Below are 57,671 nucleotides of genomic sequence, written 5' to 3' on the forward strand. Positions count from 1 at the left end.
GGTTTACTTAGATAATCGTCCATTCCGGCGTTAACGCAGCGCTCTTTGTCACCTTTCATGGCATTGGCGGTTAGTGCGATGATCGGCACATTCAAATAGCGTTCTCCGGCCTCACCATTTCTTATGCGTTTAGTTGCTTCAAAGCCGTCCATTTCCGGCATTTGACAGTCCATCAAGACAACATCAAAGGTCACTTTCATTTTGTTCAGCGCTTCAAGTGCCTCTAGGCCTGATTTGGCACTCAATGTAGTGTGGTTATTTAGGTGCTGTTTAACAATAACCTGATTAATGTCGTTGTCTTCGACAATTAATACTTTGCGTTTTTTCCCTTTTTCCCGTTTCACTCCTGAGGAGTGGTGAACTGGCTTAAGCAGGGCTTCGTCGGCTTGTTCAAGCATAATAGTGAAAGAGAACGTGCTTCCGTGACCTTTAACGCTCTCAAGTTTTATATCGCCGCCCATGAGTTCGCATAATTGTTTGCTAATAGAAAGGCCAAGGCCTGTTCCGCCGAATTTGCGAGTTGTAGAAAGGTCTTCTTGGGTAAAGACATCAAAGATTGTACTTTGCTTGTCTTGTGCGATGCCAATGCCGGTGTCTTTTACGCTACATAAAAGCTTAAGGCTGTTATCTGCATTTTGCTGAATGCTGGTGGTGACTTCAATACATCCACTGTCGGTGAACTTCACGGCATTACCTAACAAGTTCGAGAGTATTTGTCTAAAGCGTACATCATCGCCTTGTACAACGTGAAAGCCTTGTAAATCAAAGTGAAAATGTAGCGCTAACCCTTTTTCTTGGCACATAATCGCGTACTGACTTTGAAGGTTTTCAAGCGATTCTAAAATGTCGAATGGGTTTTCTTCAATTTGCAATTGGCCAGCTTCAATTTTAGAGAAGTCCAAAATATCATTTACGATATGTAAAAGGCCTTGGATACTAAACTTAGCAAGAGACAGGTAGTGCTTTTGCTCCTCAGTGAGTTCAGAGCTAGCCATTAACTGCAAAACACCAGAAATACCGTGTATTGGCGTGCGTATTTCATGGCTCATACTAGCGAGGAAACTCGATTTAAGACGGGCAGACTCTTCCGCTTTTTCTCGCGCATCCTGAAGATACTGTTCGGTTTGTCGTTGTTGAGTAACGTCCTGTTGAAACCCGATATAGTGAGTGACTTCACCATTTATTTTTACCGGCGTTAAATTCAAACGATTATAAAAGGCGCTGCCGTCTTTTTTATAGTTGAGCAGCGTCGTTTCAATAGGCTCGCGCACTGCAATAGCCTCGCGGATTTGGTCAACTGTCTGCTTGCTGGTTTCATCGCCCTGCATCGACCTGCAATTATGACCGATTATTTCTTCACGACTGTAGCCTGTAAGCTCTTCAAAGGCACTGTTTACGTATATTATTGGTTGGCCGACGCGCTTAATGTCCGAAATGATGATCGACACGGTTGCTTCATCCATAGCGTGAGTGAGCACTTTAACGTGACTTTCAAGAGAGCGTTGTTCAGTTTCGTCGCTACCAACATAGATATCACCACGAATATTACCATTAGCATCGGCCAGTGATGTTTTAGTCCAATGAACAAACCGCTCTTGGCCGGTTGATACCGAAAAGTGTGTAAGTTCATTGCTCTGTGAAGAAGCAAGCTTTTGCATAATGAACTTCAAAATACCGTTCTTTTCACCGTACTGGTCATGACAAAAGTCGTCGAAGCGCTTGTTAGAAAGTAAAATTTGCTTGTCTTGATCAACCACAACAAGCATATCGCCCATTGACTCCAACACGTTGGAAAACTGTTCGTTAGACAGTGAAACCTCTGTCAGATCCCAAATCAGTTTGTCAAACGCTTCGCGAATATCCGCAAGTTCTTGGGCCTCAACGTCACTATCAAGGCGTAGTGAGGTCTTATCATCACTGTTTAGTCGATTCTTAATGTCATTGTACAAAGTCGAAAGTGTTCGCTCGGCAAGCGTTCCCGTCATACTCACCATATGCAAAATGATAAATACGAAGCCTACAATCATTGCCAGCAATACAATCCCAGTCCATGCGGCTTCTCTGTATGCGGTGATGGTGGGTTTTACGCTGTATAAGGTTAGATTTTGCCAGTCAGCCTTTTTTATAGCGTAGCCGCTGTCATCAAAATCGGAAAAGCTTGAGTTGGGAGCAATGAGTGAGGGCTCACTGCTAAACAGGACATGCCCACTAGAGTCGGTAACAAGCTGGTTAGTCAGTCTGGGGTAAGGAGCGAGCAAAGACTGCAAGCTATCCACATACATAACAAGCGCGCCTTCCGCTACGCCTCTAAGTAACACTGGAACGCTTATTAATACGCCGTACTTTGATACCGAGGAGTATGCATTCGATGAACCAAGGGTTTGCTGGCGCCATGCACTACTGAGCGACTCGGGGATAACAGCATTCCAGTTTTTATCAATCACCCGGTTCCCGGCAAAATCAAATAGTGCAAACTCGACACTTTTCGCCTGAGTTAAATTTAACGAGCGGAAAAACATGGGAAGGTAATTATCCCTTTGCTCGAAATCAACCAAAGAATTGATGATGATATCGTTAGCTGCCAAGTCTGCTAGCTGTCTAGTGGTGTCGCTAACAATGTAATTGATATCTTGTTCTAAACCATCAACAGATTGTTGTTGAAGCTGGTCGGTTTGTTTAACAATGAAGTGGAAAGAGAGAGCAAACAGAATGATAGACAAAACCGCGACGAGTAAAACCAGTCGCGGTAGCATGCTTGAAAGCAGAAGAGAGCGTAACCTTGGGGGCTGCTGCATCATTGCACGCCCGTTGTTACCAAGTGACCTTTTTCGTTAAACGTAGTCATAAAATAATCCTTTGCCCAGAGTGCATCGTGTCTGTCCTCTGAAAATGGAGCTGTGTAGTGCTTCACTGCACCTTGCACATTTTGAAGAGACTCTAGCGCAGCGCGTAATGCGTCTACTTCTATACTACCAGCTTTCGCGGCAGCTGCCGCGATTAAATGAGTTAAATCATAAGCATGAGCCAAACCTGTCACACCACCAATCGCAGTCGCATCCACCAAGCCATACTTATTATAATAGGCTTCTAACAAGCTTTTTGCTTTGGTATTTTTCTGGTGGTTGAAGTGGAAGGTTTGAAGTACTGACACATTGTAGTTAGCGATGGGCTTTGCAAGTAAAGAGGCGAACTGACCCGACGCGACTCCCCAATGCGACACAACAGGGAGAGAGGCGATGCCTTGTTTGGCCATCTCATCGAGTACCACAACACCTTCAGGAACGTTAGTGACAAGAATAATCGCTTCCGCTTTCGCGCTTTTTATTGCCGCGATATCCTCAGAAAAGTCTTTCTGCTGCCAATTTATCCAATGGGTTGCTGTTATATCAATATCATTATTACTTGCAGCTTGTGTTAATGATTCAAGGTTTGAGCGTCCCCATCCTGTTCTTTCCAATACCAACGCGATATTTGATAGCCCCATATATTTGACGTGATTAATTAGGACTGACGCTGCTTCAGCGTCGCGTACCGACACGCGAAATATGTTATTCGGTGAGTGCCCGTTGTCGATAATAGGCGTCCCCGCTGCCCAAGGAACCAACATCAAAATGTTTTTTTCGTGTATTGGGTCGATTTCAGCGAGAACTACAGGTGTATGAACGCCGCCTACTACCGCAAGTAAATTGGGAGTTTGGGAAAATTGCTCAATGTTATATACACCTCGAGCTGGGTTGCCGCGATGGTCTTTCGCAATAACTTTTATTTGACGACCTAGAATCCCACCAGCGGCATTTATTTCGTCGACGGCAAGCTCGACCCCTCTTGTAATAGCGATGCCACCTTCAACAGCTACCGCTGAAAGATCGGCATCAATACCAATCACCAGAGGCTCCGTTGAACTTAATGCTTTACTTGCAGTAAAAATTGAAAAGACGCAAGCCAGCGAGAGAAAGATAGAAAGTGCACGCATGAATAGGCTACCTAAATGTTAACCTTAAAAGTGTATAGCAATGTGCTCAGTCTTTTAGCGTAAACGTCTTATCCTTTAGTATAAGTTTGATGCTTTTTTGAGAGCTTTTACGAGATTTTTGAGCGCTGGCGACGGGTTGGTGTACTAAACAAGTGCGCATTAATTGTGGCACGATTCTACTATTAGCTTATATTTCGAGAAGAGTGGTTGTACATTTGCTAAACAGTGTTCGACGTTGTTTAGTTGTTCCTCTGGTGACGAGGTAGCAGTAAAACCGCCTGATAAAAATAGTTTGCGGATGTTGCAAGCAAGGATAAACAGCGGTTTGGAGCGTGAGTGCGAAAAAATACCCTGCCAACAATAATAGACATTGAAGCAAGTGGATTTGGCGCAGCGAGTTACCCTATTGAAATAGGTATCGTGCGCTATGATGGTGCAAAGTGGTGTAAGCTACTTCGGCCCTTTGACTCGTGGGTTCACTGGGATCGAAAAGCGGAGTCACTGCACGGCATAACGCAGCAGATGCTGCAAACTCGAGGAGAAGAGCCTCGAAAAGTCTGTGTTGAGTTAAATAACTTCCTTGGCAATACGGTTGTTTACAGTGACGGTTGGGTCGTTGATAACCCGTGGCTAATTAAGCTCTACGCCGCAGCGCAGGTAGAAATGTCTTTCACGTGTAGAGCATTGGAATATATTTTGTCTGAAGCACAAATGAATCAATGGCATGAGGTGAAAAGCCGCCTTGCGAGCCAACTTGATGTTAAGCGTCATAGAGCGAGTTCCGACGCGATGGTAATTCAACAGACTTACGCAAAAACCTTATCATTGGCATAACGGCAACTACGTTTCGTCTTTATGATGGGGTGTAATACTAAAAGCGCACTGTGAGTGCAATGTAGCGGTGACCTAAAACAAGGATGACTTAAAACAAGTAATTGACGCCCAATGAGAGAGCCATATTCTCTTCTTCCCCAACTTGCCTATGTTCAAGCTCTACCGCCATGCTTAAACCCTCGCTTTTGCCAAGCAGCCAGCCCAACCGAGTAAAAGTACCTACATCATGAGGTAAATAAAGCCACTCTGCGTAATGCTGAAAGGCGGTATTGTTGGTTTTGTACGTTGCATAGACCTTTTGCGGAACCCAAGTGTTAAACCGCCTGCTGGCGCTAAACATACCTTGTGACCCCGCTGGGTAGGTATAACTGTTGTCGTATAGATAAGTTTCGGTTGTAGATTGAATGCGGTACATACTATTTAGCTGCCACCGGGCTATTTTTTTACTTTTGAATTGGATAGGGCTGTAGTGGGGAGCATTCATTTCCGCGAGCACGGGGGAAGCCGCCATAGACGCAGCCAAAGTAAGTGCCAGAAGAATACCAGTAACCACATTCATGGAAGAGCCCAAGTTGTTGTTATCATGGCTTGTAAACAACCAGAAACTACAAGCGATAGTGTGTTCGTTATTTAAGCATAGCTGCAAAAATAAATGATGAAAATATTCTTTGCTGTTTTTTATTTGTTTCGTTGATTTTGCTAGCCAAATAAAAAAACGCCGCTAGTTTATACAAACACTTTTTTGCAAAGCGTTATAAAAACTGAGCGGCGTATTTAAAAGCGTTATTGGGTTATCGAATTAAATCGATGCTTTTAACGCTTCTGCTTTATCTGTTGCTTCCCATGGGAATTCGTCACGACCAAAGTGACCGTACGCAGCCGTTGGGCGATAAATAGGGCGCTCAAGATCGAGCATTTGAATAAGTCCATACGGGCGTAGGTCGAAATGTTCACGGACCAGTGCCACTAACGTTTTCTCATCTACCACACCTGTACCGAAGGTATCGATGCTGATAGACGTTGGCTCTGCCACACCAATTGCATAAGACACTTGGATTTCGCAACGCTTAGCAAGTCCTGCTGCAACAATGTTCTTAGCAACGTAACGACCCGCGTATGCTGCACTGCGGTCTACTTTTGATGGATCTTTACCAGAGAACGCGCCACCACCGTGACGGGCCATACCACCGTAAGTATCAACAATGATTTTACGACCTGTTAAGCCACAGTCGCCCATTGGACCACCGATAACGAATCGTCCCGTTGGGTTAATGTGAAAGCGTGTATTTCCATCAATCCATTCACTAGGCAGCACTGGCTTAATAATTTCTTCCATTACCGCTTCGCGAACTGTTTCAGTGCTCACTGAATCACAGTGCTGGGTTGAAAGCACAACTGCGTCGATGCCAACAGGCTTGTCGTTTTCATATTTGAAAGTAATTTGGCTTTTAGCATCTGGGCGTAACCAGTCTAGCTTACCAGATTTACGCACTTCAGCTTGTTTTTGAACAAGGCGGTGAGAGTACGTGATTGGCGCAGGCATTAGTACGTCAGTTTCGTCGCTAGCGTAGCCAAACATTAGACCTTGGTCACCCGCACCTTGTTCTTCAAGGCTTGCGCGATCAACACCTTGATTGATGTCAGGTGACTGTTTGCCAATAGCATTTAATACCGCACATGAATCAGCGTCGAAGCCCATATCTGAGTGCGTGTAGCCAATTTCTTTAACTGTTTTTCGGGTAAGCTCTTCAATATCTACCCATGCAGAGGTAGTTACTTCACCACCCACTAAAACCATACCGGTTTTTACATACGTTTCGCAGGCCACCCGAGCGCGAGGATCTTGTTCTAAAATAGCGTCAAGAACCGCATCTGAGATCTGATCAGCAATTTTGTCCGGATGTCCTTCAGACACTGACTCGGATGTGAATAAATGCGTGGCCATAAATGCTCCGTAAGCGTTAAATTATCAAAATAGTCGTATATTGTACTAAAACAAGTTATAAATACCAGTCTTTACTTCTAGACGTCTAAAAGTCTCTTCGTTACGAATAGTTGACACAACCCGATCACTAATGGGGTTATTCAGGACGAAATTGGTAAAGCGAACGATTTACTAGTAAAACCAGACGTTAGATATAACCGTTTTTGCTGTATTGGGAATACGTGATGGTTAAGGTATAGACCATTTTTTACTATGACTTTCACTATTGGCAATCAAAACCCATTGAACTGTAAGGTGGCATAGGTAAGAATAACGCCACATTCATTCGTATAAAGAAGTAGAGCGAACGCCTTACCTCTACGCTCGTCTAGCTTGCCTAGCCCGCTAAGATACGAAACAAAAGATACAAAATAAATCAGGAGACAACATGCCCTCTCGTCGTGAACTCGCCAATGCAATCCGTGCATTAAGCATGGATGCCGTTCAACAAGCTAAATCTGGTCACCCAGGTGCCCCAATGGGGATGGCTGATATCGCACAGGTACTATGGGGTGATTTCTTATCACACAACCCTGCAAACCCATCTTGGGCTAACCGCGATCGCTTTGTGCTTTCAAATGGTCACGGCTCGATGCTGTTGTACTCTCTTCTTCACCTTTCAGGCTACGAACTGCCAATTGAAGAGTTAAAGAACTTCCGCCAATTGCATTCAAAAACGCCAGGTCACCCAGAGTACGGTTATGCGCCAGGTGTTGAAACGACTACTGGCCCATTAGGCCAAGGTATCAGTAATGCTGTGGGTATGGCGCTTGCCGAGAAAGTGCTAGCGGCACAATTCAACAAAGATGGTCACACTATTGTTGATCACCACACCTACGTGTTCTTAGGTGACGGCTGCTTGATGGAAGGTATCTCACACGAGACATGCTCACTAGCCGGTACACTAGGCCTTGGTAAGCTTATCGCGTTTTGGGATGACAACGGCATTTCAATTGATGGCGAAGTGGAAGGTTGGTTCACCGACGATACACCAGCACGCTTCAAGAGCTATGGTTGGGAAGTGATCGATGGCGTTGACGGTCACGATGCAGAGCAAGTAAAAGCCGCTATTGAAAAGGCACAGGCGAATACTGCGCAACCTACGCTTATTTGTTGTAAAACCACCATTGGTTTCGGCTCGCCTAATAAAGAAGGTACCGAGTCTTGTCACGGTGCACCACTAGGTGAGGACGAAATTGTCGCTACTCGCGAGAAGCTTGGCTGGAGCTATGGCGCGTTCGAAATTCCAGACGATATTTACGCTGGTTGGGATGCTAAAGAGAAAGGTTCAAACGCGGAAAGCGCGTGGAATGACGCTTTCGCAGCATACGAAGCCGCTTACCCAGAGCTTGCGGCAGAGTTCAAACGCCGCGTAAATGGTGAGTTGCCAGCAGATTTCAGCGAAAAAGCAGATGCAATTATTGCTGAGCTTCAAGCTAACCCACAAAATATTGCTTCACGTAAAGCGTCGCAAAATGCACTAAACGCATTTGGTCCACTACTTCCTGAGCTATTAGGCGGCTCTGCTGATCTTGCGGGTTCTAACCTCACTATTTGGGAAGGCAGCAAAGGCGTTGAAGCAAACGATGCATCAGGTAACTACATTTATTACGGTGTACGTGAATTTGGTATGTCGGCCATGATGAACGGTATTGCCCTTCACGGTGGCTTCAAGGCATACGGTGCAACCTTCCTAATGTTTATGGAATATGCACGTAATGCGGTACGTATGGCCGCACTAATGAAGCAGCCTGCAATTTTCGTTTACACCCACGATTCAATTGGTCTAGGTGAAGACGGCCCAACACACCAGCCGGTGGAGCAGGTGGTTGCGCTACGTGCAACGCCTAACCTTGATAACTGGCGCCCTTGTGATCAGGTTGAGTCTGCTGTGTCGTGGAAGTCTGCTATTGAGCGCACTGACGGCCCAACAACGCTGATTTTCACGCGTCAAGGCTTAGCGCAGCAAGAGCGTACGGCTGACCAAGTGGCTAACATTGCCAAAGGCGGTTACGTACTTAAAGACTGTGAAGGTACGCCAGAGCTTATTCTTATCGGTACCGGTTCTGAGGTTCAGCTAGCCGTTGAAGCCGCAGCGAAACTAACCGAGCAAGGCAAAGCCGTTCGCGTAGTGTCTATGCCATCAACTGACGTATTCGACCGTCAGTCTGCTGATTACCGTGAAAGCGTACTGCCTTCTAGCGTAGTTAAACGCGTAGCGGTTGAAGCCTTGTCTAAAGACAGCTGGTACAAGTACGTTGGCTTTAATGGCGCTATCGTAGGCATGGACACCTTTGGTGAATCTGCACCTGCTGGCGACCTGTTTAATCACTTCAACATTACCACTGACGCTGTAGTAGAGGCTGCACTGTCTCTGTAAGAGGTAATAGATAAGCCTATGGTAAATATTGCCATAAATGGGTTTGGTCGTATTGGTCGTAACGTGTTGCGCGCGCTGTATGAAAGTGGGCGCAACAACGAATTTAACGTGGTGGCCATTAACGACATTGCTAAACCCGAAGGCATAGCACATTTACTTAAATACGATACCGCCCACGGGCGGTTCCGTTTTGATGTGGCCTTAGAAAATAACACGCTAAATGTCGCAGGCGACGATATTACACTGCTCGCGATAAGCGATATTAAAGACCTACCCTGGAAAGACTTGGGCGTTGATATTGTGCTTGAGTGTACGGGCAAGTTTGATGACAGAGCATCGGGGCAAGCACATTTAGATGCCGGCGCTGGCAAAGTGCTTTTCTCGTCACCCGGGTCACCAGATTTAGACAATACGGTCATTTTCGGAACCAATGAAGACACGTTGACCAGTGAACAAAAATTAGTCTCCAATGGCTCTTGCACCACAAACTGCATTGTTCCTGTTATCCAAGCGCTAGACGCTGCGTTCGGTGTTGAAAGTGGTACGATCACAACCATTCACGCGTCTATGCACGACCAGCAAGTTATCGACGCCTATCACGAAGATTTGCGCAGAACCCGTGCTGCAAGTCAGTCGATTATTCCCGTTGATACCCGACTTGCTGCCGGTATAGAGCGCATTCTGCCTAAGTTTGCGGGAAAATTCGAAGCCATTGCGGTTCGAGTGCCAACTATCAATGTTACTGCCATGGATTTAAGTGTAACGCTTCAATCTAAGGTAACGATTGAGCAAGTGAACCAAGCCCTTCGCAATGCAAAAGCGGGGCGTTTACAGGGTATTTTGGACTACACCGAAGAGCCTTTGGTGTCGGTAGATTTCAATCACGACCCTCACTCGTGTATTGTAGATGGCACACAAACAAGAGTCAGTCACAAACAACTGGTTAAAACACTAGTATGGTGTGACAACGAATGGGGTTTTGCAAACCGTATGCTCGATACCGCAAAAGTGATGTTCGACGCAAAATAAAGCATTGATGCTGCCAGGGGTTGGTAGCACCAGCCCGCGCAGCTTTCACAGTTAATTTGAGCGTGTCTTACCTTCAAAACACGCTCTACTGAATTTAAATTAACATAGGAAAGACGATGGCAATTCCAAGCATGAGCGATATGGCCCTAAAAGGTCAGCGCGTATTAATTAGACAAGATTTAAACGTGCCGGTAAAAGACGGCAAAGTAACTTCTGATGCGCGTATCAAAGCATCAATCCCTACGATTAAAGCAGCCCTAGACGCAGGTGCGGCAGTTATGGTGATGTCTCACCTTGGTCGTCCTACTGAAGGCGAGCCTGCAGACGAATTCTCTCTTCAACCTGTTGTTGATTATCTTAATGACGCCCTAGACGTACCGGTTAAGCTTGTAAAAGATTACCTAGATGGCGTGGAGCTTGCAGACGGCGAATTAGTTATCCTTGAAAACGTACGTTTTAATAACGGCGAAAAGAAAGACGATGAAACGTTAGCAAAACAGTACGCAGCACTTTGCGATATTTTCGTTATGGATGCCTTTGGCACCGCTCACCGTGCACAAGCGTCTACTCATGGCGTTGCTAAATTCGCGCCCAAAGCCTGTGCTGGCCCATTACTTGCTGCTGAATTAGATGCACTGGGTAAAGCGCTGGACAACCCTAAGCGCCCAATGGTTGCTATTGTGGGTGGCTCTAAAGTGTCTACCAAGTTGACCGTGTTAAAAACATTGGCTGAAAAAGTTGACCAGCTGATTGTTGGTGGCGGTATTGCCAACACTTTCATTGCTGCTCAAGGCCATAATGTAGGTAAGTCACTAGTAGAGATGGACCTTACCGAGCAAGCCACGCAGCTTATGAATGAAGCGCAGGCGAATGGCGGTAATATTCCAGTACCTACAGATGTTGTCGTGGGCAAAGCGTTTGATGAGAATACCGAAGCGACGCTAAAAGTAGTCAGTGACGTTGCCGACGACGATATGATTTTTGATATTGGTCCAGACTCTTCAAAGGCGTTAGAGGACATTATCAAGAACGCGGGAACCATTGTATGGAATGGCCCTGTAGGCGTATTTGAATTTGAACAGTTCAGTGCTGGAACAAAAGCGCTGTCTGAAGCGATTGCGGCAAGCGACGCATTCTCAATCGCAGGTGGTGGTGATACACTAGCAGCAGTTGATAAATACGGGATTGCCGATAAGGTCTCTTATATTTCAACAGGTGGTGGCGCGTTCCTAGAATTCTTGGAAGGCAAAACACTACCAGCGGTAGCAGTACTAGAAGAAAAAAATAAATAAGCCTGGGCGCTGCATGTAAACGCAGCGTTTTAAAGCTCTAGATAGCTAAGGCCTAGTACAAACGTTACCCCATAAGTGTCACGCTCAGTAACAGCATTGTTGAGCGTGACCTTTTAATCGGAAACGATTACACCTGCGAAACAGTGAAGTACGCAGGCATAAATACCAACTTTATTACAGATGTGTTTACTTAAGGTGCTGGCATGCTGCGTCTGAGACAAACAGATCTTTAATAGAATTGGTATAACAATAAACCCTACACCTGTCTATTAAGGCAGTAATATACAAAAGGAGTGTTGCAATGGCATCACAAGCTCAGCAGGCAATGCTGGATAAACTGAAGACGCAAACCGGTTTTATTGCAGCGTTAGATCAAAGCGGCGGTAGTACCCCTAAAGCGTTGCGCTTATACGGCATCGAAGAGTCAGAGTATAGCTCAGACGAAGAGATGTTTAATCTTGTTCACGAAATGCGTACACGCATTATCACCAGCACCCCTTTTAGCGGCGAGCGCGTTCTTGGCGCAATCTTGTTTGAAAACACCCTTGATAGAGAAATTGAAGGCATGTCTTCTGCACATTTCTTATGGCAGAAGAAGCGCGTAATTCCGTTCCTAAAGGTAGATAAAGGATTAGCTGAAGAAAGCAACGGCGTGCAGGTAATGAAGCCAATGCCAGGTCTTGATGCACTGCTAGCTAAAGCGGTGGCGCAAGATGTATTTGGCACTAAAATGCGAAGTGTTGTTAAGCTTGCGAATCACCAAGGTATTAAAGACGTTGTTGCTCAGCAATTTGAAGTGGGTAAGCAAATTTTAGCCGCGGGCCTTGTTCCAATCATTGAGCCAGAAGTGGATATTCACAGTCCACAAAAAGCGGAAGCAGAAGCATTACTTAAGCTAGAGATTTTGACGCAGCTTAATCTGCTAAACGAAGGTCAGGAAGTCATGCTTAAGCTTACGCTTCCGACAGAGGCAAACTTTTATAAAGAGCTTGTTGATCACCCTCGTGTACTTAAAGTAGTGGCGCTATCTGGTGGCTATAGCCGCGAGGAAGCAAACGCGAAGCTGGCAGAAAACCAAGGTATGATCGCGAGTTTCTCTCGCGCACTGACAGAAGGCGTATCTGCACAGCAAACTCAAGAAGAGTTTGAAGCAACGCTTGATACTGCAATTGAAGGTATCTACCAAGCGTCTAAAGCTTGATCCTCTCCTTTTAAATTGATTGTAAAGAGCGCCTAATGGCGCTCTTTTTCGTTGTGCGGTTTTGTCACTTCCTATTCCATTCCGCTTTTGTCGATTCTGAAAACGTGCAATCGCTTATTGCCCGCGTTTACTAGCAAGAATGTTTCTTGTAAAAGCGTAATTGCCTGTGTAGCATAACGCCGCAATTTTCCTTATATAATTGAATTCCTGGAATAATCATCGGTGAATAATCATCAGTACATGAAGCAGTACACCATATACGCATTAATTGCGTTGTTGTTTACTTGCTTATCTGGACTTAAACAGGATTACAAGCCGATCACGTTCAAGCATCATTTTGATGCTTCTATCTCAGAATATTCCTTTGAATTTGATACTGAGGAAAGTGCACCGGAAGAGCCCGTCCCGCCACAAAATGTTGTGCTGGATTATCTTACGGACTCCTTCACGGATACCGCAAAACCACGTCCGCGTGGGCTTTTCAAAACATTCCTTAACTACGCAACGCCGTTAACCCGAGCGCCGCCTATTGCTTAGTTTTTTAGGTTTAGCGGTTATTGGCTACCTAAAAAACTCGTTAATTCGATATTCCTAACAACGCGCCAGCGCTTTGCTGGATGTTTTTGCGTGCTTAATTATCAGCGGTGAACCTATTTGCTGAAAGCGCGCTAGTGGCATGCTGTCTTTTTATAAGGCATGTCACGATTAGCCTTTTTATTACGAATTTACATTATGAGCAAAAAAGCACTTCTTGCAGTAAGCATTGTTACCGCACTATTAGGTGGGTGTGGCCATGAGGAACATGCTGCGCATCACGAAAAACTTCAATTCAACGTTACTCATCCCATCGTACAAGACACAACGCTGGTAAAAGAGTACGTCAGTCAGATACGTGCCATTCAACATATTGAAGTTAGAGCTATGGAAAAAGGCTATCTTCAATCGACCTTTGTTGATGAGGGACAAACGGTAGAACGTAGTCAGCCCATGTTTAAAATAATGCCTAACGTGTATGAAGCTGAACTACACCGCGCTGAAGCTGAGGCTAAAGCAGTCGAGATGGAGTACAAAAATACAAAGTCGCTTGTTGAACAAAACATTGTTTCTCCTAACGAACTTGCCGTCATAGAAGCACAGCTTCAAAAAGCTCAGGCTGAAGTTGAACTGGCAAAGACTCACTTAGCATTCACAGATATCAAAGCGCCGTTCACAGGCAAAATGGACCGACTGGAAGCTCGAACGGGAAGTTTGCTTGATGAGGGTGAACTGCTCACCACATTGTCTGATATCAGCACAATGTGGGTGTATTTCAATGTGCCTGAATCAGAGTATTTAAAGTACGCGCAGAACAGCGCATCAAATGATCAAACGTCAGTGCGATTAAAGCTTGCCGATGGCAGTATTTACGCGCATCAAGGCGTGATAGATGCCATTGAAGCTGATTTTGATAATCATACCGGTACCATTGAAATGCGTGCGTCTTTCCCTAACCCAGACCAACTGCTAAGACATGGGCAGACCGGTAATGTCATGGTGGATATTGCCTATCCGGATGCTTTAGTTATTCCTCAGAAAGCCACATTCGAAATTCTCGATCAAAGCTTTGTGTATGTGCTGGATAGCGAGAACAAGTTAGCAACCCGCCACATTAACATCGCTGCAGAACTCCCTAACATCTATCTGGTTTCAGACGGACTAGCGCCGGACGACACTATTTTGATTGAAGGACTGCGAAGAGTTTCGAACGGCGATGAGATAGAGCCTGAACTTATTTCAGCCAGCGACACATTAGCTGAACTGTCACTGCACGCAGAATAAGGGGGCGCTATGTTTGGAGTTTTTATTAAACGTCCAGTGATGGCCATCATGCTATCGCTGATGATTATATTTTTGGGCGTGTTGTCGGTGTTTAGCCTGCCCACGTCACAGTTTCCAGATATTGCTCCGCCGCGAGTGCTTATTTCTCTGGCATATCCCGGTTCGAGCGCTGATGTATTGGTGAAGTCATCGCTGGTTACCATCGAGCGTTCAATCAACGGTGTGCCGGGCATGAAGTACATCGTGTCTGATGCGACCAGCGCGGGTGAAGCCACCATTCAAGTTATCTTCGATTTAGATGTAGATCCGAATCAGGCGCTCATTAATGTGAAAACGCGGCTTGACCAGATCATGAACCGGCTGCCCCAGCTCGTGCAGTTAGAAGGGGTGGTACTAGAGCGGGTTCAGCCTAGCATGTTGATGTACATAAACGTTTATAGCACGGACAAAACGGCTGATGAAAAGTTTCTGTACAACTATTCCAATATCAACCTTATCCCAGAGATACAGCGGGTAAACGGTATTGCCAGTGCAAAAATATTGGGAAGTCGCCAGTACGCCATGCGAATTTGGTTAAAGCCTGATCGCATGCGTGCTTACAATGTTTCTGTAGATGAGATCATGGAATCGATAGACGAGCAAAGCTTGATTGGGCGCCCTGGGCGACTTGGCAGAAGCTCAGGCATTACTGCTCAGTCCAAAGAATACGTGCTTATTTACGAAGGACGTTACGACGAGCCTGAAGAATATAAAAATATCATTATTCGCGCCGATTCCGACGGTCGCTTGCTCAAATTAGGTGATATTGCCGATGTTGAGTTAAGTAGTGAATTTTTCGATATTTATTCGAACAAAGACGGATATCCTTCCGCTGCCATAGTACTTAAGCAGAACTACGGAAGCAGTGCCAACGAGGTTATTTCTCAGGTGAAAGCCACTATGGCTGAACTAGAAAAAACGTTTCCAGAAGGCATGAAGTACGAAATCAACTACGATGTTTCCAAGTTTCTAGATGCCTCTATTGAACAAGTGCTGCATACCTTGTTTGAAGCCTTTATTTTGGTTTCCTTGGTGGTGTTCATCTTTCTGGGTGACTGGCGCTCCACATTGATCCCGCTTCTTGCTGTGCCGGTTTCACTGGTAGGGACGTTTTTCTGCATGCAGGCCACAGGGGTGAACATAAATCTTATTACTCTGTTCGCATTGGTACTAGCTATAGGGATTGTGGTGGATAACGCTATTGTTATCGTGGAGGCCGTTCACGCGAAAATGGAAGAGAGCAGCAGCCTAACCCCTTATATGGCGACCCAACAAGTACTGGGTGAAATGGGGGGAGCTATTATCGCAATTACACTTGTGATGACGGCGGTTTTTGTGCCCCTTATTTTTATGACGGGCCCGGTAGGTGTCTTCTATCGCCAGTTCTCTATTACCATGTCATCGTCAATTATCATCTCGTGTATTGTTGCGCTTTCATTAACGCCAGTGCTGTGTGCGATGTTGCTTAAAAACCCACATTCACACACAAGAAAGGCAACGCCATTAAGCAAGTTTATTGATGGATTTAACTATTATTTCAATAAGTTAACCGGTCGTTATACAGGCATTATTAAAGCTATCGTTACACGCCGGAGTGTTACTGTAGTGCTGCTTGCGGGCTTTGTGGTAAGTACCTTTGGCGTTAATCAGGCATTACCTACAGGCTTTATTCCCGGTGAAGACCAAGGGCAAATCTATGCCATTATTCAAACACCGCCAGGCAGTACCCTTGAAGCGACGAATACAGTAGCGCGAGAGCTGCAAAGCTTGGCGCTGGACGTTGAAGGCGTCTCCTCGGTGTCCTCGCTTGCTGGCTATGAAATCCTTACGGAAGGTCGAGGTTCAAACGCGGGTACCTGCTTGATTAACCTTGAAGATTGGGCTAATCGCGAACAGTCGGTACGTGACATTATTGAAGAACTAGAAGCCAAAACACACCAATTAGGTGCAGTGATTGAGTATTTCGAACCGCCTGTTGTGCCGGGTTATGGCGCGTCGTCGGGGTTATCATTTCGTTTACTCGATAAAACCAACACTACCGACTATCAAGAGTTCGACCAAATCAACAAAGCCTTCATGGAAGAGCTTGGTAAACGTGATGAGCTAAAAGGTTTATTCACGTTTTACGCGGCCGATTATCCTCAATACAAAATTGAGATAGATAACCAAGCTGCAATGCAGAAAGGGGTATCTATTGGCGCGGCCATGGAGAATTTGAATATTCTTATTGGTAGTACTTATGAGCAAGGCTTCACGCGCTTTAATAACTTCTTCAAAGTGTACACACAAAGTGCACCGGAATATCGTCGTTATCCCAGTGACTTAATGGATTACTACGTGAAAAACGAAGAGGGTGAAATGGTGCCTTACTCGGCCTTTATGAAGCTGATTAAAACCCAAGGCCCTAATGAAATTACACGCTACAACCTTTATACCTCGGCAGCAATTCGTGCAGAGCCTGCAGCAGGGTATACCTCGGCGCAAGCGATAAAAGCAGTTGAGGAAGTAGCGGCTGCAACCCTGCCAAAAGGATATGACATAGGTTGGGAAGGCCTGTCATTTGACGAGGCTAAACGAGGCAATGAAGCCATCGTTATCTTTGCCGTAGTATTGTTGTTTGTATATATCGTGCTGGCATCACAATACGAAAGTCTGCTTCTACCTTTTGCAGTCATTCTTTCACTACCTACCGGTATTCTCGGCTCATTCCTGTTTCTAAAAGGTATGGGGCTTGCCAACGATGTTTATGCGCAGCTTGGCTTAGTTATGCTGGTTGGGTTACTCGGCAAAAATGCCGTGCTCATTGTGGAATACGCAGTGCAAAAAAATCAGCAGGGCTTATCGATTGCTGACGCAGCTGTTGAAGCGGCCAAACAGCGCTTCCGTCCAATCTTAATGACATCGTTCTCGTTTGTAGCAGGGCTAATTCCGCTTGTTATTGCAACGGGGGCAGGCGCAGTGGGAAATAGAACTATTGGTGCTTCTGCCTTAGGCGGTACTTTGTTCGGCACTATTTTTGGTGTGCTGGTTATTCCTGGGCTTTACTACTTGTTCGCCAAACTTGAAGAAGGTAAGTCATTAATCAAAAACGAAGATCATGTCCCTCTTACTGAAACTTACCACTATAACGATGAGGTGCTAAGCGATGACAAATAAAAAGCGATTTACTTATAAGCCGCTGTGGTTAGCGCTTAGTAGTGCATTGTTAGTACAGGCATGTGCCATCCCCACCATTGAAACGCGAAACCCTAATCTAGATTTGCCTGAGCAGTTTAACGCGAAAGTTTCGCAAATGGATACTCAGGCTGGTCAAGGGATTAACCAGAGTACTCAAGCAAATATTCAATGGAGTGAGTGGTTTAACGACCCTACGCTTTCTGCGCTGGTGGATACGGCGGTTAAGAACAACCAAGAGGTGTCTATATTAATTCAACGCATTAATATGGCGTCGAATGAAGTGTACGCACGGGAAGGGGAATATTTGCCTCGACTCTCTGCGGGGGTAGCCGCTGAAACCGAAAAGGTAGGCGAATATACCCGGGAAGGCGCAGTAGAAGAACAGTTAAATATCAAGGAGGATAAAGAATTTCCCGACCCGCTGGCAAACTTAAAGCTAGGCCTTAATGCGTCGTGGGAAATTGACGTTTGGCATAAGCTGAGAGATGCGTCTAAAGTGGCCTCGCTTGAATACTTGGCATCGGTAGAAAGTAAGAACTTTTTCGTTACCCAGTTAGTATCTGAAGTTGCGCGTACTTACTATGAACTGCTGGCGCTAGATAACAAGCTAGAGAATCTTGACTCAACCATTTCGCTACAGCGTAATGTTATTCACACTATTAATGCGTTGAAAGAATACGGGCGGGCGTCATCGCTACCTGTTGCGCGCTTTAACGCGGAAGTGAAGAAAAACGAGAGCGAGCGTTACTTGATTGAGCAGGAAGTTCTAGAGAAAGAGAACACGCTCAATCTGTTATTAGGACGCACTCCACAGCCCATTCAAAGGGACAGTAACGTGTTGCTCAGCGCCGAGCTAAAAAGCCCGCAGGTGGGTGTACCCTCTGCGCTATTAGACAATCGCCCTGATATAAAACAAGCTGCACTCACGCTCCAAGCAGCAGAGTTAAATATCGATGTGGCTAAAGCCAACTTCTACCCTTCTTTTGAGCTAAAAGCAGGGGTAGGTTTATCGGCGTTTGATAGTCGCTACTTGTTTAATGTGCCTGAGTCATTGGCATATTCTTTATCTGGAGATGTTTTTGCGCCATTAATAAACCGCAGGGCGATTGAGGCGGTTTATCAAAATGCCAGCGCCGAACAAATTGAAGCGGCTTACGAATATGAACTGACCGTTTTAACGGCGGTAGCTGAAGTAACAAACAGTTTGTCGAAGCTCGATAATTTGGAGAAAAGTGCTGAAGCACGGCGTCATCAAATTGCTTCACTCGAACAGTCGATTGATATTGCCAATAGGCTTTTTTCGTCAGCTCATGGTGAATATTTAGAGGTGCTGCTTGCGCAACGAGAAGCACTGGAAGCGCGTAGCGAGTTTATAGAAACTCGTCAGCAGCAAATGGCCGCACTGGTCGATTTGTATCAGGCACTCGGAGGCGGATGGCAGTCTTAAAATAAAAAGGAGAGCGCTCGCTCTCTTTTTTTTCGCCTTTATCAAAAGCTGGCGGTGAATTTCAGACTCAACGTGTGACAAAAGCAGAACGCATGCGTGTTAAATGTTAACGCGTAAAGTTAAAGCGGGCAAAAAAGCGCTCAGCTTCGTCACTATCAAAATCATAGCCATTATTCGTCATCGCTTCCAAAGCATCTTCTACCGTTTCGTAAAAGCCATAAGCAACTTCGGCAGCGTCGTAGCACTGAGAAATCTGATGCTTAGTTGTCAGCATAATGTCGGTATCTAATATCACCACGGCAAGAAACGACAGGCCGCGGGTTTTTCTTACCCGAGTTTGTTTTACAAAAATATCAAAGGTGGAAGGGGGCATCAGGCTTTCACCGTAAAGACAGCTTACTTGTGCCCATTTAGTGCCCTTTTCGAATTTTGAAATGTCAGAAGACATCTTAACTACGCCATTTCTCATGGTTTCGTCATTCCACGGTCCGCGCGCTGAGAAGAGCAGCAACTGACCGCTTACGCTACATTCAAACTCGCCGTGTGGATTATTCATGGGCATTACCTTTAAGCCTTATATAGAAGTTAGCACTTTACCGCTATCACGCAACTAACCATTCGGCTAAAGCCAACGCCCCTGTGTACTGCGCTTAATCGCCTAGCGATGTCGCTCAACGTTTAATCTTTATTGGCTGAATATATTCAGTAATATGGAGACGATAAATGCATCACTACAACGTGATCACCCCATAAAAAGAACGGATAAGAACAAATAGATTAAGGTGAGATATGTCTTTTACGAGAAATCACAGTTACCCGTCAGTCAAAAAACGGTTTGCTATATGGGCTGCACTATTTAGCGTAGGCACGCTAGCTATGCCATCCACAGCGCTTGCAAGCAAAGAGAGTGAATCTCTTACTACCGACTCTGAACGCTATTTTAAATCGGAAGATATTTTTAATTTGGAATACGTGAGCGAAGTTCAGGTGTCGCCAAACGGTAAATATGTTGCGTATGTGCGCCGTTCAAACGACATTATGTCGGACAGCAGTCGAGCGAACGTCTGGCTAGCGTCGGTTGATGGAAAGTCACACCGCCCCTTACTGTCGTCGAAAAAGAGTTACTATTCTATTCGCTGGTCACCAGACGGTAGCCGGTTGGCTTACCTTTCTAATGAAGAAGGTAAACCGCAATTGTATGTGCGTTGGATGGATACAGGGCAAACGGCACTCGTAACAAATGTCACCTCAAACCCAAGTAACATCACTTGGTCGCCAGATGGTAAGCACATTGCTTTCACTATGAGCGTTGATGCCAAGGAAAAGCCGCTAGACATTAAAATGCCTAAAAAGCCTGACGGTGCAAAGTGGTCTCCTAGCTTTCAATATATTACCAAAGCGCGCTATCAAGCCGATGGCCGAGGCATTCTTGAACCTGCTTACACCCATATTTTTATTGTTCCTGCTGACGGAGGCACAGCACGACAGCTTACTTCAGGGAACTATCACCACAATGGGCGCTTAAGTTTCTCTCCTGATAGCGACAAAATCTATTTCTCTGCCAACCGCAGTGACAATTGGGAGTATGAGCCTGTTGAGGGGGACATCTTTTCTGTGGATATGATGGGTAATATCGCACAGCTTACCAACGACAAAGGCCTTGAATCATCGCCTGTCGTATCGCCTGACGGAAAGCACATTGCTTACGCACGCCGCGATGACGAAAAAGTGATGTACAAAAATAGCTATTTATATGTGATGAAGAGCGATGGTACAGATGCTCAAAATTTAACAAAAGACATTGATAACTCAGTGTCTAACTTTCACTGGAAAGATAATAAGCACGTTTATTTTCAGCAGTCGGTTCGCGGTTTAGCGCAGGTGGATGTTGTATCGCTATCGGGCAGCGTAAAAGCCGTAGCTAAGGGGCTGGGCGGTACTACGTTAGGACGACCTTATGTGTTTGGCACTTATCACGCTGTTGATGATGTAGTGGCGTATACCAAAGGACGTACCGATCGCCCCGCTGATTTATATGTCACTACGCGAAACGAGCGACAGCTTACTGCACTAAACGAAGACGTTCTAGGTCATAAGCAACTTGGCGAAGTAAAAGAAATTGTCTATCCATCTTCTATTGATGGCGAAGAAATCCAGGGGTGGTACATTCTGCCGCCAAACTATGACAGCTCGAAAACGTATCCGCTTATCTTAGAAATTCACGGCGGACCTAATCTCGCCTATGGCCCTGTCTTCACGGCTGAGCTACAGCGCATGGCTGCAGAGGGCTACGTGGTGTTTTATGATAATCACAGAGGTAGTACAGGTTATGGAGAACGCTTTGCATTGCTACTTCAAGGGAAATACAGTTCGGAATATGACTTCTCAGACCATATGTCGGGTGTAGATGCGCTTATTGAAAAAGGCATCGCTGATCCAGAGCGACTGTTTATTACTGGTGGTTCAGCAGGCGGCATTGCATCAGCCTATGCCATTGGCCTTACGAACCGATTTAAAGCAGCCGTAGTCGCTAAACCCGTTATCAACTGGTTATCGAAAGTGCTGACTGCCGATTCAGGTCTATATCAGATCCCTTTCCAATTTCCGGGCAAACCTTGGGATAACGTAGAGCACTACTGGAAGCGCTCACCGCTATCGCTAGTAGGCAATGTTACGACCCCCACCATGCTGATCACGGGAGTGGAGGACAAGCGCACGCCAATGTCTGAGACCGAGCAGTTCTATCAAGCGTTAAAGATTCAAAAGGTTGATAGCGTGCTGGTAAAAGTACCTGGATCGCCCCACGGGATTGCTTCTAAGCCATCTAGAATGATTGGTAAAGTTGAAAATATCTTGGCGTGGTTTAAAAAATACGACAGCGTGCAGTCACAAAGTACGCAAGTTGAAGCTCAATAATTAGTGTGCTGAGACTAAGTGGGGCTAATGCGCCGACTCAATCGGTTCAAGGCCCCATTTTTTTAGTATTCGAGTATATTCGCCATTCGCTTTTAAAATCGAAAGCGCATGTTTAAGTGAGCTTACTTTGTCTTGCTCAGTCTTAAGGCCAGTGGCAACAAAAAGATCAGCACCCAATGCTTCGATAACATATTCGCTCGTTGCGTCGTTAGGGTTAAAGCCTGCGTCGCTGATTTCATACTTTCCTGTCTCAAAATTGGCTAATGCAAAGTCGATGCGCCCCATATACAAAAGCTTCCACAGTAGTGCTGGCTCAGCAACCAAAGCGAGGTTTTTATTTTCTTCAAAACCTTCTTGCTGCAAAAACGATGCTGAGCCATAGCCGCGTATTGAGCCTACTCGGAACTGCTTCGCGTCGTCTAAGGAATTGACGTGTGCTGTCTCTTTCTGCTTTAAGCGGATCAGCGAGGCTTGCATGTGATTTACTGATGAAATCCACTCAAATTCATCTTCCCTGTTCGGTGTTTTCAATAAAGATAGAAGTACCAGATTGGGATTATCGAGGGTTTCTTGTACTGCACGGGCCCACGGCATGTGTTCCAACGAACTGCTAAATGGCAGCAGAGGTTCTAGTGCGTTTGCAAGGTCTACGTTGACGCCTTGTGCTTTTCCATCCTCATTAATCCAGTAATAGGGTGGGGTGACCTCGCTTAGAAAGTAGACATGGTTGGACGATGCGAAGGCAAATGAACTTACAATCAGCAACAAAAAAATCCAGATACTACGAAACATAACTACTGTTAAGAACCTATAAAAAATAACATCAATTGGAGGTTTTAGATAAGGTAATGCTAATGCGTAGTATACCGGTTTTATAGGCAAATAATACTGATATTTGCCTATAAAATGTTCAATTTGAGGTGCTGATAGTCGGTACTTGCTTATTCTACCGCGGGGTGTAATTGCTCGATATCAGGAACAACTGTGAGTTTTAAATCAAGCGCTTTCCAGTAGTGGCTTTCTCGTAGCAGGTCAGCTGAGATAATAGGTTTTTCATCTAACCAGCCATCGGGGAAGGTAATGGTCAGTTCGTTCTTTTCTACATTAACAACGAGGTCAGGTACAAAACCCTCTTGGCGTTTAATATTAAGCAGTACACCCAAACGCAGTAACGCGATTAAATGCTTAACCGACTGCTCATCGAAAAGATTAAATGCGGGCAATTCATTGGTTCGAATTTTCTTTCTATGGAATCGCACGAGCGTAGCTAGCAGTAATTGTTGTTCCTGCGTAAACCCAGGCATGTCCACATTACCAAGAATGTAGGCGCTGTGTTTTTGTATGCCTCGAGAGTTAATTTGCATGCCGACTTCGTGAAGTAAAGCTGCCCAGCCGAGCATGCTTTTAAAGTCACGCCCTTTAAGTTTCCATGCTTTTTCAACATCGTTGAAAAGTGAAAGGGTTGTATTAAGCACCATAGTGGCTTGGGACGTATCTACATCGTAGCGGGTTGCCAAACTACTCGCGGTTCTGCCGCGAATATCAGCGTGATGAAGCTCATCTTCCATCTGATAAAGTACGCCTTCGCGCAAGGCGGCAGGCGAGTACACCAAGCCTTCAATCTCTAGCGCTTTGAAAACGGCGATAAGAATAGCGAGGCCGCCAGCAATAACCACACGACGATCTTCACTTAAATCTGGGTAGCTTAATTTGTCTATATGCCCTGCGCTTATGAATTGCTTCATTAAATTGCGCAAACTTTTAAGTGTCACCGGAATATCGTGGCCATTGGGTCTGTCTTGCTGACAAAGTGTAAACAGCGAACGAATGGTACCAGACGTACCGATACACTGGACCCAGCCCAGTCTGCGATATTTATTATCTATTAACTCAAGCTCTTGCTGTGCAGCCGTGATAGCACGATCAAAGGCTTTTGGCTTTAGCTCACCGTCAGGGAAAAACCGTTTGGTATAGCTTACGCAGCCCATTTGAAGGCTGCGGCAAAGTAAAGGCGTAAAACCTTCGCCAATAACGAACTCAGTAGAGCCTCCGCCTATATCAATAACCAGCTGTTGGCCGTCGGAGTGGTTAGTATGTGCAACGCCTGAATAAATAAGTCGCGCTTCTTCTACACCAGAAATGACTTCGATAGGGTAGGGAAGGATATCTTTTGCTGCGCTGATAAAATCGCGGGCGTTACGCGCTCTGCGCAACGTATGGGTGGCGACAATTCTCACGGAGTCGGGCTCAAAACCTTTCAGGCTCTCTGCTACTACTTTTAGCATAGCAAGCCCACGCTCCATCGCTTCATCAGACAAGATATCGTCGTCGTTGAGACCTTCGGCCAAGCGTACTTTTTGTTTAACTCTATGCAGAATCTGCACAGACCCAGCAACAATGCGTGCTACTACTAAGTGAAAACTATTTGAGCCAATGTCTAGTGCTGCGACTTTATTGACTTCGCGGGTTTCCACGTCATTAAAAACTGATTCGTGCTGGGTCATGTACTAATTTTCTATCCTACAAAGTGTCTTCTAGCTTCTTCAAATAGTCATAAATTTCTATCTGAGAACGAAGTTTTTTACGATTTCCCCTGCGAACGTACTTGTTGCTCTGATCCTTGTCAATCACTCGAGCCTTCAGGGTATCTTTAAATTGTAGCTCCATTATATCAACAATGCGCTGTTGAAGACCTTTATCATACACTGGACAACCTACTTCAATGCGGTTGTCCATGTTACGGGTCATCCAGTCAGCAGAAGAGATATACACTTTTCTATCGCCGCCACCTTCAAAAATCATCACGCGAGGGTGTTCGAGAAATCTATCAACAATAGAGATAATTTCGATGTTTTCGCTTATTCCTTTTATCCCCGGATTAAGTGAGCACATACCGCGCACTATACCGCGGATCTTAACCCCCGCCTGGCTAGCCCGGTACAAATCATCAATGAGTTCTTTATCAACAAGGTTGTTAATTTTGAAAGTGATTTGTGCCTTTTGGCCTTGGTTCAAATGCTGAATTTCTTGACGAATTAACGACTGAATTTTGGTTCTGGCGTTTAATGGCGATATTTGAAGATGCTGGAACTTGTAGCGTCGGTAAGGGTACTGAATAAGATCGAATACCGCCACGCCTTCATCGGCGAGTTCTTGATTACGGGTGAATAAGCTGTAGTCGGTATAGATCTTTGCTGTTTTCTCGTTGAAGTTACCCGTACCGAAATGCGCATAGTTCACCAAACTGCCCCGTTCTTCACGGGTCACAATACAAAGTTTAGAGTGAATTTTAAGGGTAGGTACGCCAAGTACAACGCGTATACCTGCATCGGTCATGCGCTTAGACCATTCGATATTTGCCTCTTCGTCAAAACGGGCGCGAAGTTCTACCACAACGGTTACTTTTTTGCCGTTGTCTACCGCGTCAATCAACGAGTTTACAATGCGTGAATTACTGGCAACACGATAAATATTAATACGTATGGTCTTAACATTCGGGTCGAAAGCCGCCTGACGCAAAAACTCGGTGAAGTGTAGGAAGCGATGGTACGGGTAGTATAGTAGTATGTCTCGTGCAGTAATGGCATCGAAAACGGTGTTGTACTTAGAGAATGCCTTGCTGTCGATAGCAGGCAGCGGCGTATGCTCTAAATATTCTCGACCCACATTAGGGAAGCCAATAAAGTCTTTAAAGTTACGATAGTGCCCAGCAGCGTGCATGGTATCTAGCTTGGTTATCTTAAGTCGCTTGCGCAAGTCAGATTTCATGTCCTCTGGCATGTTCGTGTCGTAGATAACACGCACAGGCTCAGCGATAAGGCGCTGCTTCATACTTTCAGACATCTTTTCAACGAAGCTTTCGTCAATTTCTTCGTTGATAGAATATTCCGCATCACGCGTCATTTTAAACGAGAATGCTTCAATTTCGTCGAACTTCACGAAACCGCGGAAAATGTCTTCGATACACAGCTGAATCATGTCATCGAGCATAATAATGCTCTTCTTCTTGCGGCTTTTTTGCGGTGGGATAAGCATAAAGCGCGACATTTCAGAGGTAGGAACCTGAATAACCGCAAATTTAGGATTGCGGTCCTTTCTTCTAAGCGCCACATATAAATACACCGAAGTACCGTTCAAACGGCTAAGTAGGTCGGTCTTCTTATCTATTAAAATAGGTGCAATGTGACGCAGTGCTTTGTTAACGAAGAAGTTGCGTACCCACTGCTTTTGATAATCGTCTAAATCGTCTTTTCGAAGAATATGTATGTTGTAGCGAGCTAGGGACTTAACCACATCCTTATGAATTTGGTCGAACTTTTCAGAAAGCTGGACTACCTTTTTCTGAATAAGCGCCATAAGAGCGGTTTGGCGTTCAGCTTCCTCTTCATTGCCGTCATTTTGCGCAATGGTAATTTGTCGTTTCACGTCAGCGGCGCGCACGCGATAAAACTCATCTAGGTTATTTGAGTAAATACCAAGAAAACGAATTCGCTCCACGGCGGGATTGTTTTTATCTGCGGCTTCTTGCAATACGCGTTCGTTAAACGCAAGCCAGCTTAATTCTTTGGGATAATATAAAACGTCGTTATCCATAATGTCTCAATTCACGTTCATAAAAATGGTCAAAGACTGCCATCAGTCAGTGACACTACTGTGACAACACGTATTCTGGTGCAAGTGCGCACGCATTGCGTTGTGGTTATTCCATTAACTTTCAATATGATGAGTTCGTAATTGTGATGCGCGGATAGTGTATGGCACCACAAATACGCCCTTGTTTTTATCGCTTCGCGGTAATATCCACCACCAAATCGTTAGCCAACGACTCCAGTGAATCTTGCAGTGCGCCGTCGTCAAAATCTTCTGGCACCGCAATTTCTGCTTTTGCTTTGAAAATCAGGCTGCCCCAGTTAGGCGCGCTTTCACAGTGTGAAGCAAAGGTGAGAATATTCAAATTGAACTGGTTTAAAACAGAGGTAAGCTCTTGGACAATACCGGTTTTGTCATTGCCCATTACATCAACCGTCAATTTGGTGGTGTTGTTATTTTCACTGCTCGCTACCGCTACAGATTGCACCGACAAATCTTTAATGGCGTCTAGCGCATCGATTAAGCCCTGTTTGTTCTCATCGGCAACATGTACTTCTACAAAACCGGTGAACATTCCCGCCATATGCGCAAAGCTTGATCCTTGCCAGTTGCCTTCATGTTTGTATACACACTTAGCCAGTGCGTCTACTAAACCCGGCTTGTCTTTACCCATAATGCTTATAACCAATGATTGCATACGATGCTCCTTATTGGGCGTGTAGAGAAAAACTTTGATCGTCTTCCTGTTGGGTAATACCATAGGCGCAGAGTAGGTTGCGCGAAGGTAATGCTTTAAACTTTCACTTGCTATTAGCATAACAAAACTTACACTGCTCACCAGTGCAATTTAGGGTTATTCTTCTTAAAAATGAAGAATTTCGAAAATAAGAATTACTAAACAGCCGCATGACTTTCGACAGCAACAGCACAAACAAAAAACGCCAGAGAAGCGACAGGTGGTCACGCTATGTAGTGACCGGCTTCGGCGGCCTTGTTTTGTTGACGTTAGTTATTCTTATTACCCATCTAATCAGCCAAGCTCTGCCGTTAGCATATACCCCTAGCTTAAATCATCTGTTGAGCTTGAAAACGTCAGATAATGAAAAAATTATCAGCGCAGGCGACATCATTAACAGTCAGCCAATGCTGGTTAGGAAGTCTGACTGTCGATTGGGATTAAAGTTGCTTAAAGGCGATGCTCTGGTGAGTAATCACGATTATATCCGTCCTTGCGAGCATAGACTGTCTTCCCACAGTGTGATGGGAGAGAACTATATCGTAGACGTTTCTCCTAACGCCCAAGTGAGAGTTTTACCGGTTAGATCGTTCAATATGACCGACGGTAGCGCAGAGGATATTGCCACAAGTACGCCGCAAGCGGCGTTGTCGAACAGCATTACGTTCGCGCTTCCCAAAGATGAGTGGGAGAGACGCAGTGACTGGAGCATTGCACTGTCTTCAAAATGGGCAGTGGTTTCTATCGTTCAAGACAATAAAGTGTTTATCCGTTGGGTAAATCGGCTTCGTCCTACACAGGTGGTGGATAAACGGTTTCATAATATAGACAGACTCGTACTGTTACCCGGCAGTCAGAGCGTGTTACTCCAAGTGGATGATGCGCTTTTCCTAAATAGGCTCACGGATGAAGGGGCGTCACTACTGCCAATAGCAGGAAACATCACAGCGTCAATAGATGAGAAGATTGTATTCCCACTTGCTAAAGACCGCACCTTTTTCCTAATGAACAGCAATACACAGGTACTTACTCGCTGGGTGCTGAGCAAAAGCGATAAAGGCCTTACCTTTGAACAAACCTACCAAGTAGCGCTACCAGGAGAGAACGTTAAGGATGTGGCAGAACATGCCAGTATGAACTTAGTGGCTGTGCTGACCGATAAAGCAAGAGTGTTGTTGGTAAACCGTGTATCGGGCGATGTAGTGGCATCACAACAAATAGAGCGTTCTGCTGAGAGTATCATTTGGTACGGCAATAAGCTTTATGGCTATTCAGATAGCACCTTATCAGTATGGGAAGGCAAGCACTTAAGCGGTGTTACTACATGGGCCTCTCTGTTTGAACCGCAGCATTACGAAGGGTATGAAACGGAAGAAACCGTATGGCAAACCACCAGTGCCTCTGATTTTCAAGAGGCAAAGTTTAGCCTAACGCCGCTATTAATAGGCAGTATTAAAGCCTCTCTTTTAGCGCTGCTTATTGCTATTCCGGTTGCTATCGGTGCCGCAATTTACACCGCGTTTTTTGCTAAAAGCCGCCTTCGCAACGTTATTAAGCCGGCTATCGAATTGCTCGAAGCGATTCCAAGTGTACTTATTGGCTTCATCGCAGCCATTTGGTTATCGCCAAAAGCTGAGCAGTTTTTATTTTCCTTTGCCTTTTTCCTAATCGTTATCCCTTTTGTGCTTATTGTCGTTGCCCTGGTACAGCGCCCTGTTGCGGAATACTTACCAAAGAAGCTAAGACACGGAGCAGAGCTACTATTTGCTATAAGCGGAGTGTTCCTTTTAGGTTTTATTAGCGTGGAGTATGCGCCTTCGCTTATTTTCTCGATAATGGGGGTAGACGGGTTTACAATGCTTGCGGCCGAGTCCGATAGTCCCATCGGGAAAACGACTATAGTGGTAGCGTTAGCGTTAGGTGTGGCCATATCACCTAGTATCTATTCCCTTGCTGAAGATGCCATAAACGGCGTTCCAAATGATTTAAAACACGCCTCTTTTGCTTTAGGTGCCACACGATTACAGACCTTACTTCATGTTGTTCTTCACGTTGCACTACCGGGTATTGTTGCCGCGATTATGCTAGGTTTCGGCCGCGCGTTTGGTGAAACCATGATAGTCCTTATGGTGACGGGGAATACGCCAATCTCCAGCTGGGGCTTGATAGAAGGTTTGCGAGCACTTACTGCTAACTTGGCAATCGAACTTCCAGAAGCAGATGTATCATCGGCGCACTATCAAATTCTATTTTTCACCGCGTGTATTTTGTTTCTGTTTACCTTCTTGGTAAACACCATGGCAGAGCTATTGCGACAGCGTATAAGAAGTAGGGCGTACTATGGTTAATCGAACAACGTTTGGGTTAAGTGCGGTACAGCGACAATCGTTAGTTATTAGTTTAACGGCTTTTTTCACCAGCCTGCTGCTTATTGCGCTAGTTAGCGTTCTTATACTTATTAGTTTTCGAGGTACGGCATATTTTTGGCCAGAGCCCATCTATACGGTTACCGGTACGCATCAAGACGGCACAAGATTTTCGGTGCTTGCGAACCTATTTGATGAATCAACAAATGAGGATGTGACACTTAAGTTCTCAGATGCTCAGCATCCTTATGGCTTTCAAATCCAGTTATCTCGAGAGGAAATAGAGACTTCTCTACTTGCAAACCAAAGCGCAGAAATAAAACTGTTAGACGGCAGGCGTGTGTTGGCAATTCCTGAATACATCGTCGTGCCATCTAAACCGCCTCAACCTCTTGGTAACATTGACATTGTGCTAGAGGAAGTGGCCCAAATAAGCGCTCAAATTGAAGATTTAAATACGCAACACCTTGCACCTATTCACGAAGCGCTATCTCAATTTGATAAACGTAATGTTGTTGCCGACGCGCCAGCAAGAGAGCGTTTAGTGGCATCGTTTGACGAATACCAAAAGCGTGTGGAAGCGTTAGAAGCAACACGAGCCGAGTATACCTTATTGGTAAGTTTTGCTGACGAAACGCCGTTTGTTATTCCCATATCTAGTATTCAAGATGTGGATTTTGTCAGTCGTCTAAGTACATGGGAAAAGTGGCAGGTGGCGTTTTCGGAAATCGGTGTTTTTCTCACCGATTCCCCTAAACAAGCGAATACCTCAGGTGGCGTCTTCCCTGCGTTGTTTGGCACTGTACTCATGGTATTTTTAATGACCATCATTGTAACGCCCTTTGGTGTATTAGCCGCTATTTACTTGAGCGAATATGCACCTAACACGGCGCTTACCACCATTATTCGTGTCAGTGTAAGCAACATGGCAGGTGTACCTTCTATTGTTTACGGCGTATTCGGCCTTGGTTTCTTTGTTTATACCTTGGGCGGCAGTATTGATGAGCTATTGTTTAGTGACACACTGCCAGCACCCACAATGGGAAGCCCTGGCGTTTTCTGGGCTGCCTTAACCATGGCAATTTTGACCTTACCTGTAGTGATTGTGGCGACTGAAGAAGGCTTGCGCAGGGTGCCGGAAGGATTGAAAGCGGGCAGTTACGCATTAGGGGCTACCAAAATTGAGACTATAGTGCGTACCGTATTGCCTATTGCGTCTCCGGGTATTATGACTGGCGTAATTCTGGCGATTGCGAGGGCAGCAGGTGAGGTAGCGCCACTTATGTTAGTGGGTGCGGTCAAGTTTGCGCCAACCTTGCCCATAGATGGAGAGTTTCCTTATCTCCACCTTGATAGGCAGTTTATGCATTTGGGCGTACTTATTTATGACGGAGCGTTTCACAGCCAAACTGATGGAAAGAGCGCAAGCATGATGTTTGCTGCTTGCTTGCTTTTACTCGTGGTGGTGTTTGTATTAAATATTCTGGCAGTTGTACTTAGAGCGCGCCTGCGCAAACGCTATCTCAAAGGATAATACAGGTTTTGTAACATGTTGAAGTTGTTTGAACACAATACGCTGAACGTTAACGACATTGGTGAAGAACAAACTGCGGTAGAGGTTAAAAACCTCAATCTGTGGTTTGGCAACAAGCATGTGTTAAATGACATCAGCATGCGGATCCCAAAAAACAAAATCACAGCGTTAATTGGTCAAAGTGGTTGCGGTAAGTCTACACTCATTAGTTGTTTCAATCGCCTTAACGATTTGTATGACGGTTGCAAATACGATGGTGAAATTATTATTGATGGGCAAAACATCAATAGCCGCAAAGTAAATGTGTCACGCCTAAGAACGAACGTGGGCATGGTTTTTCAGCGACCCAACCCCTTTCCTATGAGCATTTATGAGAACGTGTGCTACGGGCTTAAGCTTCAAGGCGTTAAAATTCGTCGACACTTAGACGACGCGGTGGAAAGCGCACTGAAACAGGCGGCGCTGTGGGACGAGGTTAAAGATCGTTTATTTGAATCCGCGCATGTCTTATCTGGCGGTCAGCAGCAGCGTTTGGTGATTGCTAGAGCACTGGCGTTGAAGCCCGACATTCTACTTCTTGATGAACCAACCTCGGCCCTTGACCCTCTGACCACACTTTTTATCGAAGAACTGATGGATGCATTAAAGAAACAATGCACCATTATTATCGTGACGCACAACATGCAGCAAGCGGCTAGGGTAAGCGACTACACCGCCTTTTTCCATCAGGGCAGGCTGATAGAATATGCAGACAGCGATACGCTGTTTACTATGCCAGAGAAGAAGCAAACCGAAGACTACATAACGGGGCGATATGGATAAGGTAGCAGTAGGTGTGTGTTCTCACACGGGTTTGTACCGCAATGCTGAAGTTTGGCAAGACGTAGCGGTTTGTCACGATAGTTCTGCCACAGGTAGCGGCACGATTGATTGTCGTTATTCGTTATGCTTACGCCGCGAGGAGAAAACACCATGCGACAGGTAGCCTTAAACACGCATATTTCGGGTACGTTCAATATCGAGTTGGAAAACTTGCGCAACTCGGTATTAACCATGGGGGGCGAAGTTGAACAGCAGCTGGTGGATACGTTAAAAGCGGTAAAGCACAATCATGCCGCTCTGGCTGAAAAAGTGGTGTTGAACGACTTAAAAATTAACTCCATGGAAATTCAAATTGACGAAGAGTGCTTGCGCATTATTGCAAAACGTCATCCTACCGCCAGCGATCTACGTTTAATTATGACCATTTCCAAAGCCATTACCGATATAGAGCGAATGGGCGATGAAATCGAGCGTATTGCTAAACTGGTAACGCGCAATAAGTTGCCGAGCTCAGATACCATTAAGAGCAGCATGTTACTTATTGGCGAGCGCGTGGCCGCCATGATGCGCGGCACATTCGACGCTTTTGCTCGTCAGGATGAGGCTGCGGCATTAGAAGTGTACGACCAAGACAACCGAATTGATAGTGAATACAAGCGTCTGCTGTCGTATACCACCTCCGAAATGCAGAAAAGCACCGATGACATGCAGGATTGGTTGGATGTTTTGTGGGCAATGCGCTCGTTAGAGCGCATTGGCGATAGATGTAAGAATGTGTGTGAGTATGTGGTTTATCTTACTCGGGGTACCGATGTTAGGCATACACCGTTGGAAAATATGCAACAAAAATTGGAAGATTTGACGTAATCCTGTCCAAATGGTCAGTACGATTTTGCGTATTGATATTCAAATATGGATACATGCGAAATTTATTTGTCATAAAACTGAAATATTTGGTGGATTTATCATCGCATTCAAATAATTCCGCATACTTTTATCGTTTTTCAGTGATTTTCGCTATGGCTTCTAACATGATTACGTTATCATGCGCCGCAGCCAAGAACAGATCGTGCAAAATTTAATCGAACCTTATGATAAAACACAATTTGTCTTTAACTTCATTCTCTAGCCTTTGTGGTGAAGAGATCATGCTACTTACTCAAGTAGCGTCCAGCCTAAATCGCGTTTAGATCGGGAGCGATTATCCGTGGAATTTTTTGAAAGTTATGGCCTAATTCTTATAATCCTTGCCGCCGGCGTTGGTTTCGTCATGGCATGGGGTATTGGAGCGAATGACGTTGCCAACGCAATGGGTACGTCAGTAGGTTCTAAAGCTTTAACCATAAAACAAGCCATTATCATTGCAATGATATTTGAGTTTGCTGGCGCCTACCTAGCAGGTGGCGAAGTAACGTCTACCATTCGAAAAGGGATTATCGACTCAACCTATTTTATAGACATACCTGAATACCTTGTATTAGGCATGATCTCATCACTACTTGCAGCTGGAATCTGGCTTGCGGTAGCGTCATGGTTGGGGTGGCCTGTATCTACCACTCACTCAATTATCGGTGCAATCATCGGTTTTACTGCCACTGGCGTCAGCATGGACGCAGTAGCATGGGACAAAGTGGGTGGTATTGTTGGTAGTTGGGTGGTAACCCCAGCTATTTCAGGCATCATTGCTTATCTTATTTTCATGAGCGCGCACAAGCTCATCTTCCAAACTGCCTCTCCGTTTGCAAATGCTAAGCGTTATGTGCCGTTCTATATGGCATTAGCGGGCTTTGTGATGTCGCTTGTTACTATCAAGAAAGGCCTTAAGCACGTTGGTTTAGAGCTAAGCGCTGTTAACGGATATGTGCTGGCGATTGCTATTGCCGTAGCGTTGGGCTTCTTGGGTAAATGGTTTATCGGCCGTATGAAGTTCAGCGGTTCTGAAGATGCAGACCTACAGGCGGCTAACGTTGAGAAAGTATTCGCACTTCTAATGGTAGTAACAGCCTGTTGTATGGCGTTTGCCCACGGTTCAAATGATGTAGCTAACGCTATTGGACCATTGGCTGCGGTAGTTAGCGTAGTAAGTAGTGGCGGCGAAATTAACTCTAGCACTACGCTTGCACCTTGGATCCTTCCTCTTGGTGGTTTAGGTATTGTTGCGGGTCTTGCGCTATTTGGACATCGCGTTATCAAGACCATTGGTCAAGGTATTACACACTTAACACCAAGCCGCGGTTTTGCAGCAGAACTCGCTGCAGCGTGTACGGTAGTTATCGCATCAGGTACGGGTTTACCTATTTCGACTACCCAAACGCTTGTAGGAGCGGTACTAGGTGTAGGTCTGGCGCGTGGTGTATCAGCGCTTAACCTAGGCATTGTGAGAAATATCGTCGTATCGTGGATTGTTACGTTGCCTGCAGGCGCAATCCTCTCGATTATTTTCTTCTACATTCTTAAAGCGTCGTTTGGCGTAGCGTAAAACACAGCGCTTACAAACGTTCGTATTAAGCGAAAAGAATTAAAAAAGGCCGTGCTTGAAGTGAAGCACGGCCTTTTTGTTTGTGGAATGTTTTCTTTAATCAATAGAGATAGGCGTTTCGAAGCCACGGGGTTTAACACCCACAACGGCACACTTAAGCTGATGGATAGTTTCTTCTGCGGTGTCGCCCATGATGTAGCCAGGCACACCTAAACGTGCCACTGTGCCCATAACAATAATGTCGGTATCAAGGGATGTGGTTGTGGCTGCTATTTCTCTTCGAGGGTAACCGTGAACAATGTGCTTCTGAGGTTTCAAATACTCTAATACATTGTCATCCAATTCATTGCCTAGTTCTTCAAGCAATTTGTCTAGTTCCGATTCACGCTCGGCATGGATTTTTGCAAGATCGGTTTCCATTCTATCGTTATCAACCGATATGAAACCGTCTCTTGCTATGTTCTCAGGAACCGCATCGAAAACGTGGACAATGTGCAGCTGTGCAAATTCTAGCAAGGCTATTTGGCTTGCGTGACGCAAAATGTCGCGATTAAGATCGCGCCTAATAGACACTTCATGTTGAGGATAGTGATAGTTCAAATCCAGTGCTGCAACTACGTTTTTGTACTGACTGCGAGGCTTGTGGTTAATGATCCAAACCGGGCAAGGGCACTTGCGGAATAAACGCATATCTAAGCTTCCGAATAACTTATCTAGAAAGCTCTCTTCTGCCCGTTTAATTACTAGATCGATATTGTTCTTTTTTACATAACGCACAACGTCAATAAGCGGCTGACCTACCGTTACCGCGGTAGACACAGGATAGTGTTTTCCCCAGCTTTCCGCTTGTTCTTTTAACCAGTGCTGAGCTTGGGTTTCCATAGTTTGCTGAGAATCAACATAAGAGAAAGACTCCATGACCATACTGGCGTTGGGCGGCAAAGATTCTAACGAAAGCATAATGGTAAGCGAGGCTTGGTGCGCTTTGGCGATATGCAGTGCTTGGGCTACCGTATCATCTTGACGATGAGAGTCGCTCAATACACATAAAATGTTCTTATAATGTCCTTTCATACTGCCCTCAATAGTTAATCGCTCTATTGACTGAATGATACAAGAGCGGGTCTTACTTCGCTGTAAAAATATGTTGCGTATAACGCTTTAATTTAATCCTAACGCTACTTATGGGGGCTTTCCAGCGGGAAATGTCAAATTCTCAAAAGCTTCTTATAGATTGCACAATAAACAGAATTATCTACCTCTTTTTTAGGGTGTTGTATACGTACAGCTGCAAATAATAGAAGATCGCTCTCGTTAACCATGGGCATCAACCCTAGGCGCTATTTAATCTTTATGTTAGATTAATCCAATATTTTTTAATCCCTTTTTAAATAATTGTGAGATGCCCATGAAATGGCCTAATCTTAAGCACCTGCACTATTTGGTGACGCTACATCAAGAGCAACATTTTCATCGTGCTGCACAGCGCTGTAACGTAAGTCAGTCAACATTGAGTACGGCCATTCAGAACCTTGAAGAGCACTTCGGAAGCCAACTTCTTGAGCGTGAACATAAAACCTTTGTGTTTACATCGTTGGGACTAGATATCGTTGAACGCAGTAAAGTGCTACTTCAGGAAGCGGGAGAGCTGGTTGAGTATGCGCAAAACGCGGGCAATTGGCAGCGAGGCACCTTAAAACTAGGTGTTATTCCAACCATTGCGCCGTTTCTTTTTGAAGGCATGATGGGGGCGTTTTCTGCATTTTTACCCGAGATCAACTTGGAAATGCAGGAAGACACGACGGAGAAGTTGCTACAGCAATTGACCGACGGCAGATTAGACTTACTTATTCTAGCGTTGCCAATGGAAACACCAGGGTGTAAACAGATGGTCTTGGGGCATGACCCGTTCCATCTTATTGCGCACAAAGATATGGCTGAGCAACTACCTAATCCTGTCGACATTTCAACCCTGCCTAAAAAGAGTATTTTCTTACTTCAGCAAGAACATTGTATGACCGGGCATGCGGTGAGCGCGTGTAACCTTCAGCACAGCGACCAAATTAGCAGCGTAGCGGCAAGCAGCTTATATACCTTGGTGCAATTAGCGAATAGCAAAATGGGCTACACCTTCTTACCTGAACTTGCGATAAACCAGTCTATTCTTGAGCATACAGGTCTTAAGAGCTTCCCCGCTGAAGAGCAGGGGTTTCGCGAAATTGGCTTAGTATGGCGTTCAGGCACTACACGTATGCAGCTGTTTCGTCGTATCGGTGAAATTATCTCGCCACTGCTGCCTATTCCCACGTTAAAATAAGCTTGGCGCTGAGCGCGCTACCTTTCATATTTAGCTAAAGCGGTAGAGCCTGTAGGTTCAGCCGCTTTTTTATTGCTGACATCAATTATTGTCTTGTGCACCAACCCCAAAGAAGTTCTTCATCCATCGCTTAAAGCACAGTTTCATTGGCGTTATTCCCTAAATGACAATTTATTTATCAATTAAACAAACTTTTTTGCAAAGCCTATCGACTTAATGGTTAAGTAAAAAAACAGAGCGTAAAAACGGGGAACGGCGTGTTTAATAAACGAGATGAAAAACTCGTGGAACAGGCATTAAAGGGTAATAAAAAAGCGTGGTTTACGCTTATATCTCGCTACGAAACCGCTATGTATCAATACGGTATTCGAATGACAGGGAATAGCCATGATGCAGCAGATTTAATGCAGGAGATTTTTATCTCTGTGTTTCGCAGTCTTGCCTGTTTTAAAGGTGAGGGCAGTTTTAAAAGTTGGCTCTATCGCATTGCCCACTGCCGCTGTGTTGAGCTGTATCGCAAGCGAAAGCCGCATTCAGACATTGACGACATACAGGCGCCGCTTTGCGGTGCACCATGCCCAGAAATGCAGCTTTATAGCGACCGAGAGAGTAGAGCGTTAACGCAGGCTATGCAGACTTTACCTTTAGGCCAAAAAGCGGTGGTGGAATTGAAATTCTTCGGCCACTTCACGTTCGAAGAAATTGCACAGCAAATGGATATCTCAGTAAATACCGCTAAGTCGCGACTTTACGCAGCCTTGGCAAAGTTGAAGTTGGAGTTGGAATAATGACCTTATATGACAAAGAAGCCTTATTCTCAGCTTATCTGGACAACTCGCTTGATAGCGAGCAGGAAAAGCAGTTTAACGCGTTGTGCGATTCAGATGCTGAGTTCGCGCAGGCGGTAGAAAATAGCGCCCGTTTGAACAGCGCAAGCTCAAGCTTCGTTGCTCCGGCACTTCCCCAGTGGGACAAAGAACAGACCTTTTTTAAGAAAGATGAACCACGTTCGCTGTCGTCTTGGTTTAGCTTGCCAGCGTGTGCCATGGCCATGTCGGCCTGTGCGCTGTTAGCCGTACTCACCGGCGCAAAGCTGTCGTATAGCGATAACGGTATAGCGCTTACGTTTTCAAACAAAAGCGCCAACACAGTGGATGAAATGGTTGAGCAGCGCGTTACGCAAGAAGTTGCTAAAGCTTTAGGTGAGCAACGTGATTTCTATCAACAAGCAAACCAAACACTATTCAAAGAATACGCTCAGGCGCTATCTACACAGCAGCAACAAAGCAGTGCAGAGCTTACTAAGTACTTGTTAGCGTCGAGTAGAGAAGAACGCAAACACGACTTTGCCGAGCTTATTAAATTTATTAACGAGCAGCGTATTGACGATCAAAGATTCTATGCACGCCAATTTACGCGTCTACAGGATGAAATTGATGACATTGAAATAGGGTACAGCGCGGTAAGTTTATCTAACAGCCGTTCTGAAGTGCCATTAACCATGCCATATGAAACAAACAATCCACAGTCGTCGCTAGATGATTAATGTAATTAGGTGAAATTATGAAACGTTTATTAACTGCTTTACTACTTTGCTCTGCTGCTGGTGGTCTTGCGAACGCACAAAGTGCGCAAAAATATGACACGCTATCGAATGAATTAGAAATAATGTCTGGGGTACTCAAAACGTCCTTACGACAAAATGCCGCAACTGATTCTTGGAGAGTGAGTCAAATTGAAACCAGCTATCTTGCTGGGCAGGGGGCGGTATTTACTTTTTCAGTAAGAGGCCAAAGCGGTAACTGGGTACGAGAGATAGAAACGCTGGTAGAAGGATTAGTTGCCACCGTACCACCTGCACCGCCTGCACCACCAGTTCCGTCTGCAAATTCGTTTAGTGATGTAGATGACATTGTGTTTGAAGCAGCCAGAGAGTGGGAAGCTTACGCAGAAGAAACCAGCCATCGTTTTTCTCAGGCGTTTGCTGACAACAATAGTCGCTTACGCGACTTGCGCAACATGCAGCGTGAACTTGCCTGGGAAGCAAGAGAAGTAGAGCGTGAACTGCGAGATATTACCTTTGAATTGCGTCACGCTGACGAGGCGCGAAAAAAAGAATTACTCGCGCAAAAAGAGCAGTCTGGAGAGCAGCTTAAGCAATTAGAAGCGAAAGAAAAAAGCATGAAGGATGAACTTAAAGCAATTGAAAAAGAGCAGACTAAACAAATGGAGGCGCGTAAAGCGCAGCAGCAGCAAGCTTACAAAACGTTTCTGGCCGGTTTTGAGTCGGGCATGAGCGAGACCTTATGCAGATTTGGGTCAGGCTTACGCGGTCTGCCGGAAAATGAACATATCAGCATGGTGCTGAAAGATTTTGAGATGGACGAGAGCCGCGAGCGCAAAGACCGAATTTATGTATTTACTCGTGCTGATATAGTGCGCTGTGTTCAAGAAAAAATAGACGCGAATAAACTTCTCACCAACGCTAATATTTATCAGTTTTAAATAAATAAGCTCGGCGCACTTATGAACGCTTTGCTTTGTTAAAACAGCACGCGCGCCTTCGTTGATGAACGTTGATAACGAAGGCGCTTTTTATTGGCCTACATTTTAGGTGCAATATGCCCTAATTCTGCTGCCCATGTGAGTTCAGATCTCTTAAGGTTATTTGCCGCACTAGCGCCAAAGCTGTGCAGCGCATTGTAAGCGCTATTAGATGGAACACGGCAATAGTGGCAAAGTGCATAGAATAAAAGGCTACAGCGATGCTGTGAGCCATCGCAGTGTAAGTATATCTTCGCTCCTTCGGTCAACATTTGAGATAGTTCATGAAGGTATTGATGAAGATGCGTATCCTCAGTAGGCGATTCTGACGATGGATGTACAAAGGGAACCCATAGCCACTCTAGCCCAGCTGCGACAGAATTGTCGCGTATAACTGGCGCATGTTCTTCACTGGTCTGAACCGTTGCAATATGGGTAACACCCAGTGACTTAAGGCGTTCAAAGTCACTTTCAACGGGCTTTTTACCCAAGCATATTTGTCCTGCGTGTAGTGAAAACCACGCAATACCTGGTGTCAACGTAGTGCTGTTTTCCTTTTTCTCGGCGTCTTGCTTGTTTGTTAGCATAAGTTTTTACATGGTTTTGGCATAGCAGCTTAATTTGGGCCTTTTGTTAAACGACAAAATAATAAATTGAAAAGTAGTGGCAGCTACATCCGCCAATCACGAACATGTGCCAAATTGCATGGGTGTACTTTACCTTTTTTGCCACGTAAAAGCACACGCCTACACTGAAACACAGCCCGCCTGCTACCAATAACCATAGGCCAGCACCGGGAAGGGCGACATAAAGAGGGTAGATAAGACCCAGTGCAATCCATCCCATCAGCAAATAAGTCATCACGGATACCTTTGGGAAACGGTGCTGCGCGACGAGCTTAAACGCCACGCCGCCAATTGCCAAGCTCCAGATAATCGCGGTCATAGTAATACCCAACACGCCACCAATCGAAACCAGTAACAATGGTGTGTAAGTACCTGCTATCAATAAGTATATTGCGCTGTGGTCAAATAGCTTAAGCCATCCCTTTGCCTTTTGATGGGAAATGGCGTGATAAAGGGTTGAGCTTAAAAACACCAGAATGAGTGTAGAGCCATAAATAGCTGCAGTAGTTAACGCGAGCGTATCTTCCGCTCGATACAACATAAATACTAAACCCACGATAGCAGCAATAAAGCCAACCCCATGACTAATACTGTTCAGCCACTCTTCCAGTACAGAGTAGGCTTTTGCAGGAATGCTTTTTGATTGCGGCACAGCCTGTGTCTGAATCTGTTCTTGGATCATCACAGCTCCTGTTTTTTTATTTCTAAGAATAATGGGTAGTAAATGTCTTTAAAGCCTGTTGTCGCACTTTCTCGATAAGACATGCGATCATTTCAGCGACTAGCGCTTTCAATTGAAGCGCGCAGTTCAGCATTTTCCCTACTACGTCCACTAGGACAATTATAGCGCACACTTGTTCGCTCAATGCGAAAATAATAACAGAAAACGTCAAAAATCTGATGACAATCAGATTACAAAAAGAGGTTAAAATACCAATACGCATAGATAATTGCCCACTCACAAGGCGCTGGCAAGTTTCCTAGCAAAGCGTGGGAATGTAGGGCTGAGTAGTGATTATCTATCCGGACTGGTTTAAATCTGCATTCTCGAAACAGCCGCCTAATTTGTCCAGTAGGACTTTTAACGTACGGCTTTCATCTGCAGTCATGCCATTGAGCTTGCAGAGCATCTGCGCAGGCACGTCTTCTGCTATGGCTTTCTTCTTCTTGCCCGTTTCAGTGAGTTGAACGCGCTTAACGCGTTTGTCGGCTTTATCTTTAGTGACAACTAAAAAGCCTTTGTCTTGTAGCTTTTTGAGAATCAGCGACATAGCACCACCGTCTATGGCCGTTCTGTCTAAAAGCTCGGCAATAGTAATGTCGTCATCTTCCCAAAGCGCCATTAAAGTCACATATTGAGGATAGGTGATATCCAGCGCTTTAAGAAGGGGGCGGTAAGCACGAGTGAATGCATTCGACAGCGTATAAAAACGGTGGCAAAGCTGATTTTCTAACTTCAATAATTCTGACATGACGCTTAACCCTTATCGATACGGCTTTTTCTTAACAATAATATTTTGCATACAAAGCACTTGATCTGCAAGTTGGTTTGGTGATAATTTATTTTGCATGCAAAGTAGTTGTTTAAATAAACCTATGAGGAGAGTAACTATGCATAAACTTCAACAAGTCGTTTATACCGGAAGTGCAACAGCAACAGGTGGTCGTGAAGGAACAGCGAAATCAAGTGATGGTAAGCTAGACCTTAAACTCTCTACACCCAAAGAATTGGGCGGTGCAGGTGGAGAAGGGACGAACCCTGAACAAATGTTCGCAGCGGGCTATTCGGCGTGCTTTATCGGTGCACTTAAGCATGTGGCTGCATCGCAAAAAATTAAGCTGGCCGATGACATTAGTGTAACTGGCAACGTTGCAATTGGACCTATTGAACAAGGCTTTGCTATTGCAGTAAAACTGACGGTAGATTTGGGCGATATGGACAAAGCACAAGCGCAAGGCTTGGTGGAAACTGCGCATCAAGTATGCCCATACTCAAATGCGACCCGCGGTAACATTGAAGTAGATATTAGCCTTGCTTAATTAAACGGCAAACGAGTCAGCGGTTAACGCAGATAGTTAATGCCCTTGTCGGATAGCTACGCCTTCGTCAGATGGCGTAGCTATCCTGCACTTATTCATGTTAACCCTTACTGCTTTTCGAAATATAGCGCAGTTACAACGCAGCTCTTCGAATTAGAGTCGCCAGTCATATAACAGATTGATACACTGAGGTCGTATCAATCATCCTTTAGGAAGTTATATGAAAAAATACGGATTACTGGCTACATTCGTATGCGCGCCTGTTTTGTTCGCATGCAGCGACAACAGCAATGTAGACGCAGCCAAGACAGACAAAGATCAAGCCGTCAGCGTAGGCTCGACTTCAGACACTGAAGCACAAAATGTTGCAGTAGCAAACCAAGCTGACGCGGCTATTGCCTCTGGGGTAGATTATCACTCCTTCGCGAACCCTAATGAAATTCGGGTTACCCATCTCAGCCTAAACCTAACTGCAAACTTTGAGACCAAGCAGCTTGTTGGCGACGTAACGCTTGATGTAAAGCGTGAAAAGCCCGACAACAACACATTGGTGTTAGATACGCGAGCATTGGACATTCAAAGTGTTACCGTAGACGGTGAAAGTGTTCCTTTTGAAATGGGAGAGGTTGACCCTGATTTAGGTACACCTCTTACGATTACGTTACCTAGTTCCGCAAACGCAGTAACGGTTGCGTATTCAACCTCACCTGAAGCGTCTGGCGTACAATGGTTAACGCCAGCGCAAACTGCAGGTAAAAAGCACCCGTTCCTGTTTACCCAAGCGCAAGCGGTTCACGCGCGAAGCTTCATTCCGCTTCAAGACTCACCGCAAGTACGCGTAACCTATGACGCGACCATTAAGACACCTGAAGCGCTGTTGGCGGTGATGAGTGCGTCAAACGATCCTACCACCGAGCGCGATGGTGAATATGAGTTCACCATGCCGCAGCCTATCCCTTCGTATCTTATTGCGTTGGCTATAGGTGATTTAGAATTTAAAGCCATGGGTGAGCGTACAGGTGTGTATGCTGAGCCTGCGTTACTTGAAAGTGCAGCGAAAGAATTTGAAGACACTGAGGCGATGTTAGAAGTAACAGAAGAAACCTATGGACCTTACCAGTGGGACCGTTACGATCTATTAATTCTACCGCCGTCATTCCCGTTTGGTGGTATGGAAAACCCTCGTTTGTCGTTTATCACCCCAACGGTCATTGCTGGTGATAAAAGCTTGGTTTCATTGATTGCTCATGAACTGGCGCACAGCTGGTCTGGGAACACAGTAACAAATGCAACATGGCGTGATCTGTGGTTAAACGAGGGCTTCACAACCTACTTAACTTACCGAATTATGGAAATGATCTACGGTCACGATCGTTTCAAAAAAGAAGCGGTGCTCGGTTATCAAGACCTGGAGAATGATGTTGCTGCATTAGAGGAAAATGATGAGATCCTGGCTATTGACCTTCGTGGTCGCAATCCGGACGATGTTTTCTCAAATATTCCCTATGAAAAAGGCGCACTGTTCTTACGTGAAATTGAACAAAAGATCGGCCGAGAAAACTTTGATGCTTTCTTAATGCAGTACTTTAAAGACTTTGCTTTTAAGAGCATTACTACCGACACCTTTATTGCTTATTTAGATGATACTTTGTTAAAGCAGTATCCAGATAAGTTAGACGCGGAGCGCATCCAAACGTGGATTTTTGAACCAGGCATTCCCGAGGGAGCGCCACAGCCAGAATCTGATGCGTTCACTAAAATCGATGACACACGAAGAGCTTGGCTTTCTGGCGACGTGAAAGCGGCGGATATTGAAACCGCGCAGTGGACTGTACACGAGTGGCTATATTTTCTAAACAACATGCCTGAATCGCTAAGCAACGCACAGCTGGCTGAGCTAGATTCAGCGTTTTCACTCACCTCGACTAAAAACAACGAAATTGCTCATAGCTGGTTGATGATCGCAGTAGAGAATAACTATCAGCCTGCCTATGATCGTTTGTATAGCTACTTGGTGTCGATAGGGCGCAATAAGCTTGTTAAGCCCCTTTATCGCGAGCTATCAAAAACACCTGAAGGCAAGGCGTTTGCTAAACGCGCATTTGAAGAAGCGAAACCGGGCTATCACCCACTTACAGTGAAAGCTAATGAAGGCTATGTGAACTAAGACTTTATTAGACTCATGCGAACCGGTCTCGATAAGAAGACCTTCGTTTTTGTGATAACGACAGTAAAGGTCTACGTTTGTAGGTTTCCGTTACTTGGCTAAAAAATAAAAGCAGCTCAATTGAGCTGCTTTTTTTGTGTCTGTTACTGGTATAGAAAACGCGAGAGGAAAAATAATAAAAATTTGAACAATTGTTCAAATAAACGATCTGAAAGTTGGGTACAACGTATAGAATTTTACTTTGATGTGTATCTGTACAAAGCAGTTTATCGCGATCTCGCTTGTACTTTGAAGGATTAAACCGACTTTAAGGAGTTTTTATGTATACGCAAAAAATGCATCCAGCAACGACATTTCCCGATGTCTCAGCAACCCTATCCACAGGGGAAACGGTGTCGCTTACCAATAAAGAAGAGGGATGTGATTGGAAAATGGTGGTTGTTTATCGCGGTAAACACTGCCCAATATGTACTAAATTCCTGAACAAATTAGAAGATTATAAAGGTCGTCTACGTGAGCTCAATATTGATTTGGTGGCTGTAAGTGGTGACAGCAAAGCACAGCTCGATGAGCATCTAGACGACCTGTCGATTACGTTCCCTATTGCTTACGGTCTCTCGCAAGAAGATATGGAAAAACTTGGGCTATACATCTCCAAGCCGCGTTCAGATAAAGAAACCGACCACAATTTTGCTGAACCTGCGCTATTTGTAGTGAATGAAAAAAACGACATTCATATTGCTGAAATAGCAAACGCGCCGTTTGTGCGCCCTGACTTAGAGCAACTTGTATCAGGCTTGGAGTTTATACGTAACCCAGATAACAACTACCCCATTCGAGGCACCTTTAAAGGATAAGGTTAACAGGCCCTAGTTATGTGTGATTAAAAGGTAAGGCTCTGGTGGTTTTCAGAGCCTTTTTTATTTACATATAGAAACCATCAAAAGCTAGCCCTAATTTTATCACTTGCTTATTGTTTTCTAGGACTTACTCGTTTTCAACTGACACTGAAAAAGCAATGGGGGCCATCTGCTTTTTAAAGTCTTGAAGTGCATCTAAAGGTAGCTCAACATTTATTACCACGCTGCTTCCATAGTTACAGTTCGCAATTTTACCTTGAGCTTGCTCTACCAAGTGACGTACAAACTGCTCATGTTTGAAATCGATGTCTACGCTAAGCGGTTCCAGCTTTATCTCTTGTCTTACCTCAAGAGCATCTATGGCTTGCTGTGCTGCAGCCGAGTAAGCCCTTACCAATCCCCCCGCACCTAATTTAATTCCGCCAAAATAACGCGTGACAATAATCATGATGTCGCCGATATCTTTGTGCTGGAGTACATTTAATATGGGTTTACCGGCAGTGCCGCTAGGCTCGCCGTCATCAGCCATCGCCGCGCTACTTGGCGAGTTAGGGTTGCCAAAAACATAAGCCCAGCAATGGTGTCTGGCGTCGGGATACCGTTGTTTCACACTATCTAAAAGCGCCATTGCACTTTCACGAGAATTTGCAAAGCCGGCACAAGCAATGAATTTGCTTTTCTTAATTTCGTACAGGGTTTCAACCTGTTTAGCTGGAACGGGATAAGTCATCAGCGCATTGTAAGCTAAGACAATTTTTTATTTAAGCCAAATAAGGTAAGCAGTGTGTTTTATCGCTCAATAAAACGAAATTTTAGACGACGATAGGCTCAGATAGAACGCAGTGGTCAAAAATACTACTATTTGGCGAATTATCTTGAAAGGTCGTATTTCGTTTACTGTTCTAGCGGGGGCTTATTTCTGGGTTTGTAGTTAAGTTTTTGAATTTAAATAGCTTTGTAAAGTTGGCGCAGTGATTGTAATAGTGAATATGAGTGTGGCCAAGGCGTAACGCCACAACAACGTAACTTCGTCCCAATAAGGAAATCATGCTATGAAATCACGTATTACTGCTATCGCTATTGTTGCTCTTACCTCTGTGTTCACCGGAAGTGCTTTAGCTTCTGTAGAATTTAAGCCTACCGACGATTCGGTCACCTCTAACCTTTGCGTTGCTGCCGCTACCGGGAACAAGTGGAAGCTACATGAACAAATTAAAGAATCTGCGCTAGATAAAAAGTACGTAGCACAGGACATGACGTGTAACGGACTATCTGTCGCTGCGTTTGTTGATCAATATGGCAAGAACGGGGACAGCATCAAGAAATACCTGAATATTCAACAGCAGCAGATTGCTAGCGTGGTGCACGCAAAATAACCCCCACAATTAAACGGTGCTAGGCTTGTACGTATGCGTACGCGAAAAATCGTTTGTGTGAAAAAGCGGATTAAAAAAGGGCTGTCGATGATACAACAGCCCTTTTTACTAATTTAACATGACTGCTAGCGTAGAATACCTGATACAGTTTCAGATACATTCAATGCGCCTTTTTGAATTTCATCAATAATGCTTTGCACTTGCGCAATCTGTTGACTATTTTGGTCAACACTGTCTTTAACGCCTGCCATTTTCTTCGTGGATTTGTCAGCAAGCTTTCTGTTCTCTGCCACTACACTTTCAATTTCCACAGTCGAATCGCTGGTACGTTGCGCTAGCTGCCTCACTTCATCTGCTACTACAGCAAATCCTCTACCTTGATCGCCTGCACGTGCAGCTTCAATAGCGGCATTTAGTGCTAAAAGGTTGGTTTGCTCAGCAATGCCACTAATCGTTGTCACAATGGTTTCAATTTTTAGCGATTGCTCACTCAGTTCGTGCATAAGTTGATTGGTTTGCTCAACTTCTAACATGGCTGTATTGAAAATCTCAACGCTTCGTTGAAGTGACGAGGCTCCTTCATGGGCAATTTGAGATGTCTCTTCTGCCGTTGATACTGCGAGTTCCGCCGCCTGTGCGATTGCATTCTTTTCGTTAATTGCATCGGTAATGTTAGATGCAAATTTAATAACTTTTACCACTCGGCCCGAAGCGTCAAACACGGGGTTGTACGTTGCTTCCAACCACAATGCGTTACCGTGCGCATCTACGCGCTCAAACTGGCCTGAAGAGAAATTACCGCGGGCAAGGTTATCCCAAAAATTAGGATTTTCTTGATAAAACTTATCGCGACAGAACATGCGATGGTGTTTACCTTGAATGTCGGCCAAACTGTATTTCACTGTTGCAGTAAAATTCTCATTTGCCGTGATAATTGTTCCATCAGGATGAAACTCAATCACCGCCATCGACTTGTTTAGTGCGTCAGTCACTGCTTTACCAGCAAAATAGGCGTTTTCATGTTCAGTGATATCGTGGTAAATGGCATGAATTTCTGTAACGCCATGCTTATTCACCGCTACGTAGCTTGCCTTAAGCCACTTCGTTTCACCTAACGCCGATTTTCTTGCAACCGTGTCGCTAAAGCTGCCGCCATTGACCAAGTGTTGCCAAAACGATTTGTACTGTGACTCAGGTTCAACACCTTCAACGCGCATTGCCGCATGGGAAAACGACGTTGCGGTTGAATTTGGGTAATCCAAAATGGAAAGTAATATGGGAGAGGCAAATGTGCACTGTCCATCGGTACTATAAATGGCATAGGCCATTGTGTTTTTGAATGCATCCAGCGTACCAAGCAAGCCTTGGCTCTCGTCCCTAAGAGCCGAAATGTCATTATTGTATCGAGAACTTGATACGAACATAACGTCTCCGAAAATTACAAGTATAATTAAGAATTAGTGTAGTCTATGTTAACTATATTTAACATTTATGTCGTTTAGACATTAGGCGAAGCCTATGTCTAAGGCATTATCAATTAGACTTAATTTATCTATAAGTGGTTGTTTTCATTGTTACAGTACGGTAACTATTTCCATCTAACAAGAAACATACGAACTAATAAGACCACTCGATGCCATTAGAACGCTTTATCCCATTTCGCAAACATGATGTTAGTAGATTGTGTGAAAACGTAATTGTGCAAGAGAGGACTCTTTTTCGTACGTTCTCAACATTGCTCGTTAATCGCATACACTATCAATATCATGAGCAACTTGAGGGTCTGAAAGATAGCTATAACGATTTTGACCCAAACAAAGACACCCGCGATCTTACACCTTCAAGTGAAGCTACGAGAAAGCAAAGCCAAAAGGCGTTTTCGAGTGCGTTTGCCAATCTATTAAACGCAGCCAATTTTGAAAAAGTCACAAACGAAGATTTAGAAGCAGCATTAAACGAAGAGTCGCTGTTTAAAGTGCGCCTTGCGGTTAGCTTCGAAGACTTTGAAGATGTGGTGTTTTATCGACGGGGCGAGTCGGTAAAAACTGAAACGCTGCGTACTTTTTTCGGGTTGCGAAAAAAGCAGGTGTCATTTACCAACTACGACAAAGTGGCTGTTTATATCACTTTTAAAAATGAAGCCTACTTCAAAGAGAAAGGGCAAACGCCAGTTACCTTTAAACCTGGTTCCACCATAGTAAAGCTTTTCCAAAACGTACCTAAAGCAGACTTGGAGATGCTGTTTCCCAATAGCGAAGTCAAAATGCGTCCGCTAGATAAGTTGATCATTAGTGCATCGGCGGCAATAGGTGGCACCGTGGTGCTAGTGACTAAGTTAGGCGCATCGCTACTTCTCATGGCATCTTTTCTGGCCTTTTGGCTTGGCTTTAAAGACGATGAAGTGGAATTGACTAAGCAAAGCCTAATAACTTTTGGTATTGGCATGGGTGTATTCGGCAGCTTTATCTTTAAGGAATGGACAAAGTTTAAAAACAGAAAAATCAGGTTTATGAAAGCCTTGTCTGACAATCTCTATTTTAAAAATTTAGACAATAATGCAGGCGTGTTTCATACGTTAATTGATGCAGCAGACGAAGAGGACTGCAAAGAAGCTTTGTTGGCTTATACATTTTTGCTGAAATGTAGTGAAGTGTCTGTAGAAGGTGGTGCTGCATTCTGCGCGGTGCGTGCAGAGCGCGAGATTGCCGCTGGTGGAATGACATTAGCAACGCTCGATAGTGTAATAGAAAGTTACTTTTCAGAAGAGCTTGATTGTGCGCTCGATTTCGACGTTACTGACGCTATTAATAAGCTGGTGGACATGGAACTAGTCGAACAATACGGCGATATTTTTGTGGCGCGGGCGCTTAACGATGCTGTGAAGATACTTGATGACTACTGGGATAATATTTATCAGCCTGTTTGATTGACCCTTTAACGTCGATAATAGTACGCCAAGGAATAATAAAGCCTAAGCGAAGCTTTCAAGCCTTATTGCTACTCATTACGCACGTGAATTGCGGAAGGTAAGCGCTGACAGTTTGAGTACTTATCCACTAAAATAACCTTCGTGTTGTGCTTGTTTAACTGTGTCTAAAAAGGCTTTTATTCTTAGCGATTGATGGGGGCGCTGTGGGTGCACAACAAACAGCTGACTGGTGCTTTTTATTGGAGGCTCACTCGGTGTCGACCCCTGCTTAATTTCTTCAAAAAGTGCGACCAGTTCACCCGCCTTACTATGCTTTTTCGCCACATAGCTTGGCAGTCTTGCAATGCCGCGGCCTTCCAGCACATGCTGAATGAGCGCCAGATTATCATTAAGTTTTAACCAGCCTTTAACCGCTGTGCGCTTACCGTTTATGAGCCAGTTATCTTGGTCGGGGCCGCAAAAGCACTGGTGCGCATCTAAATCGCTCAACACTTTGGGTGTGCCGGCTTGCTTAAGGTATTGCGGTGCTGCAACTATTGTGTGGCTATAAGTAAATAATGGCTTGGCCACCATATCTTGCGGCGGGTTGTTAGTAGAGCGAAACGCCAAGTCGAAATGACCTCGGTTTAAGTCGTGCCTTTGATAGCTGGTATCTAAATGGAACGAAACATCAGGATGCTGCTGCGAGAAGGAAAAACACAGTTCGCTTAACAAGTAGTGCGCAAACATATTCGGCGCCGTAATGGCGATAATTCCTTCTAGCTGCGTTTGCTCACGTACTAAATTTTGCTCTAGCTCTACCACGCTGCGATTAATCTTCTGTGTATCGGCGTACACTTGTTTACCTTCGTTGGTAAGACTTACTTGGCGTGTTGAGCGCTGCAGCAACTTTACGCCTAACGCAAGTTCAAGCTCCCTTATTTGCTCCGACAGGTAGCCCCTCGATATCTGCATTTTCTCTGCCGCAGCACCAAAGCTTAAGGTTTCTGCTACCGCACTAAACAGCATCAATCGCTCGACTTTTTTATGTGGTTTCATTGGCTTGTTACTTTTTACACGAGATTACATCGGAGATAAATATTCACAACATGCTCGAAAAACTGCGTCTTGAGCAACGTCACATCAGAAAATGTAGAGTTAATGATTATATATGGAATACAGCTATTCGCTATAAAGAATAATGATTTCGCTATTGTGCGCTGAAAGGTGGTAACTGCAAGCGTAAACTTGAGCTATCTGAAAGGCCTTTATTAATTCTTTTTTGCGAGCGGTGTATATGAAAAACCTTCCTCTAAATCAGTACATTTCACACGCCAGTCAGCTGGTTTACGGCTGTATGGCTATTGGTGGAGAGTGGGACTTTAACCCATTAACCAAAGATCAAACCCAGCATGCGTTTGCGGCGGTCGATGCTGCGCTAGAAGCCGGTATTACCGTGTTCGATCATGCTGATATATACCGAATGGGTAAAGCAGAACAAGCATTTGGTGAAGTGTTAAAAGCACGCCCTAACTTACGGGAAGAGATAGTGCTTCAGTCTAAATGTGGGATTCGTTTTGAAGATGAACACGGGCCCAAACGTTACGATTTTTCGAAAGACTGGATTGTCACTTCTGTTGAAAACACGCTTTCGCGATTAAATACGGAATATCTCGACCTGCTTTTGCTGCACCGCCCAGACCCATTGATGGAAGAAGAGGAGGTTGCCGCTGCATTTGATGCCTTGTTTGATAGCGGTAAGGTTAAGCACTTTGGCGTGTCGAATATGAGCGGCGTACAAATGCAGCATCTTAATCACTATATTAATCAGCCGCTTATTGCGAATCAGGTTGAGATGAGTCTTACTAACTTAGGCTTTGTGGATGAAGGTATTTATGTTGGTAACCCAGATGGGCAGCATGTGAACTTTACAGCGGGCACACTTCAATACGCAAAGCAAAACAACATTCAAATGCAGTCGTGGGGGCCAGCAAGCCAGGGTAGATATACCGGAGCACCCGCTGCGCTAACTGCGCAAGAAGAAGCGACTAAAAAACTCGTTGCGACCTTAGCGCAAAAATATGGTGTATCGCCCGAGGCAATCGTGTTGGCTTGGTTAATGCGCCACCCCAGCAACATTCAGCCAATTGTTGGTTCGGCAAACCCCAAGCGTATTAAAGCAAGTGCAGAAGCCGTTACAGTGACGCTTACTCGGGAAGACTGGTACGCATTGTACGTAAGTGCAAAAGGGGTGGAGTTACCATGATGGGTTCTATTTCTTTAACGCAAGCTCAATCAATGATTACAGATAGCATTCATTGGGCGCAAGAAAACAATCAACACATTGCTGTCGCTGTCGTAGACAGTGTGGGTGAGCTTATCGCGTTCTCTCGTATGGATGAAACTAGCCCGCAAACCTGTCTACTAGCGCAGAACAAGGCTTATACGGCAGCCAGAGACAGGCAAAAAACCAGTCAGCTTGCTGCGTGGGCAAAAGAAACGAGCAAAACCATTAACTTTTGGACCGACCCTCGCATCACAGGTATGGCGGGTGGTGTACCTGTAAAAGATAAGGCAGGCAAAGTAGTGGGTGCAATAGGAATTAGCGGTATGGCCGAGTTTGATGACGAAGCGCTAGCTCAAAATATTATTGCTCAGTTTTAACCTACTAAGGAACAGGTTGATGATTAAAAAAACATCTAAAATGACAATGGCCTATACCGCAATATTGCTTGCGTTAACTGCTTGCAGCCCATCTCTTAACAATAGAGACCCTAACAGCGGTGTGACGAACAGTGGCGAGAGCAACAATGCGGCACAGCCACAAAGTAGTTACCTAAAGCGCGACGTGCGCGAAGACGTCTTCTACTTCGTTATGCCAGACAGATTTAACAATGGCGATGTAAGTAACGACAGCGGGGCACCAAAAGGATCGATCTCTCACGGAGGTCTCGACACAACGTCTAAATGGGCGTTTCATGGTGGCGACATGGCGGGCATCGAACAAAAGCTGGATTACCTGAAATCTATGGGGATCACCGCTATCTGGATGACTCCTATTTTGCGTAATAAAGCGGTGCAGAAAGGCGGTTTTGCCCACCATGGATATTGGATAGTCGACTTCACCGAAATTGACCCTCACTTTGGCAGTAACGCCGATTTAAAGCGCTTGATTGACACTGCGCATAAAAAAGATATTAAAGTATTTTTCGATATCATTACTAACCATACGGCAGACGTGATTAAGTATGAAGAGTGCCACAACGCCGACGGTTCGTTTAAAAGTGGACTAGACCAGTGCACTTATCGCAGCTTGCAGGAAGTGAAAGAGCAAGGGACTTACCGTGCTTTTGTTCCAGAAAAAGAGCAGGGTGAGAAATTTCCAGAATGGCTAAACGATCCGCGCTTTTACCACAATCAAGGTGATACAACTTTTGAAGGTGAAAATAGTTTATATGGCGATTTTAATGGGTTAGATGATATCAATACTGAAGACCCTGAAGTGGTTAAAGGGATGATTGATATTTACACCAAGCTTATCAGTGAATTTAAACCAGACGGCTTTAGAATTGATACGGTAAGGCACGTTCAGTTGCCATTTTGGCAAGCATTCTCACCGGCAATTATGGCGCACGCTAAAGCTGAGGGAATTGAGAACTTTCATGTATTTGGTGAAGTGTATGACCCAAACCCTGAAGCGCTAAGTTCATTCACTACCGAGGGTAAACTTCCTGCCGTGCTTGATTTTGGATTTCAAAGTGCGGTGGGAGGCGTGTTCTTTGAAGACAAGCCAGTGTCGACCATTGAAACGCTGATAGCACAAGATCATCTTTACAATGACGAAGACAGCAACGTTAATCAACTGCTTACTTTTTTAGGCAATCACGATATGGGTCGCCCGGGCTTCTTCTTAAATAAGCATTTACCCAATGCGTCTAACGAAGAAAAGCTGCAGCGCAGTATGCTGGCACATGCCATGATGTTTTTCTCTCGCGGCGTACCCGTCGTTTACTATGGCGATGAGCAAGGCTTTAACGGTGATGGTAACGATGTGGATGCCAGAGACGATATGATGCCATCTAAGGTAGCTAGCTATAACGACAATACGTTGTTAGGTACTGAGCAAACCACCAAAAATGACAACTTCAACCCTCAGCACCCGCTGTACAAATCTATTGCAGAGTACGCTGCCATTCGCAAGCAGCAGCCGTTACTTCAATATGGAGTGCAAGAAAATAAGTTCTTTGATGATAAAAAGCAGGTGTTTGCCTTCGCCCGCGTAGCGAATGACACAATGCCAAACGGGGGCCTGGCGCAACAAAATGACGAAGCACTTTTAGTCGTGTTTAACGTGTCAGCCGAGCAGCAAACGGTAACGGTTTCTCAGCAGTATGAAAGCTACTTAGTTGTTTCAGGAGCCGCTAAAATTTCCGCTTCTGACAACGGTGAAACACAGATTACTCTGCCAGCTTTTAGCTTTGGGTTGTTTTCATCAAAATAATATCCTGAGCACCAGACGTTTATTAAAGCGTGTGGTGCCTCTTTTTTTACCTGCTCCCTGTGAACATGCAACACAGACAAACCATTGTCATAAAACCACAAAATCTCTATAGTTGCTGTACGGTGCGTTGATCAACATCGACACTCCATAGCAGCGCCATTGCGCCGAATGAGCATCTCTATCTCCAATGCAACAAGCCTGGTTCTCTTCTACATGAAAATATTGCATACGTCTGACTGGCATTTAGGTCAGAGTTTTTTTACGAAAAGTCGCAAAAATGAACATGCCGCTTTCCTTAAATGGCTTCTTCAACAAGTAGAAGTGCATCAAATAGATGCGATTATTGTCGCGGGCGATGTGTTCGACACGGGCACGCCGCCTAGCTATGCCAGAGAGCTCTACCATGCGTTTATTGGTGAGCTACAGGGCATGCAGTGTACACTGGTGGTGCTGGGGGGAAATCACGATTCAGTGTCGGTATTAAACGAAAGTAAGGCGCTACTGAAATACTTAAATTGCCACGTAATAGCCAGTACGTATGGCGATTTAAGTGAACAAGTCATTATGCTTAACGATCGCAATGGGCAGCCCTGTGCCGTACTGTGTGCCGTACCCTTTATTCGCCCACGTGATGTGCTTGTCAGTGAGGCAGGGCAAAGCGCCACTGACAAGCGTCAAGCGCTTGGCGATGCGATAAAGCAACATTATGGGGCGCTTTATAATGAAGCCCTGTCACTGCGCGCTTCAATTGAAGAAAAACAAGCAGAACAGGGCAGTGAAAATAGTGCTGCCATTCCTATTATTGCTACCGGGCACTTAACCGCTTTAGGCGTGAGTCAGTCAGAAAGTGTACGCGATATCTACATTGGCACCCTTGAAGGCTTTGACGCCAAAGGGTTTCCGCCCGCCGATTATATTGCACTTGGGCATATTCACAGGCCACAGAAAGTCGCTAAGACAGAACACATTCGCTATTCAGGCTCACCCATACCGCTAGGTTTTGATGAACTAAACACGCAAAAGCAAGTGGTGTTGGTTACGTTTGAAATAGAAAGCACAACGCCAACTATCTCAACGCTTCCGGTACCGCGCTTTCAGGCCATGGAAGTAATAAAAGGGGACTTAAAAGCTATAGAGGCGGCCATTAATAAGAGCGATGCCATCACGTTAGCTTCTCAAACAGATGATGCCGTTAGCGAATTGGATGAAGTAGATAAAGCCCTTAGCGAGTTTAATAAAACCATTAGCGCAACGGATAACGCCATTAGCTCTAAAGACCCAGTGTGGTTATGCATTGAAGTTGAAAAAGAAGACTATCTGACTGATCTACAGCAGCGTATTCAGGGCTTGTTAGAAGGGAAAAACGCTGAGATTTTACAGTTGAAACGCAAGCGTAAGCGCATGGTAAATAGCCTAACAGAAAAGCAAAACGTTCAGCTTAGTGAACTATCGGTAAACGATGTATTTGAAGCGCGTTTGGCATTGGAGAGCATAGAAGATAATACAACAAGTGAGTCGGCACCAACTGAGTCGGCACAAGCAACCCTGCTAGATGACGACCAAAGCACCCGAGCAATGGAACAAGCCGGTTCAGAGAAAAGCGCTTCACGCTTAAACCGGATAAGGCAGCTGTTCAATGAAGCAGTAGAGCAAGTGCACACCAATGATGAAGATACCGAAGTACCAGTAGAGACCTCATTGGCAAACACAACAGAAAATAAAGGCGAGTAATACAATGAGAATACTGACCTTACGCCTTAAAAATCTAAACGCCCTAAAAGGGGAGTGGAAGATAGATTTCACCCAGTCGCCGTTTATCGACAATGGCCTGTTTGCCATAACTGGCCCAACAGGGGCAGGTAAAACCACCCTACTTGATGCCATTTGTTTAGCGCTTTATCACCAAACCCCTCGCTTGGGGCCAATTTCAACGTCTAACAACGACATCATGACCCGCGGCACGGCGGAGTGTTTGGCGGAGGTTGAGTTTGATATTAAAGGCAAAGCATATCGTGCGTTTTGGAGTATGCGTCGGGCCAGAGGGAAAGTTGACGGTAATCTGCAAAGTGCCGAAGTTGAGCTAGCCGAAGTTGAAAGCGGCAAGATATTGGCTTACCAGGTTAGGCCGAAAAGTGAAGAGATTGAAAAGCTGACTGGCCTTAATTTTGCCCGTTTCACCAAGTCTATGATGTTGTCGCAAGGGGATTTTGCTGCGTTTTTAAATGCTAACGAGGCTGACCGAGCCGAGCTGCTTGAAGAGTTAACTGGCACTGAAATTTACGGGCAGATATCACAGGCAGTACATCAGCAATTTAGTGACGCTAAACAAAAGAAAAAAGAGTTTGCGATAAAGCTGGAAGGCGTAACCTTGCTTAGCGACGAGCAAATCGCCCAGCTTGAAGAAGAGCAAGCACAAACCAAGAGCCAAGTCGCCGTGTCTAACCAAACACTTGTTCAGTTACAAAAGCAACAGCAGTGGCAACAAGCGTTTAACGCCAATGAGCAAACCATAAAAGAAGCCAGTGAAGCGCAGCAGACCGCGAATAACGCCATCAATGAGGCGAGACAAGAACTTGATCTTTTAACCCAAAGTGAGCCAGCTGAAAAGCTTCGCCTGCCATTTTTGCAAAAAAACGGGCTTCAGCAAGACGTAACCCGTTATAAAGAAAGGCTTGACGGGAAAGCAGCCCAGTTGCCCGACTTAAAAACGCAAAAGGCACAGCTCAGTTTGGAAGTGATGAACGCTGAACAAGCGTTAGTTCTTACAAAGCAACAAAGCAGTGAGCTTGAAAAGCGCATAAATGAGCAGGTAGTTCCGCTAGATAACCAAATAGCGCAGCTCACTACCGAACAGCAAAAAGCAAACGAAAACGCGGCACGTTTAAGGCAGTCAATAAACGCGTTAACGCTAAAGCGCACAGAAATCGAAAACGCTTCGGCAGATAACAAGACCAAGCTTGGTGAACTGGAAACCTACTTACGTGAACATCAATCACTTAGCGGCATAGCGGAATTTATAAGTGGCTGGAGTGAAACGGCGCGCCATATTGAACATGATAAAAAGCAGTTAGAAACACTGACACAAAGCGTAAATAATCATCGTCAGGCGCTTTCATCCCTAGATGACGCTATCGCAAAAACAAATGAGTCGTTAAGCGCGTTAACGCAGACCTTCGATGACAAAAACGCGCAAGTAGCCAAGTGCGAAAAGGCACTTCAGGCCGCGCTATCTGACAAACCAAGTGATACTAATAGTGCTAATGCAACCAGTAAAGCAAGTCTTCAGCAAGAGCGTGATACCAAGCTTCATCATTGGGATAACGTATTACAGATAGGGCATATTCAACAGCAATATTTGGCACTAGAACAAGAGAAAGTATCGCTGGGTGCGCAAAAGGAAGACTTAGCGAAGAAACTAGCTCAGCAGCAATCTGACCGCCAAGCCTTGGTTGATGCTTACAAGCAAACTCGTAGTAATTTAAAAGACATAGAGGCGCTTATCGCCTTGGATGCTGAAGTGGCGCACCTGCGCGCCCAGCTAAAAAGTGGCGAGCCATGCCCTGTCTGTGGGGCAAACGAGCACACCACGTCTAGCGTGGTTATTGATGTACCTGAAACTATCCAAAAGCGAGATAGCTTAAAGCAGCAGTTAGATGATATTGAGCAGCAAGGGGCGCGGGCAAAAGAAAGTGTTACAAAAACTGAATTCACTCTT

Annotated in this window: 46 protein-coding genes (2 of these 46 cut by a window edge); 30 read left to right on the forward strand and 16 right to left on the reverse strand. The window is 45.0% G+C overall.

What is annotated here, in order from left to right:
• Together MHN02_RS06030 and MHN02_RS06035 are read right to left on the reverse strand one after the other, a co-directional pair.
• A protein-coding gene (locus tag MHN02_RS06030; RefSeq protein WP_239245069.1) for an ATP-binding protein crosses the window boundary here: on the reverse strand, window positions 1-2,798 show its 5' portion. It extends 82 nt beyond the left edge of the window; only the first 2,798 of its 2,880 coding nucleotides appear in the window; its start codon is at window positions 2,796-2,798; the stop codon falls past the left edge of the window.
• The gene (locus MHN02_RS06035; protein WP_239245070.1) at window positions 2,795-3,973 is read right to left on the reverse strand and encodes an ABC transporter substrate-binding protein; all 1,179 of its coding nucleotides are present in this window, start codon (window positions 3,971-3,973) and stop codon (window positions 2,795-2,797) included. Before MHN02_RS06035 ends, MHN02_RS06030 begins: the two co-directional genes overlap by 4 nt.
• 336 nt (window positions 3,974-4,309) lie before the next feature.
• Between MHN02_RS06035 and MHN02_RS06040 the strand changes: the two genes are divergently transcribed.
• Window positions 4,310-4,807 carry an exonuclease domain-containing protein gene (locus MHN02_RS06040; RefSeq protein WP_014948380.1) on the forward strand — a complete coding sequence of 166 codons (498 nt, stop codon included), beginning with the start codon at window positions 4,310-4,312 and terminating at the stop codon, window positions 4,805-4,807.
• Window positions 4,808-4,895: 88 nt separating this feature from the next.
• Here the strand turns inward: MHN02_RS06040 and MHN02_RS06045 are convergent, their stop codons facing one another.
• Both MHN02_RS06045 and metK read right to left on the reverse strand, forming a co-directional pair.
• Window positions 4,896-5,366 (reverse strand): hypothetical protein, encoded by a 471-nt coding sequence (locus MHN02_RS06045; protein WP_239245071.1) that lies wholly within the window; start codon window positions 5,364-5,366, stop codon window positions 4,896-4,898.
• A gap of 240 nt (window positions 5,367-5,606) precedes the next feature.
• Window positions 5,607-6,752 (reverse strand): methionine adenosyltransferase, encoded by a 1,146-nt coding sequence (gene metK / locus MHN02_RS06050; RefSeq protein WP_014948382.1) that lies wholly within the window; start codon window positions 6,750-6,752, stop codon window positions 5,607-5,609.
• A 427-nt stretch (window positions 6,753-7,179) separates the two neighbouring features.
• Between metK and tkt the strand changes: the two genes are divergently transcribed.
• The 8 genes from tkt (at window position 7,180) to MHN02_RS06090 (ending at window position 19,174) form a co-directional block, all read left to right on the forward strand.
• Window positions 7,180-9,171, forward strand: coding sequence for a transketolase (gene tkt / locus MHN02_RS06055; protein WP_239245073.1), 1,992 nt, complete (start codon window positions 7,180-7,182; stop codon window positions 9,169-9,171).
• A gap of 18 nt (window positions 9,172-9,189) precedes the next feature.
• On the forward strand, window positions 9,190-10,200 hold the full coding sequence (epd, locus tag MHN02_RS06060) for an erythrose-4-phosphate dehydrogenase (protein ID WP_014948384.1): 1,011 nt from the start codon (window positions 9,190-9,192) through the stop codon (window positions 10,198-10,200).
• Between the two features lie 116 nt (window positions 10,201-10,316).
• A complete protein-coding gene (locus tag MHN02_RS06065) occupies window positions 10,317-11,492 on the forward strand; it encodes a phosphoglycerate kinase (RefSeq protein WP_014975742.1) in 1,176 nt (391 codons plus the stop codon).
• A 301-nt stretch (window positions 11,493-11,793) separates the two neighbouring features.
• The gene (locus MHN02_RS06070; RefSeq protein ID WP_014978432.1) at window positions 11,794-12,693 is read left to right on the forward strand and encodes a fructose bisphosphate aldolase; all 900 of its coding nucleotides are present in this window, start codon (window positions 11,794-11,796) and stop codon (window positions 12,691-12,693) included.
• 222 nt (window positions 12,694-12,915) lie between these two features.
• The gene (locus MHN02_RS06075) at window positions 12,916-13,230 is read left to right on the forward strand and encodes a hypothetical protein (protein WP_231506410.1); all 315 of its coding nucleotides are present in this window, start codon (window positions 12,916-12,918) and stop codon (window positions 13,228-13,230) included.
• A gap of 195 nt (window positions 13,231-13,425) precedes the next feature.
• Complete coding sequence (locus MHN02_RS06080; protein ID WP_156085975.1) at window positions 13,426-14,511, forward strand: efflux RND transporter periplasmic adaptor subunit; 1,086 nt, start codon at window positions 13,426-13,428, stop codon at window positions 14,509-14,511.
• A gap of 9 nt (window positions 14,512-14,520) precedes the next feature.
• Complete coding sequence (locus tag MHN02_RS06085) at window positions 14,521-17,706, forward strand: efflux RND transporter permease subunit (RefSeq protein WP_239245076.1); 3,186 nt, start codon at window positions 14,521-14,523, stop codon at window positions 17,704-17,706.
• Window positions 17,696-19,174 carry a TolC family protein gene (locus tag MHN02_RS06090; protein ID WP_239245079.1) on the forward strand — a complete coding sequence of 493 codons (1,479 nt, stop codon included), beginning with the start codon at window positions 17,696-17,698 and terminating at the stop codon, window positions 19,172-19,174. The genes MHN02_RS06085 and MHN02_RS06090 overlap by 11 nt, the downstream gene beginning before the upstream one ends.
• A gap of 106 nt (window positions 19,175-19,280) precedes the next feature.
• Here the strand turns inward: MHN02_RS06090 and MHN02_RS06095 are convergent, their stop codons facing one another.
• The gene (locus MHN02_RS06095) at window positions 19,281-19,730 is read right to left on the reverse strand and encodes a hypothetical protein (protein WP_049586200.1); all 450 of its coding nucleotides are present in this window, start codon (window positions 19,728-19,730) and stop codon (window positions 19,281-19,283) included.
• 233 nt (window positions 19,731-19,963) lie between these two features.
• On the opposite strand from MHN02_RS06095, the gene MHN02_RS06100 reads away from it, so the two are divergent.
• Complete coding sequence (locus MHN02_RS06100) at window positions 19,964-22,090, forward strand: S9 family peptidase (RefSeq protein WP_239245081.1); 2,127 nt, start codon at window positions 19,964-19,966, stop codon at window positions 22,088-22,090.
• Window positions 22,091-22,114: 24 nt separating this feature from the next.
• On the opposite strand, the gene MHN02_RS06105 is transcribed toward MHN02_RS06100, so the two are convergent.
• The 4 genes from MHN02_RS06105 to MHN02_RS06120 all read right to left on the reverse strand — a co-directional run bounded on the left by MHN02_RS06105 (window position 22,115) and on the right by MHN02_RS06120 (window position 27,377).
• Window positions 22,115-22,882 carry a transporter substrate-binding domain-containing protein gene (locus MHN02_RS06105; protein WP_239245083.1) on the reverse strand — a complete coding sequence of 256 codons (768 nt, stop codon included), beginning with the start codon at window positions 22,880-22,882 and terminating at the stop codon, window positions 22,115-22,117.
• Window positions 22,883-23,031: 149 nt separating this feature from the next.
• On the reverse strand, window positions 23,032-24,594 hold the full coding sequence (gene ppx, locus MHN02_RS06110) for an exopolyphosphatase (protein WP_039224606.1): 1,563 nt from the start codon (window positions 24,592-24,594) through the stop codon (window positions 23,032-23,034).
• Window positions 24,595-24,610: 16 nt separating this feature from the next.
• The gene (gene ppk1 / locus MHN02_RS06115) at window positions 24,611-26,683 is read right to left on the reverse strand and encodes a polyphosphate kinase 1 (protein ID WP_014948398.1); all 2,073 of its coding nucleotides are present in this window, start codon (window positions 26,681-26,683) and stop codon (window positions 24,611-24,613) included.
• Between the two features lie 187 nt (window positions 26,684-26,870).
• Window positions 26,871-27,377, reverse strand: a complete 507-nt coding sequence (locus MHN02_RS06120; RefSeq protein WP_014975755.1) for an ACT domain-containing protein — start codon at window positions 27,375-27,377, stop codon at window positions 26,871-26,873.
• A gap of 209 nt (window positions 27,378-27,586) precedes the next feature.
• Between MHN02_RS06120 and MHN02_RS06125 the strand changes: the two genes are divergently transcribed.
• The 6 genes from MHN02_RS06125 to MHN02_RS06150 all read left to right on the forward strand — a co-directional run bounded on the left by MHN02_RS06125 (window position 27,587) and on the right by MHN02_RS06150 (window position 34,617).
• A complete protein-coding gene (locus tag MHN02_RS06125) occupies window positions 27,587-29,764 on the forward strand; it encodes an ABC transporter permease subunit (RefSeq protein ID WP_239245085.1) in 2,178 nt (725 codons plus the stop codon).
• On the forward strand, window positions 29,757-31,316 hold the full coding sequence (gene pstA / locus MHN02_RS06130; protein ID WP_075176031.1) for a phosphate ABC transporter permease PstA: 1,560 nt from the start codon (window positions 29,757-29,759) through the stop codon (window positions 31,314-31,316). The genes MHN02_RS06125 and pstA overlap by 8 nt, the downstream gene beginning before the upstream one ends.
• Before the next feature lie 15 nt (window positions 31,317-31,331).
• Window positions 31,332-32,138 carry a phosphate ABC transporter ATP-binding protein PstB gene (gene pstB / locus MHN02_RS06135; protein ID WP_014948402.1) on the forward strand — a complete coding sequence of 269 codons (807 nt, stop codon included), beginning with the start codon at window positions 31,332-31,334 and terminating at the stop codon, window positions 32,136-32,138.
• Window positions 32,131-32,301, forward strand: a complete 171-nt coding sequence (locus MHN02_RS06140; RefSeq protein WP_155279850.1) for a hypothetical protein — start codon at window positions 32,131-32,133, stop codon at window positions 32,299-32,301. The genes pstB and MHN02_RS06140 overlap by 8 nt, the downstream gene beginning before the upstream one ends.
• Window positions 32,289-33,005, forward strand: a complete 717-nt coding sequence (gene phoU / locus MHN02_RS06145; protein WP_014948403.1) for a phosphate signaling complex protein PhoU — start codon at window positions 32,289-32,291, stop codon at window positions 33,003-33,005. Before MHN02_RS06140 ends, phoU begins: the two co-directional genes overlap by 13 nt.
• A 340-nt stretch (window positions 33,006-33,345) precedes the next feature.
• The gene (locus MHN02_RS06150) at window positions 33,346-34,617 is read left to right on the forward strand and encodes an inorganic phosphate transporter (protein WP_039224609.1); all 1,272 of its coding nucleotides are present in this window, start codon (window positions 33,346-33,348) and stop codon (window positions 34,615-34,617) included.
• A gap of 96 nt (window positions 34,618-34,713) precedes the next feature.
• Here the strand turns inward: MHN02_RS06150 and MHN02_RS06155 are convergent, their stop codons facing one another.
• A complete protein-coding gene (locus tag MHN02_RS06155; protein ID WP_014975760.1) occupies window positions 34,714-35,691 on the reverse strand; it encodes a universal stress protein in 978 nt (325 codons plus the stop codon).
• Between the two features lie 334 nt (window positions 35,692-36,025).
• Here MHN02_RS06155 and MHN02_RS06160 point away from each other — a divergent pair, with 334 nt between their 5' ends.
• From MHN02_RS06160 to MHN02_RS06175, 4 genes are all read left to right on the forward strand, one after another.
• Window positions 36,026-36,934, forward strand: a complete 909-nt coding sequence (locus MHN02_RS06160; protein ID WP_014948406.1) for a hydrogen peroxide-inducible genes activator — start codon at window positions 36,026-36,028, stop codon at window positions 36,932-36,934.
• A gap of 257 nt (window positions 36,935-37,191) precedes the next feature.
• Window positions 37,192-37,722: a sigma-70 family RNA polymerase sigma factor gene (locus tag MHN02_RS06165; RefSeq protein ID WP_014975762.1), complete on the forward strand. Its 531-nt coding sequence runs from the start codon at window positions 37,192-37,194 to the stop codon at window positions 37,720-37,722.
• Window positions 37,722-38,480 carry a hypothetical protein gene (locus tag MHN02_RS06170; protein ID WP_168462779.1) on the forward strand — a complete coding sequence of 253 codons (759 nt, stop codon included), beginning with the start codon at window positions 37,722-37,724 and terminating at the stop codon, window positions 38,478-38,480. Before MHN02_RS06165 ends, MHN02_RS06170 begins: the two co-directional genes overlap by 1 nt.
• A 17-nt stretch (window positions 38,481-38,497) precedes the next feature.
• A complete protein-coding gene (locus tag MHN02_RS06175) occupies window positions 38,498-39,439 on the forward strand; it encodes a hypothetical protein (RefSeq protein WP_014978448.1) in 942 nt (313 codons plus the stop codon).
• Window positions 39,440-39,537: 98 nt separating this feature from the next.
• Here the strand turns inward: MHN02_RS06175 and MHN02_RS06180 are convergent, their stop codons facing one another.
• The 3 genes from MHN02_RS06180 to MHN02_RS06190 form a co-directional block, all read right to left on the reverse strand.
• Entirely contained in the window at window positions 39,538-40,065 is a 528-nt protein-coding gene (locus MHN02_RS06180) for a hypothetical protein (RefSeq protein ID WP_039224611.1), read from the reverse strand.
• 46 nt (window positions 40,066-40,111) lie between these two features.
• Complete coding sequence (locus MHN02_RS06185) at window positions 40,112-40,786, reverse strand: hemolysin III family protein (RefSeq protein ID WP_014948411.1); 675 nt, start codon at window positions 40,784-40,786, stop codon at window positions 40,112-40,114.
• Between the two features lie 337 nt (window positions 40,787-41,123).
• Window positions 41,124-41,576 (reverse strand): MarR family transcriptional regulator, encoded by a 453-nt coding sequence (locus MHN02_RS06190; RefSeq protein ID WP_075176036.1) that lies wholly within the window; start codon window positions 41,574-41,576, stop codon window positions 41,124-41,126.
• A 139-nt stretch (window positions 41,577-41,715) separates the two neighbouring features.
• Here MHN02_RS06190 and MHN02_RS06195 point away from each other — a divergent pair, with 139 nt between their 5' ends.
• The 3 genes from MHN02_RS06195 (at window position 41,716) to MHN02_RS06205 (ending at window position 45,168) form a co-directional block, all read left to right on the forward strand.
• A complete protein-coding gene (locus MHN02_RS06195) occupies window positions 41,716-42,144 on the forward strand; it encodes an organic hydroperoxide resistance protein (RefSeq protein ID WP_014948414.1) in 429 nt (142 codons plus the stop codon).
• Between the two features lie 220 nt (window positions 42,145-42,364).
• Entirely contained in the window at window positions 42,365-44,311 is a 1,947-nt protein-coding gene (locus MHN02_RS06200) for a M1 family metallopeptidase (RefSeq protein WP_101563553.1), read from the forward strand.
• Window positions 44,312-44,631: 320 nt separating this feature from the next.
• Entirely contained in the window at window positions 44,632-45,168 is a 537-nt protein-coding gene (locus tag MHN02_RS06205) for a redoxin domain-containing protein (protein WP_014975770.1), read from the forward strand.
• Window positions 45,169-45,298: 130 nt separating this feature from the next.
• Here MHN02_RS06205 and MHN02_RS06210 read toward each other — a convergent pair whose 3' ends face one another.
• Complete coding sequence (locus MHN02_RS06210) at window positions 45,299-45,901, reverse strand: YigZ family protein (protein ID WP_239245087.1); 603 nt, start codon at window positions 45,899-45,901, stop codon at window positions 45,299-45,301.
• A 322-nt stretch (window positions 45,902-46,223) separates the two neighbouring features.
• On the opposite strand from MHN02_RS06210, the gene MHN02_RS06215 reads away from it, so the two are divergent.
• The gene (locus tag MHN02_RS06215) at window positions 46,224-46,547 is read left to right on the forward strand and encodes a DUF3718 domain-containing protein (protein ID WP_014978455.1); all 324 of its coding nucleotides are present in this window, start codon (window positions 46,224-46,226) and stop codon (window positions 46,545-46,547) included.
• 125 nt (window positions 46,548-46,672) lie between these two features.
• Here the strand turns inward: MHN02_RS06215 and MHN02_RS06220 are convergent, their stop codons facing one another.
• Complete coding sequence (locus MHN02_RS06220; protein ID WP_239245089.1) at window positions 46,673-47,971, reverse strand: PAS domain-containing methyl-accepting chemotaxis protein; 1,299 nt, start codon at window positions 47,969-47,971, stop codon at window positions 46,673-46,675.
• A gap of 209 nt (window positions 47,972-48,180) precedes the next feature.
• Here MHN02_RS06220 and MHN02_RS06225 point away from each other — a divergent pair, with 209 nt between their 5' ends.
• Window positions 48,181-49,473, forward strand: coding sequence for a TMEM143 family protein (locus MHN02_RS06225; protein WP_239245091.1), 1,293 nt, complete (start codon window positions 48,181-48,183; stop codon window positions 49,471-49,473).
• A gap of 123 nt (window positions 49,474-49,596) precedes the next feature.
• Here MHN02_RS06225 and MHN02_RS06230 read toward each other — a convergent pair whose 3' ends face one another.
• Window positions 49,597-50,514, reverse strand: a complete 918-nt coding sequence (locus MHN02_RS06230) for a LysR family transcriptional regulator (protein ID WP_039224621.1) — start codon at window positions 50,512-50,514, stop codon at window positions 49,597-49,599.
• A 238-nt stretch (window positions 50,515-50,752) separates the two neighbouring features.
• Here MHN02_RS06230 and MHN02_RS06235 point away from each other — a divergent pair, with 238 nt between their 5' ends.
• From MHN02_RS06235 to MHN02_RS06255, 5 genes are all read left to right on the forward strand, one after another.
• Window positions 50,753-51,721: an aldo/keto reductase gene (locus MHN02_RS06235; protein WP_239245093.1), complete on the forward strand. Its 969-nt coding sequence runs from the start codon at window positions 50,753-50,755 to the stop codon at window positions 51,719-51,721.
• Entirely contained in the window at window positions 51,718-52,119 is a 402-nt protein-coding gene (locus MHN02_RS06240) for a heme-binding protein (RefSeq protein ID WP_230962216.1), read from the forward strand. The genes MHN02_RS06235 and MHN02_RS06240 overlap by 4 nt, the downstream gene beginning before the upstream one ends.
• A gap of 19 nt (window positions 52,120-52,138) precedes the next feature.
• The gene (locus MHN02_RS06245; protein WP_168533295.1) at window positions 52,139-53,956 is read left to right on the forward strand and encodes an alpha-amylase family glycosyl hydrolase; all 1,818 of its coding nucleotides are present in this window, start codon (window positions 52,139-52,141) and stop codon (window positions 53,954-53,956) included.
• A gap of 213 nt (window positions 53,957-54,169) precedes the next feature.
• Window positions 54,170-55,687: an exonuclease subunit SbcD gene (sbcD, locus tag MHN02_RS06250; protein ID WP_168533293.1), complete on the forward strand. Its 1,518-nt coding sequence runs from the start codon at window positions 54,170-54,172 to the stop codon at window positions 55,685-55,687.
• A 4-nt stretch (window positions 55,688-55,691) separates the two neighbouring features.
• Window positions 55,692-57,671 carry the 5' portion of an AAA family ATPase gene (locus MHN02_RS06255; protein WP_239245095.1) on the forward strand. 1,758 nt of this gene lie beyond the right edge of the window, so 1,980 of the gene's 3,738 nt are visible here — the first part of the coding sequence; its start codon is at window positions 55,692-55,694; its stop codon lies off the right edge, out of view.

The organism is Alteromonas sp. CNT1-28 (genome assembly GCF_022348345.1).
GTDB classification, from domain to species: domain Bacteria; phylum Pseudomonadota; class Gammaproteobacteria; order Enterobacterales; family Alteromonadaceae; genus Alteromonas; species Alteromonas macleodii.

Coding starts and splice junctions, on each gene's coding strand:
- MHN02_RS06160 (WP_014948406.1), top strand. CDS start 36,026: ATGAAATGGCCTAATCTTAAGCACCTGCACTATTTGGTGACGCTACAT.
- MHN02_RS06140 (WP_155279850.1), top strand. CDS start 32,131: ATGGATAAGGTAGCAGTAGGTGTGTGTTCTCACACGGGTTTGTACCGC.
- pstB (WP_014948402.1), top strand. CDS start 31,332: ATGTTGAAGTTGTTTGAACACAATACGCTGAACGTTAACGACATTGGT.
- MHN02_RS06220 (WP_239245089.1), bottom strand. CDS start 47,971: ATGTTCGTATCAAGTTCTCGATACAATAATGACATTTCGGCTCTTAGG.
- MHN02_RS06205 (WP_014975770.1), top strand. CDS start 44,632: ATGTATACGCAAAAAATGCATCCAGCAACGACATTTCCCGATGTCTCA.
- MHN02_RS06240 (WP_230962216.1), top strand. CDS start 51,718: ATGATGGGTTCTATTTCTTTAACGCAAGCTCAATCAATGATTACAGAT.
- epd (WP_014948384.1), top strand. CDS start 9,190: ATGGTAAATATTGCCATAAATGGGTTTGGTCGTATTGGTCGTAACGTG.
- sbcD (WP_168533293.1), top strand. CDS start 54,170: ATGAAAATATTGCATACGTCTGACTGGCATTTAGGTCAGAGTTTTTTT.
- ppx (WP_039224606.1), bottom strand. CDS start 24,594: ATGACCCAGCACGAATCAGTTTTTAATGACGTGGAAACCCGCGAAGTC.
- tkt (WP_239245073.1), top strand. CDS start 7,180: ATGCCCTCTCGTCGTGAACTCGCCAATGCAATCCGTGCATTAAGCATG.
- phoU (WP_014948403.1), top strand. CDS start 32,289: ATGCGACAGGTAGCCTTAAACACGCATATTTCGGGTACGTTCAATATC.
- MHN02_RS06155 (WP_014975760.1), bottom strand. CDS start 35,691: ATGAAAGGACATTATAAGAACATTTTATGTGTATTGAGCGACTCTCAT.
- MHN02_RS06170 (WP_168462779.1), top strand. CDS start 37,722: ATGACCTTATATGACAAAGAAGCCTTATTCTCAGCTTATCTGGACAAC.
- MHN02_RS06225 (WP_239245091.1), top strand. CDS start 48,181: ATGCCATTAGAACGCTTTATCCCATTTCGCAAACATGATGTTAGTAGA.
- MHN02_RS06105 (WP_239245083.1), bottom strand. CDS start 22,882: ATGTTTCGTAGTATCTGGATTTTTTTGTTGCTGATTGTAAGTTCATTT.
- MHN02_RS06185 (WP_014948411.1), bottom strand. CDS start 40,786: ATGATCCAAGAACAGATTCAGACACAGGCTGTGCCGCAATCAAAAAGC.
- ppk1 (WP_014948398.1), bottom strand. CDS start 26,683: ATGGATAACGACGTTTTATATTATCCCAAAGAATTAAGCTGGCTTGCG.
- MHN02_RS06095 (WP_049586200.1), bottom strand. CDS start 19,730: ATGAATAATCCACACGGCGAGTTTGAATGTAGCGTAAGCGGTCAGTTG.
- MHN02_RS06180 (WP_039224611.1), bottom strand. CDS start 40,065: ATGCTAACAAACAAGCAAGACGCCGAGAAAAAGGAAAACAGCACTACG.
- MHN02_RS06245 (WP_168533295.1), top strand. CDS start 52,139: ATGATTAAAAAAACATCTAAAATGACAATGGCCTATACCGCAATATTG.
- MHN02_RS06125 (WP_239245085.1), top strand. CDS start 27,587: ATGACTTTCGACAGCAACAGCACAAACAAAAAACGCCAGAGAAGCGAC.
- MHN02_RS06080 (WP_156085975.1), top strand. CDS start 13,426: ATGAGCAAAAAAGCACTTCTTGCAGTAAGCATTGTTACCGCACTATTA.
- MHN02_RS06120 (WP_014975755.1), bottom strand. CDS start 27,377: ATGCAATCATTGGTTATAAGCATTATGGGTAAAGACAAGCCGGGTTTA.
- MHN02_RS06065 (WP_014975742.1), top strand. CDS start 10,317: ATGGCAATTCCAAGCATGAGCGATATGGCCCTAAAAGGTCAGCGCGTA.
- MHN02_RS06100 (WP_239245081.1), top strand. CDS start 19,964: ATGTCTTTTACGAGAAATCACAGTTACCCGTCAGTCAAAAAACGGTTT.
- MHN02_RS06235 (WP_239245093.1), top strand. CDS start 50,753: ATGAAAAACCTTCCTCTAAATCAGTACATTTCACACGCCAGTCAGCTG.
- metK (WP_014948382.1), bottom strand. CDS start 6,752: ATGGCCACGCATTTATTCACATCCGAGTCAGTGTCTGAAGGACATCCG.
- MHN02_RS06035 (WP_239245070.1), bottom strand. CDS start 3,973: ATGCGTGCACTTTCTATCTTTCTCTCGCTGGCTTGCGTCTTTTCAATT.
- pstA (WP_075176031.1), top strand. CDS start 29,757: ATGGTTAATCGAACAACGTTTGGGTTAAGTGCGGTACAGCGACAATCG.
- MHN02_RS06045 (WP_239245071.1), bottom strand. CDS start 5,366: ATGAATGTGGTTACTGGTATTCTTCTGGCACTTACTTTGGCTGCGTCT.
- MHN02_RS06175 (WP_014978448.1), top strand. CDS start 38,498: ATGAAACGTTTATTAACTGCTTTACTACTTTGCTCTGCTGCTGGTGGT.
- MHN02_RS06200 (WP_101563553.1), top strand. CDS start 42,365: ATGAAAAAATACGGATTACTGGCTACATTCGTATGCGCGCCTGTTTTG.
- MHN02_RS06190 (WP_075176036.1), bottom strand. CDS start 41,576: ATGTCAGAATTATTGAAGTTAGAAAATCAGCTTTGCCACCGTTTTTAT.
- MHN02_RS06230 (WP_039224621.1), bottom strand. CDS start 50,514: ATGAAACCACATAAAAAAGTCGAGCGATTGATGCTGTTTAGTGCGGTA.
- MHN02_RS06195 (WP_014948414.1), top strand. CDS start 41,716: ATGCATAAACTTCAACAAGTCGTTTATACCGGAAGTGCAACAGCAACA.
- MHN02_RS06210 (WP_239245087.1), bottom strand. CDS start 45,901: ATGACTTATCCCGTTCCAGCTAAACAGGTTGAAACCCTGTACGAAATT.
- MHN02_RS06090 (WP_239245079.1), top strand. CDS start 17,696: ATGACAAATAAAAAGCGATTTACTTATAAGCCGCTGTGGTTAGCGCTT.
- MHN02_RS06215 (WP_014978455.1), top strand. CDS start 46,224: ATGAAATCACGTATTACTGCTATCGCTATTGTTGCTCTTACCTCTGTG.
- MHN02_RS06070 (WP_014978432.1), top strand. CDS start 11,794: ATGGCATCACAAGCTCAGCAGGCAATGCTGGATAAACTGAAGACGCAA.
- MHN02_RS06085 (WP_239245076.1), top strand. CDS start 14,521: ATGTTTGGAGTTTTTATTAAACGTCCAGTGATGGCCATCATGCTATCG.